Source organism: Pseudoalteromonas sp. T1lg21, assembly GCF_002964625.1.
In the GTDB taxonomy this organism is placed as follows: domain Bacteria; phylum Pseudomonadota; class Gammaproteobacteria; order Enterobacterales; family Alteromonadaceae; genus Pseudoalteromonas; species Pseudoalteromonas gelatinilytica.
This window is the reverse complement of record NZ_PQBX01000001.1, coordinates 111,259-168,929: the sequence shown is the minus strand read 5'-3', so window position 1 is coordinate 168,929 and position 57,671 is coordinate 111,259. Positions and strand designations below refer to the sequence as shown.

Annotated in this window: 51 protein-coding genes and 1 pseudogene (1 of these 52 running past the window's edge); 16 read left to right on the top strand and 36 right to left on the bottom strand. The window is 42.8% G+C overall.

The window, feature by feature from the left end; translation table 11 throughout:
• Nucleotides 1-564, top strand: the 3' end of a protein-coding gene (locus C2M25_RS00830) for a M1 family metallopeptidase (protein WP_105180147.1). It extends 2,007 nt beyond the left edge of the window; the window shows 564 of its 2,571 coding nt (coding positions 2,008-2,571); the start codon falls outside the window, past its left edge; its stop codon occupies nucleotides 562-564.
• A gap of 39 nt (nucleotides 565-603) precedes the next feature.
• Here C2M25_RS00830 and C2M25_RS00825 read toward each other — a convergent pair whose 3' ends face one another.
• Both C2M25_RS00825 and C2M25_RS00820 read right to left on the bottom strand, forming a co-directional pair.
• On the bottom strand, nucleotides 604-969 hold the full coding sequence (locus C2M25_RS00825) for a hypothetical protein (protein ID WP_105180146.1): 366 nt from the start codon (nucleotides 967-969) through the stop codon (nucleotides 604-606).
• 69 nt (nucleotides 970-1,038) lie between these two features.
• Nucleotides 1,039-1,908, bottom strand: coding sequence for a hypothetical protein (locus tag C2M25_RS00820; RefSeq protein WP_105180145.1), 870 nt, complete (start codon nucleotides 1,906-1,908; stop codon nucleotides 1,039-1,041).
• 228 nt (nucleotides 1,909-2,136) lie between these two features.
• On the opposite strand from C2M25_RS00820, the gene C2M25_RS00815 reads away from it, so the two are divergent.
• From C2M25_RS00815 to yjjG, 3 genes are read left to right on the top strand one after another with little or no spacing between them, the layout of a single operon-like run.
• Nucleotides 2,137-3,036, top strand: coding sequence for a phosphoribulokinase (locus tag C2M25_RS00815; RefSeq protein WP_054561042.1), 900 nt, complete (start codon nucleotides 2,137-2,139; stop codon nucleotides 3,034-3,036).
• Between the two features lie 48 nt (nucleotides 3,037-3,084).
• The gene (gene yjjX / locus C2M25_RS00810) at nucleotides 3,085-3,624 is read left to right on the top strand and encodes an inosine/xanthosine triphosphatase (RefSeq protein ID WP_063702590.1); all 540 of its coding nucleotides are present in this window, start codon (nucleotides 3,085-3,087) and stop codon (nucleotides 3,622-3,624) included.
• Nucleotides 3,625-3,635: 11 nt separating this feature from the next.
• A complete protein-coding gene (yjjG, locus tag C2M25_RS00805) occupies nucleotides 3,636-4,310 on the top strand; it encodes a pyrimidine 5'-nucleotidase (protein WP_105180144.1) in 675 nt (224 codons plus the stop codon).
• A gap of 71 nt (nucleotides 4,311-4,381) precedes the next feature.
• Here yjjG and lpxC read toward each other — a convergent pair.
• From lpxC to mraZ, 16 genes and pseudogenes are all read right to left on the bottom strand, one after another.
• Nucleotides 4,382-5,292: pseudogene (lpxC, locus tag C2M25_RS00800) on the bottom strand (UDP-3-O-acyl-N-acetylglucosamine deacetylase).
• A gap of 104 nt (nucleotides 5,293-5,396) precedes the next feature.
• Entirely contained in the window at nucleotides 5,397-6,644 is a 1,248-nt protein-coding gene (ftsZ, locus tag C2M25_RS00795; RefSeq protein ID WP_063702594.1) for a cell division protein FtsZ, read from the bottom strand.
• Between the two features lie 21 nt (nucleotides 6,645-6,665).
• Nucleotides 6,666-7,898 (bottom strand): cell division protein FtsA, encoded by a 1,233-nt coding sequence (ftsA, locus tag C2M25_RS00790; RefSeq protein ID WP_063702596.1) that lies wholly within the window; start codon nucleotides 7,896-7,898, stop codon nucleotides 6,666-6,668.
• Nucleotides 7,895-8,674 (bottom strand): cell division protein FtsQ/DivIB, encoded by a 780-nt coding sequence (locus C2M25_RS00785; protein ID WP_105180143.1) that lies wholly within the window; start codon nucleotides 8,672-8,674, stop codon nucleotides 7,895-7,897. The genes ftsA and C2M25_RS00785 overlap by 4 nt, the downstream gene beginning before the upstream one ends.
• Nucleotide 8,675: 1 nt before the next feature.
• Nucleotides 8,676-9,596 carry a D-alanine--D-alanine ligase gene (locus C2M25_RS00780; protein ID WP_105180142.1) on the bottom strand — a complete coding sequence of 307 codons (921 nt, stop codon included), beginning with the start codon at nucleotides 9,594-9,596 and terminating at the stop codon, nucleotides 8,676-8,678.
• Nucleotides 9,593-11,029, bottom strand: a complete 1,437-nt coding sequence (gene murC / locus C2M25_RS00775; protein WP_370626057.1) for a UDP-N-acetylmuramate--L-alanine ligase — start codon at nucleotides 11,027-11,029, stop codon at nucleotides 9,593-9,595. The genes C2M25_RS00780 and murC overlap by 4 nt, the downstream gene beginning before the upstream one ends.
• Before the next feature lie 17 nt (nucleotides 11,030-11,046).
• Nucleotides 11,047-12,120 (bottom strand): undecaprenyldiphospho-muramoylpentapeptide beta-N-acetylglucosaminyltransferase, encoded by a 1,074-nt coding sequence (gene murG, locus C2M25_RS00770; protein ID WP_105180141.1) that lies wholly within the window; start codon nucleotides 12,118-12,120, stop codon nucleotides 11,047-11,049.
• Nucleotides 12,117-13,292 carry a cell division protein FtsW gene (gene ftsW / locus C2M25_RS00765; protein WP_063702606.1) on the bottom strand — a complete coding sequence of 392 codons (1,176 nt, stop codon included), beginning with the start codon at nucleotides 13,290-13,292 and terminating at the stop codon, nucleotides 12,117-12,119. The genes murG and ftsW overlap by 4 nt, the downstream gene beginning before the upstream one ends.
• The gene (murD, locus tag C2M25_RS00760) at nucleotides 13,289-14,614 is read right to left on the bottom strand and encodes a UDP-N-acetylmuramoyl-L-alanine--D-glutamate ligase (protein ID WP_105180140.1); all 1,326 of its coding nucleotides are present in this window, start codon (nucleotides 14,612-14,614) and stop codon (nucleotides 13,289-13,291) included. Before murD ends, ftsW begins: the two co-directional genes overlap by 4 nt.
• Nucleotides 14,615-15,697: a phospho-N-acetylmuramoyl-pentapeptide-transferase gene (gene mraY / locus C2M25_RS00755; RefSeq protein ID WP_063702610.1), complete on the bottom strand. Its 1,083-nt coding sequence runs from the start codon at nucleotides 15,695-15,697 to the stop codon at nucleotides 14,615-14,617.
• Nucleotides 15,691-17,079: a UDP-N-acetylmuramoyl-tripeptide--D-alanyl-D-alanine ligase gene (locus C2M25_RS00750; protein WP_105174504.1), complete on the bottom strand. Its 1,389-nt coding sequence runs from the start codon at nucleotides 17,077-17,079 to the stop codon at nucleotides 15,691-15,693. Before C2M25_RS00750 ends, mraY begins: the two co-directional genes overlap by 7 nt.
• Entirely contained in the window at nucleotides 17,076-18,554 is a 1,479-nt protein-coding gene (gene murE / locus C2M25_RS00745; RefSeq protein ID WP_105174503.1) for a UDP-N-acetylmuramoyl-L-alanyl-D-glutamate--2,6-diaminopimelate ligase, read from the bottom strand. The genes C2M25_RS00750 and murE overlap by 4 nt, the downstream gene beginning before the upstream one ends.
• The gene (locus tag C2M25_RS00740; protein WP_063702616.1) at nucleotides 18,547-20,364 is read right to left on the bottom strand and encodes a penicillin-binding transpeptidase domain-containing protein; all 1,818 of its coding nucleotides are present in this window, start codon (nucleotides 20,362-20,364) and stop codon (nucleotides 18,547-18,549) included. Before C2M25_RS00740 ends, murE begins: the two co-directional genes overlap by 8 nt.
• Complete coding sequence (ftsL, locus tag C2M25_RS00735) at nucleotides 20,361-20,687, bottom strand: cell division protein FtsL (protein WP_063702618.1); 327 nt, start codon at nucleotides 20,685-20,687, stop codon at nucleotides 20,361-20,363. The genes C2M25_RS00740 and ftsL overlap by 4 nt, the downstream gene beginning before the upstream one ends.
• Nucleotides 20,687-21,622 (bottom strand): 16S rRNA (cytosine(1402)-N(4))-methyltransferase RsmH, encoded by a 936-nt coding sequence (gene rsmH, locus C2M25_RS00730; RefSeq protein WP_063702620.1) that lies wholly within the window; start codon nucleotides 21,620-21,622, stop codon nucleotides 20,687-20,689. Before rsmH ends, ftsL begins: the two co-directional genes overlap by 1 nt.
• 30 nt (nucleotides 21,623-21,652) lie before the next feature.
• The gene (gene mraZ / locus C2M25_RS00725; protein ID WP_054552739.1) at nucleotides 21,653-22,111 is read right to left on the bottom strand and encodes a division/cell wall cluster transcriptional repressor MraZ; all 459 of its coding nucleotides are present in this window, start codon (nucleotides 22,109-22,111) and stop codon (nucleotides 21,653-21,655) included.
• A gap of 461 nt (nucleotides 22,112-22,572) precedes the next feature.
• Between mraZ and C2M25_RS00720 the strand changes: the two genes are divergently transcribed.
• From C2M25_RS00720 to C2M25_RS00705, 4 genes are all read left to right on the top strand, one after another.
• Nucleotides 22,573-22,914 (top strand): DUF883 domain-containing protein, encoded by a 342-nt coding sequence (locus tag C2M25_RS00720; protein WP_105180139.1) that lies wholly within the window; start codon nucleotides 22,573-22,575, stop codon nucleotides 22,912-22,914.
• Between the two features lie 5 nt (nucleotides 22,915-22,919).
• Nucleotides 22,920-23,366: a hypothetical protein gene (locus C2M25_RS00715; RefSeq protein WP_105180138.1), complete on the top strand. Its 447-nt coding sequence runs from the start codon at nucleotides 22,920-22,922 to the stop codon at nucleotides 23,364-23,366.
• Nucleotides 23,366-23,623, top strand: a complete 258-nt coding sequence (locus C2M25_RS00710) for a hypothetical protein (protein ID WP_063702626.1) — start codon at nucleotides 23,366-23,368, stop codon at nucleotides 23,621-23,623. Before C2M25_RS00715 ends, C2M25_RS00710 begins: the two co-directional genes overlap by 1 nt.
• A gap of 89 nt (nucleotides 23,624-23,712) precedes the next feature.
• A complete protein-coding gene (locus tag C2M25_RS00705) occupies nucleotides 23,713-24,288 on the top strand; it encodes an AAA family ATPase (protein ID WP_234003509.1) in 576 nt (191 codons plus the stop codon).
• 40 nt (nucleotides 24,289-24,328) lie between these two features.
• Here C2M25_RS00705 and C2M25_RS00700 read toward each other — a convergent pair whose 3' ends face one another.
• From C2M25_RS00700 to C2M25_RS00690, 3 genes are all read right to left on the bottom strand, one after another.
• On the bottom strand, nucleotides 24,329-25,300 hold the full coding sequence (locus tag C2M25_RS00700) for a glutathione S-transferase family protein (protein ID WP_105180136.1): 972 nt from the start codon (nucleotides 25,298-25,300) through the stop codon (nucleotides 24,329-24,331).
• 9 nt (nucleotides 25,301-25,309) lie between these two features.
• The gene (locus C2M25_RS00695) at nucleotides 25,310-26,152 is read right to left on the bottom strand and encodes a pirin family protein (RefSeq protein WP_105180135.1); all 843 of its coding nucleotides are present in this window, start codon (nucleotides 26,150-26,152) and stop codon (nucleotides 25,310-25,312) included.
• Nucleotides 26,153-26,234: 82 nt separating this feature from the next.
• A complete protein-coding gene (locus C2M25_RS00690) occupies nucleotides 26,235-27,203 on the bottom strand; it encodes a YihY/virulence factor BrkB family protein (RefSeq protein WP_063702634.1) in 969 nt (322 codons plus the stop codon).
• A 122-nt stretch (nucleotides 27,204-27,325) separates the two neighbouring features.
• Here C2M25_RS00690 and C2M25_RS00685 point away from each other — a divergent pair, with 122 nt between their 5' ends.
• Complete coding sequence (locus C2M25_RS00685) at nucleotides 27,326-28,405, top strand: mechanosensitive ion channel family protein (RefSeq protein WP_063702636.1); 1,080 nt, start codon at nucleotides 27,326-27,328, stop codon at nucleotides 28,403-28,405.
• 12 nt (nucleotides 28,406-28,417) lie between these two features.
• Here the strand turns inward: C2M25_RS00685 and tatA are convergent, their stop codons facing one another.
• The 3 genes from tatA to agaR form a co-directional block, all read right to left on the bottom strand.
• On the bottom strand, nucleotides 28,418-28,573 hold the full coding sequence (tatA, locus tag C2M25_RS00680; RefSeq protein WP_082401550.1) for a twin-arginine translocase TatA/TatE family subunit: 156 nt from the start codon (nucleotides 28,571-28,573) through the stop codon (nucleotides 28,418-28,420).
• Between the two features lie 70 nt (nucleotides 28,574-28,643).
• On the bottom strand, nucleotides 28,644-31,460 hold the full coding sequence (locus C2M25_RS00675) for a TonB-dependent receptor (protein ID WP_105180134.1): 2,817 nt from the start codon (nucleotides 31,458-31,460) through the stop codon (nucleotides 28,644-28,646).
• A gap of 316 nt (nucleotides 31,461-31,776) precedes the next feature.
• Nucleotides 31,777-32,541, bottom strand: coding sequence for a transcriptional repressor AgaR (gene agaR, locus C2M25_RS00670; protein WP_105180133.1), 765 nt, complete (start codon nucleotides 32,539-32,541; stop codon nucleotides 31,777-31,779).
• A 160-nt stretch (nucleotides 32,542-32,701) separates the two neighbouring features.
• Here agaR and C2M25_RS00665 point away from each other — a divergent pair, with 160 nt between their 5' ends.
• Entirely contained in the window at nucleotides 32,702-34,033 is a 1,332-nt protein-coding gene (locus C2M25_RS00665; RefSeq protein ID WP_199775132.1) for a sugar MFS transporter, read from the top strand.
• Nucleotides 34,034-34,063: 30 nt separating this feature from the next.
• On the opposite strand, the gene C2M25_RS00660 is transcribed toward C2M25_RS00665, so the two are convergent.
• Genes C2M25_RS00660 through C2M25_RS00635 form a run of 7 tightly spaced genes read right to left on the bottom strand, consistent with a single transcriptional unit; the run spans nucleotide 34,064 to nucleotide 40,765 of the window.
• Nucleotides 34,064-34,576: a hypothetical protein gene (locus C2M25_RS00660; RefSeq protein WP_105174501.1), complete on the bottom strand. Its 513-nt coding sequence runs from the start codon at nucleotides 34,574-34,576 to the stop codon at nucleotides 34,064-34,066.
• Nucleotides 34,569-36,263, bottom strand: a complete 1,695-nt coding sequence (locus tag C2M25_RS00655) for a GMC oxidoreductase (RefSeq protein WP_105180132.1) — start codon at nucleotides 36,261-36,263, stop codon at nucleotides 34,569-34,571. Before C2M25_RS00655 ends, C2M25_RS00660 begins: the two co-directional genes overlap by 8 nt.
• A gap of 13 nt (nucleotides 36,264-36,276) precedes the next feature.
• Nucleotides 36,277-37,440, bottom strand: a complete 1,164-nt coding sequence (nagA, locus tag C2M25_RS00650) for an N-acetylglucosamine-6-phosphate deacetylase (protein ID WP_105174499.1) — start codon at nucleotides 37,438-37,440, stop codon at nucleotides 36,277-36,279.
• Nucleotides 37,418-37,891: an ROK family protein gene (locus C2M25_RS22150; protein WP_267894679.1), complete on the bottom strand. Its 474-nt coding sequence runs from the start codon at nucleotides 37,889-37,891 to the stop codon at nucleotides 37,418-37,420. Before C2M25_RS22150 ends, nagA begins: the two co-directional genes overlap by 23 nt.
• The gene (locus C2M25_RS22145; protein WP_267894678.1) at nucleotides 37,822-38,340 is read right to left on the bottom strand and encodes an ROK family protein; all 519 of its coding nucleotides are present in this window, start codon (nucleotides 38,338-38,340) and stop codon (nucleotides 37,822-37,824) included. Before C2M25_RS22145 ends, C2M25_RS22150 begins: the two co-directional genes overlap by 70 nt.
• A 17-nt stretch (nucleotides 38,341-38,357) precedes the next feature.
• Entirely contained in the window at nucleotides 38,358-39,476 is a 1,119-nt protein-coding gene (locus C2M25_RS00640; protein WP_063702646.1) for an SIS domain-containing protein, read from the bottom strand.
• A 23-nt stretch (nucleotides 39,477-39,499) separates the two neighbouring features.
• The gene (locus C2M25_RS00635; RefSeq protein WP_105180131.1) at nucleotides 39,500-40,765 is read right to left on the bottom strand and encodes a D-tagatose-bisphosphate aldolase, class II, non-catalytic subunit; all 1,266 of its coding nucleotides are present in this window, start codon (nucleotides 40,763-40,765) and stop codon (nucleotides 39,500-39,502) included.
• 274 nt (nucleotides 40,766-41,039) lie between these two features.
• On the opposite strand from C2M25_RS00635, the gene C2M25_RS00630 reads away from it, so the two are divergent.
• The gene (locus C2M25_RS00630) at nucleotides 41,040-42,500 is read left to right on the top strand and encodes a Gfo/Idh/MocA family protein (RefSeq protein ID WP_063702650.1); all 1,461 of its coding nucleotides are present in this window, start codon (nucleotides 41,040-41,042) and stop codon (nucleotides 42,498-42,500) included.
• Nucleotides 42,501-42,569: 69 nt separating this feature from the next.
• Here the strand turns inward: C2M25_RS00630 and C2M25_RS00625 are convergent, their stop codons facing one another.
• The 3 genes from C2M25_RS00625 to C2M25_RS00615 all read right to left on the bottom strand — a co-directional run bounded on the left by C2M25_RS00625 (nucleotide 42,570) and on the right by C2M25_RS00615 (nucleotide 48,671).
• On the bottom strand, nucleotides 42,570-45,248 hold the full coding sequence (locus C2M25_RS00625; protein ID WP_105180130.1) for a M14 family metallopeptidase: 2,679 nt from the start codon (nucleotides 45,246-45,248) through the stop codon (nucleotides 42,570-42,572).
• Nucleotides 45,249-45,387: 139 nt separating this feature from the next.
• Nucleotides 45,388-47,634, bottom strand: a complete 2,247-nt coding sequence (locus C2M25_RS00620; protein WP_234003508.1) for a S46 family peptidase — start codon at nucleotides 47,632-47,634, stop codon at nucleotides 45,388-45,390.
• 110 nt (nucleotides 47,635-47,744) lie between these two features.
• Nucleotides 47,745-48,671 carry a LysR family transcriptional regulator gene (locus C2M25_RS00615; RefSeq protein ID WP_063702656.1) on the bottom strand — a complete coding sequence of 309 codons (927 nt, stop codon included), beginning with the start codon at nucleotides 48,669-48,671 and terminating at the stop codon, nucleotides 47,745-47,747.
• A 114-nt stretch (nucleotides 48,672-48,785) separates the two neighbouring features.
• On the opposite strand from C2M25_RS00615, the gene C2M25_RS00610 reads away from it, so the two are divergent.
• The 3 genes from C2M25_RS00610 (at nucleotide 48,786) to C2M25_RS00600 (ending at nucleotide 53,802) form a co-directional block, all read left to right on the top strand.
• Nucleotides 48,786-51,497: a TonB-dependent receptor gene (locus C2M25_RS00610; RefSeq protein WP_105180129.1), complete on the top strand. Its 2,712-nt coding sequence runs from the start codon at nucleotides 48,786-48,788 to the stop codon at nucleotides 51,495-51,497.
• 62 nt (nucleotides 51,498-51,559) lie between these two features.
• A complete protein-coding gene (locus C2M25_RS00605) occupies nucleotides 51,560-52,408 on the top strand; it encodes an N-formylglutamate amidohydrolase (RefSeq protein ID WP_105180128.1) in 849 nt (282 codons plus the stop codon).
• Nucleotides 52,409-52,410: 2 nt separating this feature from the next.
• A complete protein-coding gene (locus C2M25_RS00600) occupies nucleotides 52,411-53,802 on the top strand; it encodes a YfcC family protein (protein ID WP_105180127.1) in 1,392 nt (463 codons plus the stop codon).
• A gap of 96 nt (nucleotides 53,803-53,898) precedes the next feature.
• Here the strand turns inward: C2M25_RS00600 and C2M25_RS00595 are convergent, their stop codons facing one another.
• Nucleotides 53,899-54,141: a YdcH family protein gene (locus C2M25_RS00595; RefSeq protein ID WP_063702664.1), complete on the bottom strand. Its 243-nt coding sequence runs from the start codon at nucleotides 54,139-54,141 to the stop codon at nucleotides 53,899-53,901.
• A 250-nt stretch (nucleotides 54,142-54,391) separates the two neighbouring features.
• Here C2M25_RS00595 and C2M25_RS00590 point away from each other — a divergent pair, with 250 nt between their 5' ends.
• Nucleotides 54,392-55,021 (top strand): response regulator transcription factor, encoded by a 630-nt coding sequence (locus tag C2M25_RS00590; RefSeq protein WP_063702666.1) that lies wholly within the window; start codon nucleotides 54,392-54,394, stop codon nucleotides 55,019-55,021.
• Complete coding sequence (locus tag C2M25_RS00585) at nucleotides 55,008-56,573, top strand: MASE1 domain-containing protein (protein WP_105180126.1); 1,566 nt, start codon at nucleotides 55,008-55,010, stop codon at nucleotides 56,571-56,573. Before C2M25_RS00590 ends, C2M25_RS00585 begins: the two co-directional genes overlap by 14 nt.
• 10 nt (nucleotides 56,574-56,583) lie before the next feature.
• On the opposite strand, the gene C2M25_RS00580 is transcribed toward C2M25_RS00585, so the two are convergent.
• Nucleotides 56,584-57,105, bottom strand: coding sequence for a hypothetical protein (locus C2M25_RS00580; protein ID WP_063702884.1), 522 nt, complete (start codon nucleotides 57,103-57,105; stop codon nucleotides 56,584-56,586).
• Nucleotides 57,106-57,671: the final 566 nt, after the last annotated feature.

Genomic DNA, 57,671 nt, shown 5'->3' with positions numbered 1-57,671 from the left:
ACAGCAAAAGCACAAGCGGCACTGTACTTAAACAACCCTGAAAATGTTGACCCATATTTAGCCTCAACATACTTAAACCTTGCGGCTTACCATGGCGATGCGAAGTTACTTGAAAAGTACAAGCAAACCTTTAAAACAACCAAAGATCCACAAGTTCGTACTAAGATGCTGGCAGCGATGGGTTACTTTGGTAAACCTGAGTTACAAAACGCGGTCCTAGAATACAGCTTAACAGATAACGTAACAGCCTCTGATATGCGTACGTTATTAGGTGGTTTAGGCTATGGTAAAGAGCGTGAAGCACTGTTTATTGAGTGGATTTACAACAATTACGATGCGATCACTAAGAACTTACCGCCGTTCTTTGTACCAAACTTACCGTTCTTCACGACGGCAAGCTGTGATGCGAAAAGCTTAGAGAAAACCAAAACCTTCTTCAACGATAAAATCACTGAAGTACCTGGTTATGCACGCTCTCTTAGTAAGCTTGAAGAAAGCATCAATGATTGTATTGCTCTGAAAAATCGTGAATTAAACTCGGTAAATAGCTTCCTTAAACGCTAATTTAAGCAAATACGAAAAGGGCCACAATGTGGCCCTTTTTTATTGCGCTAAAATAGCGGTTAATTTAGATATAAATTGTTCAGCAGCGTCAGATGACATGACTTTAAATGCGATACCATAATGAATGGGCTGTGCACTTTTATAAATGCGAGTTGGAAAACGGGTCATTTCACTACTGTGAAAGTAGTCTTTGATACGCGTAATGCCCTCAATTGACTCGAAATCAGCACTGAATACTTCAAATATAGGTCTAATAACAATTTTAGCTTGGCCACTTTGCTCATGAACATAAAATGCTTCTTTTGAGCTAGCTGGCATAAATTCGTTAATATTCTTAATCTTAAAGTTACTGCGGCAGCCCGCTTTTACCAGCTGTACACTCAGTTGTTCGGCAGAAAAAGACAAAGGCGTTCCTTACAAATAGCATGGATAGTTTAACCACAGTACAGTAATCAGGCTGAAACCGTTACTCATTTATTTATTACATACAAATGCCAGTTTGCTCTGTTTGTAATTTAACCGTGAGATTGAACCTTCACAAAAGCGTCTCAAATCAAGCCACTGTGATACCACTTCTGGCTCTGACAAACTGCGCTTATGAACTCGGTTATTAACCGCATAGGCCACAGTATCTTTATCAATTAAAGCAAAGTCTTGTACCGAGTCAGGTAATCTAAATAAATCACTAACTTCCTCTGTTTGCGGCATAAAGCGCGCAACCCAGTGTTGGTTATTTTTGTTATAACTAAATAAATAACTGTTTGTGTGCTTATCAAAAATTAAAGTACGGCCAATATCCCCAGCAATAATACGCGGTTTAGCAGCTGCAACACGAGTGTATTGCAATGTATGCGGCTCACCTAAGATAAACATGATGATATCTTCATCAGCGCCCCAAGCATGATAGCCAACCGGCTCAATCCATTCAAAAATTCGGCTCGCAGCTGGCTCTTCTGCTAATGGATACTGCCATAACTTTTGCTTGCCATCTGCTTCGACCACGATTGCAGACAAGGCTTGCTGATTTGGCATAAGCGTTGGCGAGTATTCACTGACGGGCGTGTTGGTGATATTCACGCTGCTCTTAGATGCAAAGTCATAAAACGCAATATCGGTTTGTGACTGGCCATTTTCGCCAACAACCTCATGGGTGTAGTAAAGCCCAGCATCAACTAAAAACGGTTGATTATTATACGTTTTATCATCGGTTACTCGCGACACCTGCATACCATATGGGGTGTCTAAGTCGGCAAGTAATATTTCGCTTTTAGGCATCGCTGCATGTGCGTGACTGGTAAAAAATGTCCCTGCTGCGACGAAAAGTAAAGACGAAATCAATTTCATGTTGTTCTCTCGTTTTAATTTTTATCAGCCCATGATAGCGTTAATTAATCCGCCAGTCACTTGACCTTACCATGCTCGACCTTTATAACTAGGACGTGTTCGTTTTTTATCAGTTTCTACTGATTGATTTTATGCACGATAATACCAAACGCGTTAAGGTACTGACCATTAAGCACAACAATGGTTAACTATTTAAGCCGATAGGTATCAACAATAACGAGAATAATTATGTCAGCTAAACACCCAATCATCGCTATTACCGGTTCATCTGGGGCGGGGACTACCACAACCACCAATGCAATTAAGCACATTTTTAGAAGCTTAAGCATTGATGCTGCCTTCATCGAAGGCGATAGCTTTCATCGTTATACACGTCCAGAAATGGATAAAAAGGTCCGTGAAGCACAACAAGAAGGCAAGCATATTAGCTACTTTGGCCGAGAAGCTAACGATTTTGGCGCTCTTGAGGAGCTTTTTTACCAATATGGTGAAACCGGGCAAGGTAAAATCAGACGCTACTTACATACTTTCGACGAAGCAGTTCCTTATAACCAATTACCGGGAACCTTTACACCTTGGCAAGATTTAGAATCAAATACAGATATCTTGTTCTATGAAGGTCTTCATGGTGGTGCTGTCGATGAGAATCATGATGTTGCTAAGCATGTCGATTTATTGATTGGCATGGTGCCTATTATCAACCTTGAGTGGATCCAAAAGCTCATTCGCGATACCTCGGAACGAGGCCACTCTCGTGAGGCGGTAATGGGCTCTATTGTACGTTCGATGGACGACTACATAAATCATATTACTCCTCAGTTTTCACGTACTCATATCAACTTCCAGCGAGTTCCTACTGTTGATACCTCAAACCCATTCAGCGCAAAAGACATTCCATCGCTAGACGAAAGCTTTGTTGTTATTCGCTTTCGTGGCATAGATGACGTCGATTTTCCGTACTATTTGAGCATGATTGAAGGCAGCTTTATGTCTCGTATCAATACGCTTGTGGTGCCTGGAGGCAAAATGGGCTTAGCAATGGAGCTTGTGCTAACCCCGTTGATCAAAGATATTATTTTGAAAAAACGCGCTCTTGAAAATTTAGCCCCGGTTGACTTGCCGATTTAACTCACTCGGGTACACTGCTGACTCTGGTAAAACAATGGAGTCGTCGGCTTGAAAGAAACATTACGTGTTATTGTTGGTTCAAAGAACCCCGTTAAAATTAACGCGGCTAAACATGTCTTTAGTCTTTATTTCCCAAATCATACGATTGAATGCAAAGGTGAACATGCGCCATCTGGCGTGCCTGATCAACCGCTAGGTGAAGATGAAACCCGCATCGGTGCTGAAAATCGTGTTAAGTATTGCCAAGATCACTTTGACGCCGACTTTTATGCAGCAATGGAAGGTGGCGCAGAACAATTTAGTTATGGCGCAGCAACCTTTGCCTTTGTGGTGATTGCAAACAAGCAACAATTTAGCGTTGGTCGCAGTAGCAACCTGCCATTACCGCAACCTTTTTACGATGCATTGCTGGCAGGTAAAGAGTTGGGTGATGTCATGGATGAGGCATTCAATACTGTTAATATCAAACAACAAGGTGGTGCTATTGGCTTATTGACCAATCACCTTGCTACGCGTGAAAGCACTTATGTACAAGCGCTGACACTGGCCATGGCGCCATTTTTACACCCAACCCTATTCAATCAGTAATTAGGATAACCATGAAGTATAGCCACGTATTATTCGATGCAGATGAAACGCTTTTTAGCTTTAATGCATTTGAAGGTTTAAAAGTGATGTTTGCACATTACGGCGTAGAATTTACTGAGTCAGATTATCATCATTACCAAGCAACCAATAAGCCGCTGTGGGTTGCATATCAAAAGCACGAAATTACCGCCAGTGAACTACAGATAACTCGCTTTACCGAGTGGGCAAATAAACTCGATGTGCCAGCAAAAGCACTTAACGATGGCTTCTTAGACGCTATGGCCTCTATTTGTGTGCCGCTACCTGGTGCGGTTGAATTACTCACAAAATTGAAGCCACACGCCAAGCTAGGCATTATTACCAATGGGTTTGCTAAGTTACAACAAAAACGCCTAGAGCACACTGGGTTACAGGATATGTTCGATTGGCTCGTTATTTCAGAGTTAGTCGGTAAAGCAAAGCCTGCCCCTGAGATTTTTCAGCACACATTCCAATTAATGGGCAATCCGCCAAAAGAGCAGATTTTAATGGTGGGTGATACCGCTGCTAGCGATATTTTAGGTGGTCACAATGTTGGTATCGACACATGTTGGTTACAACACCCTGGAGTTGAGCTACCTGAGGGTATTAAACCTACATATCAAATCAATCAGTTGGTCGAGCTTGAGGCTATTCTAGGCTTATAATTCTTGATAATAGTTTGGCAAAAAAAATGACGCTTAAAGCGTCATTTTTTATAACTGTAATATGCTTGCGATTAAGCTGTCGCTACTTCTAAGCCTGGTGCTGGCATAGTCACTGGGGTATCGAAAGTTGCCCATTCCCATGCTGACTCAGTCGCCATAATTTTACGAAGTAGTTTATTGTTTAAATCATGGCCTGATTTATAAGCCGTGATTTTACCTAGAATGTTGTGGCCAGTCATAAACATATCGCCCACACAGTCTAAGATCTTGTGTTTAACAAACTCATCGCTATAACGTAAGCCGTTTGGATTCAGTACTTTAAACTCATCCAATACAACTGCGTTATCCATGCTACCACCTAATGCTAGGTTGTTAGCGTGCATATACTCGATATCTTTCATAAAGCCGAAAGTACGTGCGCGGCTGATTTCTTCAGTGAAGCTTTGTGCCGTGATATCTAAACCGATACGTTGGCGGCTTTCATTGATTGCTGGGTGATCAAACGCAATTTCAAAATCGATGTGGAAACCATCGTATGGTTCGATCTCAGCCCATTTATCGCCTTCTTCAATACGTACTTTTTCTTTAATACGAATAAAGCGTTTAGCTGCATTTACTTCTTTAATGCCGCCTTTTTGTAACAAATAGATGAATGGTAATGCACTACCATCCATGATTGGTACTTCTGAGCTATCTAATTCAACAATTAGATTATCAATACCCATTGCCGCTACCGCCGCAATAAGGTGCTCAGTCGTTGATAAACGAACGCCATCTTTGTTTGTTAAACAGGTACACAGTTGCGTATCACCAACGGCTTCTGGGTTGTTTCAAAATCAACAACCGGATCAAGGTCTACGCGACGAAATACTATCCCAGTATTTGCGCTCGCAGGTCGGAGAGTAATAGTGACCTTCTCACCTTTATGAAGTCCAATTCCTATGGCTTTGACTACTTCTGCAATCGTACGCTGTTTAATCATAGGTTCGCTCACTTATAGTTACAGTTAGACGGCGAATTGTATCATAAATACATCCAGCTGCCAATTTGTTTATTTATCGAACAAAATTACCAACAAAAACTGTCTTAGTCAGCTTGCTTTCTTAGGAAAGCAGGAATGTCGAAGTAATCGCCACCCTCTGATTTATCAGACTTTTTGCTGCTCTCAGTGCTGCTAGATACTGAGCTGCTCGCTGTACTTTGTTGTACTGGCTCTTGCTTTTCAGACGCAGATGACATGCTTACGTCATCGCTGCTGCCTTGACTTGCAAAGCTTGGTACATACATGCTGCTAGTCGTTTGGTTCATTGAGCTGTGTACATCAGAACCTGATGCTTTCTTAAAGCCATTATCAACAATACCAAACTGTGGACGACGATCGCCGCCTAAACCTGTTGCAACAACCGTTACACGTAACTCGTCGCTCATTTCAGGGTCAATTACCGCACCTACAACCACTGTTGCGTTTTCTGACGCAAGTGCTTTAACGTGGTTACCAACAATTTCAAATTCTTCAATCGCAATATCCATACCTGCGGTGATATTAACTAGGATACCTTTAGCACCTGTTAAATCAACATCTTCAAGTAATGGGCTTGAAATAGCCGCTTCAGCTGCTTCTTGCGCGCGGTCTGGACCAGACGCTGATGCTGTTCCCATCATCGCAGTGCCCATCGCTGACATTACTGTACGTACGTCTGCGAAATCCACGTTGATTAGACCAGAACGTGTAATTAGCTCTGCAATACCTTGTACCGCACCAAATAACACGTCATTCGCTTTTGCGAAGGCATCTAATAGTGTAGTCCCTTTGCCTAAAACTTTAAGCAATTTATTGTTCGGAATTGTAATAAGTGAGTCTACAGTTTCTGACAATTCATTAATGCCTTGTTCAGCAGCTGCAGCGCGCTTTTTACCTTCGAAGTCAAATGGGCGTGTTACTACAGCAACCGTTAGAATACCTAACTCTTTAGCAATTTTAGCAACTACTGGTGCAGCACCGGTACCCGTACCACCGCCCATACCTGCAGCGATGAACACCATGTCAGCGCCTTCAAGGCTGGCACGGATAGTATCAGCGTCTTCTTCAGCAGAGTTACGACCCACTTCAGGGTTTGCACCCGCACCTAGACCAGAGGTGATTTGTGTACCTAGCTGTACTGTTACATCAGCCGACGAATTACGTAATGCTTGTGCATCTGTATTCGCGGCAATGAAACGTACGCCTTCAATTTGTTGTTTTACCATGTGCTCAACAGCGTTACCGCCGCCACCGCCCACGCCAATTACTTTAATGACAGCTTCTTCGCTGTGCTGTTCCATCATATCAAACATGTTTACTCTCCGACTTGAGTCTTAAAACTCACCTTGGAACCATTTAGTAATACGGTTCCACCAATTATTATCACCTTCCGCTTTCGACTTTTGTGCATTCATCGATTGCATTGTACGGCCGTATTGTAACAAACCAACCGCGGTCGCGTACGAAGGATCATCTACATAATCTGTCAAACCAACAATCCCGATTGGTTTGCCAATTCTGACCGGCATTTGGAAAATGTCTTCTGCCACTTCCATTGCACCCGTCATTTTTGCTGTTCCGCCAGTAATGACGAGACCTGCAGCAATTTGGTCTTCAAAACCTGAGCGGCGTATTTCTTCCATCGCCAACTCGAATAATTCTCTAAAACGTGGCTCCACAACCTCAGATAAGGTATGACGCGACATAATGCGCGCAGGACGACCACCCACACTCGGCACTTCAATCGTGTCTTCGTTGCTTGCCATTTGGCTACTAGCACACGCATATTGTACTTTGAGTGACTCAGCATGTGATATAGGTGTTCTAAATATTTTTGCAATATCACCAGTCACTTGGTTACCAGCTACCGGAATAACGGCTGAGTGACGAAGCGCACCATTAATATAAATGGTGATATCCATAGTGCCGCCACCAATATCTAACACAGCCACACCCAGTTCTTTTTCATCATCTGTAAGGACTGAATAACATGATGCCAGTGCTGTAAAGATCAACTGATCGACTTCGAGACCACAACGCTCAACGCACTTTTCGATATTCTTTGCCATATCATTTGAGCAAGTAATGATGTGCGCGCGAGCTTCCATACGAACACCGCTCATTCCAAGTGGGTTTTTAATCCCCTCTTGCATATCAATGCTGTACTCTTGTGGCAGTGCATGCAGCATTTTGCGCTCTGCTGAAATTGGCACAGAGCGAGCAATGTGAATCACATTTTCGATATCTTCATCAGTTACTTCAGTGTTGTTAATCGCAACGACACCACTTTCGTTTTGGCACTGGATGTGTTTTCCAGAAATACCTAAATAAACAGAGCTGATACGGCAATCAGCCATCAACTCTGCTTCGTCTATTGCGCGACGAATCGATTCAGAAACAAGGTTAAGGTCGTTAACGCCGCCTTTATCCATACCATGCGATACTTGGCTGCCAACACCCACAATGCTTAGTTTGTTATCTGCGGTGATTTCACCAACGGTGGCCACAACTTTCGATGTGCCAACGTCTAATCCAATCACTAGGTTTCTTTCTGCTGACTTGGTCATGCCTTACTCTTATTTTCTAATTGTTCTTCTTGCACTGGCTTCCAGCTCACCGCAAGACCGGTATCATACCGTAAATCAACAACATCGATTTGTGCATCTGCACGTTGTTCCATGCGCGGATACACGTCAATAAAACGTTGTACACGCTTTGCTTTTTCTTTGCGGCCTAAGTTCAGGCGAATGCCGTTATCAAGCCATAACTGCCACGAAAAACGCTCTGATAGCGCTAAACTTGTCAGCTCTAAATTATTCACTTTAAGCATTTCTTGAAATTGACGAAATGCAGTCCACGCTTCGATTTCACTGCCTTCAGGGCCGTAAAGCTGCGGCAAAGTAGTAGGTAATTTATCACTACTGGCCTGAAACACTTCGCCTGCTTGGTTTAGCAGTAAATCACTGTTCCAGTGCGCTACAGCTTGGTGTTCAACAACATAAACCTGTAAGGTATCTGGCCATTGTTTTCTGACCGAGGCCGTTGCCACCCAAGGTAAGCTTTGCACTAAGCGTTGCACATGTTTTACGTCTAATTCAAAAAAACTCGATAAGTCGGCTTTTTTTATTGCACCAATAATTGCTTTTTCATCAGTATATTGGGGCTGACCAAGTACTGATAAATGCTTTATTTGTGCGTCTTTATTTTCGACCAACCAATCAGAGACGCCCGTGGTGATTTTCACTAATGCAAAAATCACCACTAGAAAAAAGCTCACACCAAAAATCAACGACCAATTTAGCTGTTGTTTTAATTGTTGCGCTTTTTCTAAAAAAGGATGCATATTAAAGTGTTTGCTCCAAAATGCGAACAACTAATTGCTCAAAGCTTGCCCCATTTGCTTTTGCCGCCATTGGTACTAAAGACTTTTCTGTCATGCCTGGTACCGTATTTACTTCTAATAAGTAAAAGTTTCCTTGCTGATCACGCATTGCATCAACACGGCCCCAGCCACTTGCACCGACTAAATCAAACGCTTTTAATGCCATATCTTGCAACAATTCAGTTTCTTGCGCAGATAAATCTGCTGGGCAATGGTACTGAGTTGTATTTGATTGGTACTTAGCTTGATAGTCATAAAAACCATTCGGCGTCGTCATTTCAATCACTGGCTGAACATCTTGCCCAAGTACCGCGACAGTAAATTCACGGCCAGTGATCCACTGCTCTACAAGCACTTGGCTATCAAACTTAAATGCAGCATTTAATGCAGCATCGAGTTGCTCTGCGCTACTTGCTTCTGCCATACCAATGCTTGAGCCTTCATGTGACGGTTTGACCATCACTTTGCCAAATTCATTAATAATCGCTTGGCTATCAAATTCATAACGGCTATCAACAACGGTATAAGGCGAGGTGCTTAAGCCCATCGCTTTGAACAAGTGTTTACAACGCACTTTGTCCATCGCAAGTGCAGAGCCAAGTACATCACTACCGGTATAAGGAATACCCATAAATTCAAGCGCACCTTGAATGGTACCATCTTCACCACCACGACCATGAAGAGCAATGAATACACGTTCAATGTTTAATTCTTTTAATTGCCATAACGGCTGATCTTTTGGATCAAAAGCAATGGCGTCAACGCCAACACTTTGCAAAGCGTTCAATACGGCTTGGCCAGATTTAAGAGAAACTTCTCGTTCGGCAGATGTGCCACCAAAAAGTACCGCTACTTTGCCAAATTTGTCGCTTAACTGGCTCATACATTTACCTGCTTTAGTTGTTCAATAGACAAGTTGGTTGCTGCTAACTTTTTCACTAACTGGCCTATGTTACCAGCGCCTTGTGTTAAAACTAAATCATTATCTTGCATAATATCAGCAAGGACACCGGCAAGCTCAGAGCTACTAGCAACATGCAGTGGCTCTTTGCCACGCTGACGTAAACTACGACATAAACTCTTACTATCAGCACCTACAATTGGCTCTTCGCCTGCTGAGTACACATCAAGGAGTAATAGCTGATCAACATCAGCAAGCACTTTGACAAAATCTTCGTACAAGTCGCGAGTACGACTATAACGGTGCGGCTGGTAAACCATCACTAAACGTTTATCTGGCCACCCCTCACGAACCGCAGCAATTGTCGCTGCAACTTCAGATGGATGATGGCCATAGTCATCAACTAACATCACATTGCCACGCTCATTTTCAAACGTACCATAATGTTGGAAGCGGCGGCCTACACCTTCAAACTTTGCAAGTGCCTCTAAAATTGCATGGTTCGCAATGTTTTGATCTTTAGCCACTGCAATCGCCGCAGTCGCGTTAAGCGCGTTGTGTTTGCCCGGCATATTAAGCGTGACAGCCAAGCTTTCACCTTGCTTATTCACTACACTAAATGAGCAGGTATTCGCTGTTTGGCTAAAATCAAGCATACGGTAATCAGCTTCGGCCGATTCACCATAGGTAATAACAGGGCGTCCAAAACGCGGGATCAGCTCTGCCGCAACTTCAGAATCAATACACACCACTGCTAAACCATAAAACGGTAAGTTATGAATGAAATCAACATAGGTGTCTTTCATTTTTTCTAAGCTACCGCCGTACGTATCCATGTGATCTTCTTCGATATTCGTGATCACCGATACCATAGGCTGTAAATGTAAGAATGACGCATCACTCTCATCAGCTTCTGCAATTAAAAAGTCACTTTTACCAACCTTGGCATTACTTCCTGCACTATTTAACAAGCCACCAATAATAAATGTTGGATCAAGGCCAGCTTGCGCATAAATGCTCGCGATTAAACTCGTGGTTGTGGTTTTACCATGAGTGCCTGCTACCGCAATACCGTGGCGAAAACGCATTAGTTCAGCCAGCATCTCAGCACGGCGAACAATAGGAATACGCGCCGCTTTAGCCGCTTTAATCTCAGGGTTTTGCTCATTTATAGCACTTGATACCACCACAACGCTGGCATCTTTTACATTGTTTTCATCATGACCAATAAATACTTCTGCACCCACTTGAATTAAGCGCTCAGTCATTGCACTGTGCGCAATATCTGAGCCTGTGATGCGGTAGCCTTCAAAAGCAAGTACTTCGGCAATTCCACCCATGCCTGCACCACCAATCCCAACAAAGTGGATGGTGTCGATACGACGCATCGCAGGACGAGTGTTGTTTTCTTTCATCGTGCTTTCTTTCACTACTAATCTCTTCTATCTGCTAGTTGCTCACAGCGTTTTGCTACATTGGCTGTGGCATCTAAAATAGCAAGTTGTTTTGCTTTACTTGCCATTGTTGAAATTTTTTCTGGTGCGTTTACGTACGGTGTTAATAACTCAACGACCGCAGTTTTGTTGAACTCGCTTTGCTGCATAATCAGCGCGGCATGTTCTGTCACTAAATATTTTGCATTGGCAGTTTGATGGTCGTCGACAGCATGTGGGAAAGGCACAAATAATGCCATTCGACCCGCTGCGGCAATCTCACTGACCGTTAACGCACCAGCGCGGCAAATTACCAAATCGGCCCATTGATATGCACTATCCATATCATCAATGAATTCAGCAACTTTGCTATTTTCAGCTAATCCTAACTGTTGATAGCTCGCAGTCACATTCGGTTCATTATTTTTACCTGTTTGGTGCCATATATTAAGCGTTGTTAGCGCTGAAAGTTCACTGAATACAGCAGGTAAAGTCTCATTAAGTACCTGCGCACCAAGTGAACCACCCACCACAAGCACATTGATCGGTGTCGTTGTTTGCTTGGCGGTGACATTTGCAACACTGGCTCTGACCGGATTACCCACCACTTCACATTGTTCTTTTGCAAAAGCCGATGGAAAAGCGGCTAACACTTTATTGGCAAACTTTGCTAACCAGCGGTTACTCATACCTGCAACCGCATTTTGCTCATGAATAACCAAAGGAATACCTAAGCTCTTTGCTGCAATCCCCGTAGGTCCGGTCACATAGCCACCCATAGCAAGAACAACATCAGGCTTTTGTGCTTTTAAAATTTTACGTGCTTGAAAAATCGCATTCATCACCATAAATGGCGCTTTAATCAAGCGTTTAATTCCATTACCACGCACACCTTTCACATTGATAAAATCAATCTCAATGTTGTGTTTAGGAACCACAGTGGCTTCCATTCTATCAGGCGTACCAATCCAGCTAACTTGCCAGCCTTGTTGCTTTAAAAAGTCAGCAACAGCAATACCTGGGAAAATATGGCCACCGGTACCACCTGCAACTACCAGTAATTTTTTACTCATCGCTTACCTCCACGAGAGGTAGCCTGCTTAGTCGCCATTTTTGTCTCAAAATCTATTCGCAAAAGTACACCTGTTGCTATGGTCATAATTAATAAGCTTGAACCACCGTACGAAATAAACGGTAGCGTTAAGCCTTTTGTTGGTAAAATACCTGCACTTGCGCCAATATTTACCATGGTTTGAAACGCAAACCAGATACCAATAGCAAAGGCAAAATAGCCTTCGTACTCTTTGCCACATTTAAGCGCTTTTTGACCAATCAGCAAGGCTCTGAATACAAACACACCGAGCACCATCAAGATACTCACTACGCCAAAAAAGCCGAGCTCTTCACCAATCACAGCAAAAATAAAGTCATTATGTGCTTCTGGTAGATATTGCAGTTTTTGTACGCTATTACCTAAGCCTTGACCAAACCAGCCACCTTGGCTGTATGCCATTAGCGATTGTACTAACTGATAACCTTTACCGAATGGATCTTCCCATGGCTCTAAAAAGCCTGTAACACGAGCCATACGGTATGGTTCAGCAATAATCAAAACCACAACGGCTGCTATACCCGTTAAGATAAGACCAAAAAACTGCCATAACTTAGCGCCGGCTAAAAACAGTAAGCCTACAGTAGTCACAAACAACACCACCACGGTGCCTAAGTCTGGTTGCATTAAGATCAAAAACGCATACACACCAAACACAGCTAATGGCTTAAAGAAACCTTTTAAGTTCTCTTGCACTTCTTCACGTTTACGCACTAAGTAACCAGCAATGTAACTAAAGAAATACAACTTCGCAGCCTCGGCTACCTGAAAACCAACTGGGCCGATTGGTATCCAACGCTTTGCGCCATTCACTTCACGGCCAACAATCAGCACCAAAACGAGTAAACCTAAACCCAGTAATAATAAATAAGCGTTACTGCGTTTCCACCAATCCATAGGCACATTAGTGGCAATCCAAAACAAGAAAAAGCCCATGATTAAAAACATGCTATGACGAATAATAATGTGGTACGGATTATCAAAAATTCGCTCGGCAGTTGGCATTGACGCACTGGTTACCATCACAAAACCAACACCTATCAACATAAACATGCAATACAGCAACGGCACATCATAAAGTTGTGGCGATTGCTTTGGTGTTAATGCTTCACGGATGTCAGCAAATGCGATCATACTGCCTCCGCCAATACGCACTGCGCAAAGTCATCGCCACGTTGCATATAGTTGTTATACATATCGATGCTGGCACAAGCAGGTGCTAATAAAACGATATCGCCGCTGCTGCTTAGCTGTTTAGCTAACTGCACAGCTTCAAGCATGTTGGTGGTTAGGTGGCCTTTTTCGGTTAATGCCACAAGTGCTTTAGCATCCTTACCAAAACAAATAAGCGCTTTCACTTTGTCATTTAAATAAGGCTTCAAGGCATCTAAATCTGCCCCTTTTGCATCACCACCGGCAATCACAACTAGTTGCTTTGCTTGATCAGCTAAGCTTTCAATCGCAGCGATAGTCGCACCAACATTGGTCGCCTTTGAATCGTTAAAGTATTTCACTTCATTAATTTCGGCGACAAACTGGCAACGATGGGCAAGTCCAGTAAATGTACTAAACGCTTGCTGATAATGCGCTGTAGAGATGCTAAACGGGCTCAATAACGCCATCACCGCGAGCGCATTTTGTTGGTTGTGCGAGCCAACAACTTGCAAACAGCTTGCAGGCAACACAGGTTTACCGTGTGCTGCAAAGTATTGCTCACCGTGATGTTCAACCAAGGCAAAATCTGCATTGGCAAGTGCAAAGCTCACTTGAGGTTGCTTTGCAGTGTGCGTTGCCACATCAATGGCATTGACTACCGCAAGTTCAGAGCCGTTATAAATACTTTGCTTAGAGTCAATGTATGCTTGGTAGCTTGGGTAACGATCAAGGTGATCTTCACTCACATTCAAGACACAGGCACTTTTTGCTTTTAAGCTGTGCGTGGTATCAAGTTGAAAACTCGACAGCTCAAGTACATACACATCGTAGTCTTGCGAGAGTAAATCAAGCACCGCAGTACCAATGTTGCCACCAAGGCCAACTTTATAACCAGCCGCTTTAAGCACTTCAAACGCCAATGTAACCACTGTCGACTTACCATTTGAGCCAGTCACCGCGACAATCGGCTTATCCGTCAATCGAGCAAAAAGCTCAACATCACCAATCACTTCAACACCAGCATCAATTGCCTTTGCTACAGCGGGTGTAGCGAGGCTTAAACCTGGGCTGATGATAATAATGTCATTGCTGGCTAAGTCTGCCTGCTCTAAGTCACCAAAGTGAGTCGTTAACTCACTGGCATGCTCATTTAGCCAATCAGCACCCGGCGGCGCTGTGCGGCTATCAACAACAATTGGCTTAATATTCTGAGACAATAAAAAACGCACAATGCCCAGACCGGTTACACCGAGTCCGAGCACTGAAATTTGTTTGTTTTTAATCTCGTTAATTACTGTCATTTACCTGATCTTTAATGTCGCAAGGCCAGCAAGTACTAGCACGATTGAAATAATCCAAAAGCGCACAATAACGCGCGGCTCAGGCCAACCCTTTAATTCATAATGGTGGTGAATAGGCGCCATTCTAAAAATACGTTGACCACGTAATTTGTATGAACCTACTTGTAAAATCACCGATAATGCTTCCATTACAAACACACCACCCATGATGATAAGTACCAGTTCTTGGCGAACCAGCACCGCAATAATACCCAAAGCACCACCCAGTGCTAATGAGCCTACATCACCCATAAATACCTGTGCTGGGTAGGTGTTAAACCATAAGAAACCAAGTCCAGCCCCGACAATCGCAGTACACACAACCACAAGCTCACTGGCGAGCGGTAAATGCGGAATATGTAGGTAGCTTGAGAAATTAACGTTACCAGTTAAGTAAGCAATAATGGCAAGTGCTGCCGCTACTAAAATGGTTGGCACAATCGCTAAACCATCAAGGCCATCTGTCAGGTTTACCGCGTTCGACGTACCTACAATTACAAAGTAAGTCATCACGATATAAAACAAGCCAAGTTGTGGTAACACGTCTTTGAAAAACGGCACAACTAATGAGGTTTCGCTGCCTTGCTGCGAGGTAAAATAAAGCGCACTGGCAACCACTAACGCAATCACTGATTGCCAAAAGTATTTCCACTTCGCAATTAAGCCTTTAGGGTCTTTGCGGATCACTTTACGGTAGTCATCAATAAAGCCAACCACACCTAACGAGCCCACTACAAATAAGGTTGCCCAAACATATTTATTTGAAAGGTCTGCCCACAGTAAAGTGCTAGTAAAAATCGCCGCTAAAATCAAAATGCCGCCCATAGTTGGGGTGCCTTTTTTAGATAGGTGAGACTCTGGGCCATCGTGACGAACCACCTGACCAATCTGCATTTTTTGTAATGCACGAATTAGCTTAGGACCAAAATAAAGTGAGATAAGCAGTGCTGTTAAAATACCTAAAATCGCGCGCAGCGTAAGGTAAGAAAAAACATTAAAGCCACTGTAATACTGTGTTAAATACTCTGCCAGCCAAACTAACATGACGATACTCCATTGTTGCCATCTTGCTGGCTATTTACTAAATCTTCGACCACTAGCTCCATACGAGAACTGCGCGAACCTTTGACAACAACCGTGGTTTTTTGCATCGATTGGGCAAGCACACTTTGTAATTGTTGTAATAATTGTTCACGACTTGAGAAGTGGCGGTTTGGCTTTTCAAATACATCACTGGCTGATTTACTTAATACGCCTAAGCTATAAAGCTCATCAATGCCTTTTTGCTGTGCATACTCACCGACTTGTTGATGATAAAAGCGCGCTTCTTCGCCAAGCTCTCCCATATCACCTAACGCAAAAATACGACGACCCGGCATATCACTTAATAAATCAATTGCTGCTTTAACCGATTGCACATTCGCATTATAGGTATCATCAATCACCGTCAAGGTATCTGATACTTTAAGGACGTTAACGCGGCCTTTAACTTCGCCCATGGTCGCCAGCGCTGATGCAACGCTTTCAAGGCTTACACCCAACTCAGTGGTTAAGGCAGTTGCAATTAACGCATTAGCAATATTATGTTTGCCCGGTAATGCGAGCGTAACAGGTACTTTTTTATCTTTATTACAAAGCATGAAAGAAGCGCGCGCTTGTTCATCAAGCACCACATCTTCCGCCCAATAATCTAATTGTTGGCTAGTAGAAAAGCGTTTTACATTGCGTTCAGTTAATTTATCAAGCCAAAAATCGGCAAAGTCGCTGTCGCAATTGACGATAGCAACCCCATTAGGCTTTAAGCCGTCATAGATTTCGCCTTTTGCCGTTGCAACACCTTGTAATGAGCCAAAGCCTTCTAAGTGAGAAGCCGCAACATTACATACCACAGCAACATCAGGTTTTGTCATTGCAACGGTGTAAGCTATTTCACCAATGTGGTTTGCACCTAACTCAATCACCGCATATTGGTGTTGTGGTTCAAGGCGTAATAATGTCAGCGGTACACCAATGTCATTATTAAAGTTACCTTTTGTTGCCAGTACTTCGCCGTGACCAGATAAAATCGCCGCACACATTTCTTTAACGGTCGTTTTACCAACGCTACCTGTGATAGCAATTGTTTTTGGTGCGACCTGTGCCATCACAGCGGCGCCAATTTGGCCAAGCGCAATACGTGTGTCACTGACCACAAACTGCACAATATCGACATTAACAGGACGCGCTACAATGGCAGCTATCGCCCCTTTTTCTTTTGCTTGCGCAACAAATTTATGCCCATCAAAATTAGGCCCTTGTAGTGCTAAAAACACTTCACCGTCGCACAACGTGCGGGTGTCAGTGTTAATATTTTTTACCGTTTGATTACCACTTTGGTAATCGGTTGCTAGAACATTTGCTAGCCAATCAAAATCCATAGGGATCATAACTGCGCCCCTTGCGATTTTTCTTTTAATTGTTGTTGTACATATTGACGATCGCAGAAGTCGATTCGTTGGTCGCCAATGATTTGATAGTCTTCGTGGCCTTTACCTGCAATAAGAATGACATCATCAGCCCCCGCTTGTGCGATGGCATAGCTAATAGCTTGTGCGCGGTCTGCTTCACAATGTGCTCGTTCAGGCTGTTCAAGCCCTGCAACTACATCTGCGATAATAGCGTCTGGGTCTTCACTTCTTGGGTTATCACTGGTGATAATAATACGGTCTGCATTACCTTCAGCAGCTTTTGCCATCATCGGGCGCTTGCCTTTGTCTCTGTCGCCACCACAGCCAAACACACAGCTCACGCCACCTGGAACATGTTTTTGCAATGCTTGTAATGCCAGTGCTAATGCATCAGGAGTGTGGGCATAGTCAACAATACAAGTCGGTTGACCTGGCGCACTAAATGCCTGCATACGCCCTGCTACAGGCTGTAATGTTTTACACCCTTCAACAAGTAAATTAAGCGGGTAACCCATACCTAATAAAGTGGCCATTGCAGCGGCTAAGTTATAAAGGTTAAATTCACCAAATAGCGTACTGTTAACTTCAGCTTGTCCCCAACTGGTATCGAACTTCGCCGAAATACCGGCGTTATCATAAGTTACATCGCTGAAATAAACAAAACGTGCGTTTTCAGGTGGTAAATTTTTATGTCCATAACAAATCAGGTTATTAAAGTCGTATTTATCTAACCATGCTTCAACTTGCGCATCGTCTTGATTAAGCACTACAAGCTCAGGCATATGGTCACGCATTAACATCAACTTCGCATCACCATAGGCATCCATCGTGCCATGATAATCTAAGTGATCGCGTGAAAGATTAGTAAACACTGCAGCTTTAAATTTACACTGTTCAACACGTTGCTGAACTAAGCCATGAGATGAGACTTCCATAGCCACAACATCATTCTGCTCTGCAACAAGTTCAGATAAAATACGTTGTAAATCAACACTCGATGGTGTGGTATTTGCCAGCTCAGTCAAGTTATCTGGATGCCCATAACCAAGCGTACCAATCACAGCTGCACGTTTATGACAGTGCTGCGCTAAGTGTGCGATCATTGCTGTGGTAGTTGATTTACCATTGGTGCCTGTCACACCCACTAAATCCAGCTGCTTTGATGGCTGTTGGTAAAAAGCAGCTGCAAGTGCAGGCAGCTTTTTCGCTAAATCGGTTACTAAATAAAGTGGTTCAAAATCACTTTCGAACTCACATAAACGGTCGGCAATGACTGCCACCGCACCATTTTCAATAGCTTTTTCAATAAACTGTCCGCCATCAAGTTGATGGCCTTTTATGGCAACAAACACATCGCCAGCTTTGACATCTCGGCTATCAAGACGTAGTTGATTGACCACTAAACTATTGGCCTCAACATCAATATGATTAAGAATCGGTTTTAAATCACGCATCGTTATCTTTGCCTTCTACGTACGCAACCGCATCTTTGTCCGGTGCAACGTTGAGAATTCTTAAGGCATTGGAGACAATCTCTGCAAATGCAGGACCTGCCGTCGCACCGCCGTAATAAACATCTCCACCCGGTTCGTTAATCATTACTACTACCGCTAAACGTGGGTTACTCGCTGGTGCAAGGCCAGCAATATAGCCGACGTACTCGTCACCGTAACCACCTACCGCGGCTTTTTTAGAAGTACCTGTTTTTGCTGCTGCGCGATAGCCATCAACATGAACCTTTTGCGCGGTACCGCCTTTCTCAAACACGCTTTCCATCATGTGAACAACAGCTTCAACGTCTTTTTGCTGAAAAACTCGCTCACCTTCAGGAATTGACTCTTGTTTAAGTACCGTAAGCGGACGCATCACGCCACCTGAACCTAACATCGCATAAAAGCGCGCCATTTGTGCGGTGCTTACAGCGAGGTTATAGCCAAATGATAATGCGGCAATTTCATGATCTGACCAGCGGCGATTTGGATAAAATAAACCACTGCTTTCACCAACCATGCCCGTGCCACTGTCGCTGCCAAATCCGACTTTTTCATACAGGCTAACAAAGTAGTCTTTTGGTAGTTCTTGACTCACCTTTGTTACACCCATATTACTTGAATACTTTAAGATTTCTCTTAACGTCATCTTGCCGTGATTACGGGTATCTTGTACTAGGCTTCCGCCAACGCGCATCCAGCCAGGAGAAGTATCAACGATTGAATCCGGTTGAATTGTGCCGTAGTCTAAACCAGCTAAAATGGCTAGCGGCTTAACAGTTGAACCAGGCTCAAACAAATCGGTAATTGCACGGTTGCGACGCTTATGTGGAGCTGCATCTGATAAGTTATTTGGGTTAAACGACGGGCTGTTCACCATGGCTAACACTTCGCCGGTTTTAACATCTACAACCATAGCCGAGCCTGAGGTCGCTTTGTACGATAAAACGGCTGATTTTACCGCTTTGTAGGCAATTGCTTGAATACGCTGGTCGATGCTTAAATGAATGTTCTCTGGTTCTACACGCTCACGTTCATCGAGCACTTCGACTTCACGGCCTTGCGCATCTTTACGAATAGTACGTTGCCCTTCAACACCGGTTAACGATTTTTCATACAGCTTTTCAATCCCTTCGATACCATGACCATCAATGTTGGTGAAACCAATAACATGAGCTGTCACTTCACCAGCTGGGTAATAACGTTTTGACTCATCCAGCAAATGAATACCTGGTAAACGAAGGTCACCAATATAGTTAGCAACGGCAGGGGTAACCTGACGTTTTAGATACACAAAACGACGTTTTGGGTTATCACGTAGGCGAGAGTTAATTTTACTAGGTTCAATACGTAATACATCAGCAAGCTCACGCCAACGAATATCATTGCTGTAATAAGCAGCAATACGTTTATCTAATTCAACTGTGTTTTCTGCAAGTGCTTGTTGGTCTTCGCCGTTTTTGCGAGCTTGACGAAGAACTTTACTGATCAGTGATTTATGTAGCGCTTTAGGATCAGCATACACACTCACTACAGGCACACTCACTGCCAATTCTTTGCCATTGCGATCGAAGATCATGCCACGCTGCACATGTTGTTTTTCAACTCGTACAGTACGTTTATCACTTTCTGAACGGGCTTTGTCCGGTTCAATCACTTGTAAAAAAGCGGCACGCGCAACCAGCGTCATAAAGACTAAAAATACCACAGAGCACACAAGCAAAAAGCGCCATGTGATTAAGGTATTAGTTGGCTTTTTCCCTCTGCTTCTCATCGCAGTATTACCACCTGTTCGTCTTGGCTGGTTGGCCGTTTCATTTCTAATTGCATGGTTGCTACTTCTTCAATGCGCGCATGCTGCGAATAAAACTCTTCTTCTACGAGCAAGTAACGCCACTCTAAATCGAGCTCATCGCGTTCTTGCAATAATTTGTCTTGTGTTATCAGCTGCTGACGCGCTAAATGCGTCACCTGAACCACACTCAAGCTTGATGCGAGGATCACAACCAACAAGGCCAAGGTCAGCTTATTAGCTCCTAGGCCTTTAAAAATCTCGATAAATAAATTGGGTTGGCGATGTGTCGCTTTAGCTTTCATTACAACCTCTGAGCTACCCTTAACACTGAGCTACGTGAACGCGGGTTCGCTTCAATTTCCGCCTTACTTGGCTTAATGGCTTTACCCACTGCCTTTAACGTCAGGTTTTTGTTTATTTGTGCGTCCGTCAAAGGCAGACCTCTGGGTATCGCCTCTCCCTTACTCTGTTTTTTAATAAACTGCTTAACAATGCGATCTTCTAACGAGTGGAACGAAATAACCACTAAACGTCCACCAGGTTTTAACACCTCAACAGCGGCTTGCAGTGCAGTTTGAATTTCTTCAAGCTCACTGTTGATATAAATACGGATCGCTTGGAATGTTCGTGTAGCTGGGTGTTTATGTTTATCTTTCACTGGCACCGCTTCATCGACTAAGTCAGCAAGCTGCTTAGTGCTGATGATCGGTGTATGCTCACGTGTTTCAATAATTTTATGAGCAATACGACGACCAAATTTTTCTTCGCCGTAGGTTTTAATCACATGAGTAATATCTTCAAGTTCAGCTTCTGCTAGCCATTGTGCCGCACTGCGACCACTGGTTGGGTCCATACGCATATCAAGCGGGCCATCTTTCATAAAACTAAAGCCACGCTCAGCATCATCAAGCTGTGGTGAAGAAACGCCGATATCTAACAGAATACCGTCAACCTTGCCGATTAAATCGTTATCTTCGGCAACCGTTTTAAGATTTGAAAAGCGAGTGTGAGCAATCGAAAAACGTGCATCATCAGCAAATTTTTCGGCAGCTTTAATAGCTTGTGGGTCTTGGTCAATCGCTTGTAAGCGACCTTGCTCACTTAATCGCGCAAGAATTTGTCCAGAGTGTCCACCGCGACCAAATGTGCCATCCATGTAAATGCCTTCGGGTTTTATATCCAAAGCATCTATGGTTTCGTCCATCAGTACAGAGACATGTTCAAATTGCGCTGTCATTAGCTATTTTTTGCCTTTTTATTATTGTGGTTAGAGTGAAAAGTTATCAAATTCAGGATTCGCCTCAAAATCGCCTAGGCGTTCAATTTCAGTATCTTGGCGCATTTGTTCATGCCAACGATCTTCATCCCAAATTTCAAACTTGTTCATCAAGCCAACCAACATGATTTTTTTTCCAAGTTCTGCATGTGCGCGTAACGACGGCGCCAGCAAAATTCGGCCATTTTTATCTAGTTGATACTCTGTAGCGTTACCGAGCAACATACGTTGCATACGGCGAGCGCGTGGATTCATGTTCGAAATTTTTAATAATCGTTCTTCAATTTCGAGCCATTCTGCTAACGGATATAACCACAAACACGGTTCGTTTAAGGCTACAGTGCAAATAACCGTTCCCTGATCTTCAGACAAGATCGCATCTCGGTACTTTGTAGGTACCGCAAAGCGTCCTTTATCATCCAAACTCAGAGAGCTCGCACCCCGAAACATAGCTTGCCTTAAAAATTAGGTTGTTAATCGTTAATGATTATTTCCGATCCAGTTTGATCCACTAAAAACCACTTTTTACCACAGTGCTCCAGTTTAGGGCTTGACAAGCCTTTTTGTCAAGTAAGCAGATCATCATAAGCGCCTTGTGAAGCCAGAAAAAATAAGGGCTCGGGCAAAGCCTATGAATTACGTGGGAAAAAGTGGTAAACATCGAAAAAAAATTTTTTTTCTATTTTCTTGGCTATGTATTAGGGAAAAATGGTTAATGAATGACCAATGAATAATTACAAAAATTTCTTATTCTGTAATTTTTACTTATTCACCCTGCAAGAGTTACGAGCATCCTCCAACCAACGGCTGATTTAAAAACATAACGCATTGAAAAAATTAACTTTTACTATTTGGTATGAAGGTTGCGACAGGTTAACTACCAATTAAGTGGCAATTTTTAAGGAATGATTATGACTACCGCAACTTCAAAATCGAACTCAAGTACAGCAACTAATGGCAGTGCACAATCGAACGCGGCTCAAGTAGAGGCGCCATTCACAGAAAAAGCAACAGAAGCAGCGCACCATGCTGTAGATGCATTATCATCGCGTGCAGCAAGTGCTGAGCACAGTGTTCGTCAAGGTGCATCGAGCTCAGCTCAAACGCTTTCTGAAAAGCAAGCTATAGCACGCGCTAAAATTAATGAGTACAGTGGTAAAACTCGTAAGCTTGCATCAGAGAACCCACTTGCGACAGCAGGTATTGCATTTGCAGCAGGCATGCTAGTAACCGCACTTATTCGTCGTAAGTAATCGTTATGCAATCTTCTCAATCTACAGATGAGAAAACGCAAGATGCCACTGATCAGCCGTTAAACGCTGATCAGTGGCAAGATCATCTTGCCAAATTATCTGACTATGCCAAACAGCTTTATATTGACTACCGCAAGCAAACGGGGCTTTGCAAACAGCTTGCCGCAGCGGAGTGGCGCTTATCAACACGCTCACTCGCCTTAACGATAATCTTACTCGTCTGTTTTGCTGGGGGGTTAGTGCTGCTATGGGCTGGCTTACTTGCCACTGTAGGTATCGCGATATTTAGCTTTAGCCAATCATTGTGGTTATCTGCTGTTTCATTGATTGTTTTACAATTGATTTGTCTTACATGGCTTTGGAAAAACATTGGTTATGTCAGCAGTAAAATTGGTTTTGATCATACGCTCAAGAGCGTTCGTCAGTTACTGAATATTAATAAGAATGAATAATGTTAATTGATTATTTTATCAACAAGCCACAGCATAAAGTCAGTGAGCTTAGTCATCAAATGGATTTACAAGATGAGCTTAAACGTCAGCATCATCAAGCATTTAATTACCGCCTGAAACGTTTTGCTGTCAGTAAGGTGGGTATTGCCAGTGCCTTTACGGCAGGTATGGGCTACGAAGCGCTCAATGATCCACAGCCAAAAAGCAGCAAACTGAAACAAATTGGTCGTTTTAGCTGGTTACTGCGTTTGTTGTGATCTTTATCATGTAAAGTGTGCATTTTACTTCTCTTTTCCAGCCATTTTCATTACTTTAAACACACACTAGCTATTTGTGGAAACCTAAGGTGAAAAAAAGGATTGTATTAACAGGCGGACCTGGTGGTGGCAAAACAACAGCCATCGATTTATTAAGACGTGAGTTTTCAAAACAAATTGTCGTGGTGCCAGAGTCTGCGACCATGCTTTTCAGTGGTGGTATAGAACGAGGCGATTCAGCTCATCTTATCAAAGCCCATCAACAAGCTATCTTCAGCTTACAAAAACACCTTGAACATATTCAGCGAACCATGCACCCAGATCGTTTAATGCTTTGCGATCGTGGTAGCTTAGACGGCCTTGCCTACTGGCCTGGTGAAAAAGATGAGTTTTTTCAGTGTTTAAACACCAGCCTAGAAATCGAACTTAACCAGTATGATGCGGTGATCTTTTTTGAAACGGCTGCTAAATCTGGGCAGAGTATTCATTCTAATAACCCAGTAAGAAACGAATCTGATCAACAAGCCATATTGCTTGATGACAAACTACAAGCTGTTTGGTCTCAGCACCCTAACTTTAATTTAGTGAAAAGTTCAGAGTCATTTATTCAAAAGGTGATGTTTGGCATCGACACCATCCGCAAGGTCATGGATAGTTATAACTAACAGTTTAATCAAGCCATTAAACTGTTAGTTATCTGGTCTATTAACCACGATTATGTGGTCGAGCGTAGTCTATATCAGGCCCTTTTGGCACAACTTGAGTTGGGTTGATCATGGTGTGGCTAAAATAGTAATGACGTTTTATATGATAAAAATCAACGGTCTTACTTACACCTTCAACTTGATATAACTCACGCAAATAGTTGCTGATCGCCGGATAGCTCTCGATAGTACGCAAATTACATTTAAAGTGGCCCACATAAACACTGTCGAAGCGAATTAAAGTAGTAAATAAACGCCAGTCGGCCTCTGTCAGTGTGTCACCCACTAAATAACGATTAGCTGTTAAACGTTGCTCAATCTTATCTAGAGCGGCAAAGAGATTATCAAAGGCTTCTGTATAAGCTTCTTGCGTTGTCGCAAAGCCAGCACGATACACCCCGTTATTAATATTGTGATAAACAAACTCATTAACTTCATCAATTTCAGAGCGCAACGATTGCGGATAAAAGTCGCGTTCATTACCTGTAAGGCCATTAAACGCGCTATTAAACATTCTGATAATTTCAGCAGATTCGTTACTAACAATACGCTGCGTTTTTTTATCCCAAAGCACGGGAACCGTAACACGACCTGAATAATCTGCTTTGTTACGCGTATAAATTTGATGCATACAGTCGCTATCGAAAAGTGCATCACCTGTGCTGTGATTATCTTTATCAAAGGTCCAGCCATGCTCTAACATGTCAGGGCTTACAACCGACACACTAATATAATCTTCAAGGCCTTTTAAATGGCGAAAAATCAAAGTGCGATGAGCCCAAGGGCAAGCTAAAGAGACATAAAGATGGTAACGATCTTTTTCAGCTTTGAAGCCCGCATCACCGCTTTGCCCTGCACTGCCATCTGCGCTAACCCAGTTACGTAACTGGGCTGCCTCACGTTTGAACTCACCTTGATTGTTATCAGTGTCGTACCATTTATCTTGCCATTGGCCATTTACTAGTAATCCCACAATAACCTCCTATAGTGTGCCAAATTTACCTAGCTGATAGTCACGTACAGCTTGCTGTAACTCAGCTTGGGTTGTCATTACAAACGGGCCCATATGAGCGATTGGTTGCTTAAGTGGCTCACCGGCTAAAATCAAAACGCCAGCCCCCGTTTGCGAGTTAAACTCAATGTCACTGCCAGGCTCTAAAATTAATAAGCTACCCGCTTTAACTGGGCCGCCTTGCTCAGTATGAATTTCTCCAGTATGGATATAAATCATCACCTTCGTTTGTGTAAGCGGTGTATGATAAAACTGCGTACCAGCCGGTAAAGTCACATCAGCAAGCATGCCGTCAGCTGCGAGGTCTTGTAAGCTAGATACCTGCTCTTCCCCGGCAAATTGCCAGCTTCCTGCCAACGCTTTAAGCTCAACACCCTGCTCATTTTGAGTCGTTGGCGCTGGCGCTTCAGTGGTATCTTGATATCGCGGCGCTCTTAGCTTCTCGGCACTTGGCATATTGAGCCAAATCTGAAAGCCGTGCATGCCTTCTTTGGCATCTGCTAATGGCATTTCACTGTGGATCACGCCAAAACCGGTACTCATCCACTGCACATCACCAGCGCGAATCGCTTTTTTGTTACCCATTTGATCTTGGTGCTCAAAGCCACCTTTAATAATGTACGTAAAGGTTTCAATACCACGGTGAGGATGCGCAGGAAAGCCGCCCATAAAATCACTGTGATCATCAGACTTCAGCTCATCGATCATTAAAAAAGGGTCTAAATACTTGCCATCAAAGCCTGGAATACGGCTGATGTTTACACCATCACCATCTTGTGTGGCATGGCTATTTAATTGTTGAATCACTTTCATAACTTTACTCCCGTAAATTGTATGAAATGATTGTAGGCGCTAATTTAACTAACAACCATGAGTAAAATTCGCACTAATCATTCTATTTATGAGAATGCTCATTTTGTTGTCTGGTTAACCTATCAGCCACTGTTGCCCCGCGATCTCCCACTTCTTTGTCTGGCCCTATAGTGCTATCGACTAAGGTTTGTTGCTCGGCACTGGCATTAATGGCCGCACCAAAAATAATGATGTATGCGCTGATATAAAGCCACATCAACATGATCACCACACCCCCTAACGATCCATAGGTTTCGTTATAACTTGCAAATTGCGATACATAATATGAAAAACCGATTGATGCGATGATCCACAGTAAGGTGGCAAGCATTGAGCCTGGGGTGATCCAGCGCCATTTGGCAGGCGTTCTGTGAGGCGCATAACGATATAAAAATGCTAAAGCGCAATTAAAAATAATGGCTAATAGTGGCCAAGTAATAAGCTGAATCATTAAATCGATAAGCTCAGTTAAACCAACTAAATTAAGCACTATTGGCAAAATACCAATGATCAATAACGCCACCAGCGCAACCACAATAGCACCTAACGAAAATAAAAAACGCACCACTAATGCCATAAAAAACTGGCGCTTATTGCGCTGATGATAAGTAATGTTGCAGGCAGTGATCAGTGCTTGGCAGCCTTTACTACTACTCCAAACCGTTAATAACAAGGTCCCTATGGCGCTGACACTTAATACCTTTTGTGATTGCTGAGTGATGCCACTTACTTGCAGCAAAATAATGTCGCGGCTACTTGCAGGTAAAATGGCAATCACTTTATCGAGTTGATCATAAATATCGGTTGGCGAAGCAAAATAAGCATACACAGAGACTATGGCCGCCAGCGCAGGGAAAATCGCCAACAAGGCATAAAACGCCACACCTGCCGCCACGAAAGATAAATTGTCTTGTGATAGGTTGTGATAAACCCGCTTACTGATATCCCACCAACCGCGAATTGGGATCTCCATCGGTGAGCGAGCGTGGTAACCACGATTGTCCTTACTCATAAACGACCTAAATAATTGCCTTTAACACTCTCAAGCTGCAAACAACTTGCCAGTAATAATGGCGTCTGAATTGCATTAAGCTACGCTTATAAAAACACTACAAAGATCCATGGAGCGGTGCGATGAGTTATTACTTACTTATTAAAAATCAATTGGCTAGTTTGTTCAGCCCCACCATTTGGGTAACATCGCAAGCAATCCCTGCGAGCTTATCTTGGCAAGACTTAAATTCTCAAATTACGCAGTTTTTACATACTGCATGGCAAATGTTACCAGCACTGACACTCGGTATTGCGGCCATCATCATTTGCTACTTATTAGCTCGTCCTTTATCGTATTTATTAATAAAGCCGCTTGGCTTTGTCAGTGAAAGTAAACTTTTACATGTAGTGACGAGGCGCTTTTTTAGCATCATTATCATCTTGTTTGGGGTGTACTTATTTTTGCGTCTTGCAGGGCTTACCAGTTTTGCTGTAGCGATTATGAGTGGGACTGGTTTAGTTGGGCTTATTTTAGGCTTTGCTTTTCGCGATATCGCTGAAAACTTTATTTCAAGCATGCTGCTCAGTGTGCAGCGCCCTTTTCGTATTGACGATGTGATTGAAGTTGATGGTCGTTTAGGGGTGGTTAAAAAGGTTACGGCTCGCGCCACCACCTTGGTGGATTTTGATGGCAATCACATTCAAATTCCTAATGCGACCGTGTATAAAAACGTCATTAAAAACCTCACTGCAAACCCGAAAATGCGGGGTCACTTTAATGTTGGCATTGGCTACGATAATGACATTCGCTACGCCCAACAATTAGCAATGAAGGTGGTTAATCAAAACCCTGCTGTTATTAATGATCCCCCAAGCCAAGTGTTAATTGATTCTTTAGGCTCAGCGACTTTAAATCTAACCATTTATTTTTGGGTTAATAGCCGCGAACACAGCACTGTCAAAGTCGCTTCACAATTAATGCGAGAATTGGTCAATACCTATTTAGCAGAGCAAATCAGCATGCCTGATGATGCTCGCGAGCGAATTATTTTAAATAGCGAGAACGATAATGAGCAGCCAAACAATAATGCAAGCGCAGAGCCAAAAACAGCAAAATCACTCGACGACCACAGCCTTGATGACGTTAGCAGTGATGCCGATGATATTCGCGAACAAGCGGATCAATCTCGCGACCCTGAACAGGGTAGCAATATAATTTAAAGTACTTGAGAGCTAGGCTTCATCATTGGGTTTATCTTGCATAGCACGCTTAAACCCTTTGACTGACGTCCCTAAATCTCCACCAATTCGAGATAATTTTTTTGTGCCAAATAACAGCACCACAATTGCGGCAATAATGGCTAATTGCCAAACACTAATTCCTGCCATAACAACCTCATTTAAAATAAAAGCGCCTTTGCAGGCGCTTGAACAACACTAATAACTGGGAATACAAAGATTAAAAGCTAGCACGTACACCTAATGCGACTTGAGTACCAAAACGCTCAAGGTAACTCACTTGGTCAGTACGCTTGGTGTAACCCCAATAACGCTCATTCGTTAAGTTCGTTGCTTCGGCAAACACTGTGAATTGGTCACTGATGTTATAGCTCATGCTGGCATCTAACTGACCATAATCAGAGATCCAATAAGGGCCACCCCACGCATCAGGATCCGACAAGAATTTGCTACGCCAGTTATACGCTAAACGTGCTTGGAAACCATATTGCTCATAGTAAACCACGGCGTTATATGAGTTTTTCGACATGCCTCTAAATGGCAAACCTGACTCTTTGAGCTCTGGCTCATCGTAGCTACTGTCAACATAAGTGTAGTTAAGCTGAAAGCCTAGGCCATTGAAAGGTTCTGGTAATAAGTTTTCAAGCGACTGCTGATAAGCAAACTCAGCACCTTTGATCGTTGCACCGTACTTACTCTTACCAGGGTAAGATGCAAAGTAACGCACACCTTCAATTTCAACTGGGCTTTCTACGTAATCGATAAATGATTTCAGGTCTTTGACAAACACCCCACCACTTAACGAGCTGCTGTCTTCAAAGTACCACTCTAAGGTCATATCGGCTTGATTAGCTTCTTCTGGTGTTAACGATGAATCGCCCATCGAAAGTTGTGGTAACCCTTCACGATACGTATCAAAGTTTGGCGCAAGCCATGGGCGTAAATAGCCTAACGATGGGCGGCTAATCACTTGTGCCGCAGAAAAACGGTAAATCAAATCATCAGTAATACTAAGCTTGAAGTTCATGCTTGGTAAAATGTTGCTGTAGTCCCCTTTAAATGATTGTTCAACAGTTTCACGCCAACCATTTTCAAGTGGTTTACCATCTTCTTGTAGGTCAATTAACGATAGATCATACACTGATCCTTTAGAGCTCACTTCTGTTTGCGAACCACGGATACCTACGTTTAACATATACGGCATATTTGCAAGAGTGCTCTCGAGCGTCACTTGCGCATACGCGGTTAGAACTTCTTCGGTTACCTCATAAGTGCCCGATGAATTGAGCGATGCAACAATACTCTTATCGGTTGCTTCAGCATTAATTGAGCGATAATAAGCAAGTAACTTATCGTAGTCGAAACTTGGCCATGGCTCTGGTGTAATGCTACTTTCGCCTTCTAAGAAGTTATCGAAATTCGCTTCAACAAACACATCGCTTGGGATTTCAAAGAGGTTAAAGTCACCCACATTCACTACGGTGCTGTCATCAAATTCATAGCCATCGCGCTCTAAATATTGACCACCATTACTGAATTGGCTGGCATTTTTTGATGCATATTCAAGCTGACTTTTAGTTTGTTCAAGGTAAGTTAAACCAAAATCAACACGGGTCACTAAATCACTTTCAGGCACAAACGTACCGGTAAACTTAAAGTCATTAACCGTGTCTTCAACCCCAGTACCTGTATTACGGCTATAGTGAGCACCGTATGATTGATCCGCAGTTAAGCCCGGCGATAAAGTAACATCTGGCAGCATATTACCCGTGGTGTAATCAATCCCAATTGAATCTATAAAACCACGCGCAACAATAAAGCGGTTATCACCCCCGTTTTCGTTTTTCGCTTTTGAATGGGCAACATCCACAGCCAGTGTTAGGCCATCCATTGGATACCATTTAGCATTAAGGGCAAACTGATAAGTATCGGTTTTACGTGGGTTGGTTAGGTTGAGTAGCTCCACCATGGTGTTACCGGTTTGCGTCATTGATACTACACGGCCTGTGTCATCAAATTCTGCATCAGTAAACACTGGCGTGCCTGGCGTCCAGCTTTCATCATAGTTAACAAAACCAATTTGATAGCGATGGCCGTCAGTATTGTAACGAGAATAAAGAGCATCAAAGTTAATATCTAGGGTATCTGTTGGACGCCATTGCATTGCTAACGTCGCACCGACGCGTTCACGCACATCCTGCGCGTTCGCAAAATACATGTAACTCGGGATTTTTGAGGCAAATATTTCACTTTGCCCATCAATTTCTCCGTTACCGTTCATGTCGACTGGCACACCTGCGCTGTCTGCCCCCCAACCTTCTTCTTCGTCAAAAAAGCCGCTTGCCGAGTATGTGTCTGCACGTAAGGTTTTCTTAGAATACGCACCCGAGAAAAGCACACCAAAAGTATCATCATTAAAGTTGTCACCGATGATGAATGAAGCATGCGGGTGTACATCGCCTGTTCGAGATTCATAAATCCCTTTTGCTGAAGCGCTCAAGGTAAAGCCATCTTGATCTAGTGGTTTACGCGTTTCGATATCAACAACCGCACCAATGCCCCCTTCAATTAAGCGTGCTTCTGGTGACTTATACACTTGTAGTGCACCCACTAACTCTGAAGCAATCGTATCAAAGTTAAAGTCGCGGCCTGAGTTTTCAGAAGCCAGTTTACGACCATTCAACGTGGTAATGTTGTAGCCGCCACCTAAACCACGGACTAAAATATTTTGCCCCTCACCGCCATTACGAGTAATGGTGATACCCGGAATACGCTGCAATGCTTCCGCTAAGTTTTCATCGGGGAACTTACCGATGTCATCAGCGACAACGACATCAACAACCGTCGTTGCTTCTTTCTTTCGAAAGTTTGATTCTTTAATACTGCTACGGATCCCTGTAACTTCAATAACCTCAACATCCTCTTCGGCCTTACTATCGTTTTCTTGTTGCTGGGCCGTTGCAGCGAAACTGACTGATGAGGCCAGAATCGAGCTTATCAGCACGCTCAAATATGTTTTTCTAGTTGTTGTTGCCATGATGATTTCCTGTTTTTAAATGTTCAGATTTTTTCACCATAAAAATGGTAATGAGTAAGGCCTTATATTTAATCTATAACAAAATGAAACAATCTAGCAACAATAAATTACCTTTCGAAACTTTCGATAGTTACGAAATTTGTTTTATATATGAAAAAAATGGCTTCGAATGCCTTTAAATATGGGACTTTAATTTCGAAAGTTACGATAATGATTTTTTTTAAAAGATTTTCTTTCGGTGGGCTGGTACGATTTATTTTGGATAATAAAAAAGGCGGCAAAAGCCACCTTTCATCAATCCTATTTAACTAGAGAGTTAAACAGTAATCACTTCGATACCTAAGCTCGTTAATGATTCAACAAACTCTGCTGGCATATTTTTGTCGGTGACCAGCACATCGATTGATTTAAGCGGCAATACATTATACAAAGCACGCTTACCAAATTTACTTGAATCTGTGACTGCAATGACTTTATCTGCGCGGGTGCACATGGTGCGATTCAGCATTGCCTCGGGCTCATAATGGGTGGTGATCCCTGCTTCTGAGTCGATACCATCAACCCCTAAAATAACCTTTTTAAAGTTATATTTACTAAGTGCTTGCTCGACTTCATTTGAGTAAAAAGACATTGATTTCTTTCTTAATTGCCCACCCAGCATAAACACATTTGCATCTTCAATTTCAGCCAGTACATGGGCAATATTAAGGCCGTTTGTCATCACTGTGAGGCCCTGCTTATTGGTTAATGCTTTGGCAACTTCTTCTGTGGTGGTGCCAGAATCAATAATCAATGAATCGCCATCATCAACCAAACTTGCCACAGCTTTCGCTAATAACACTTTCACAGCATAGTTTTCGTTATGCTTATCTTTTACCGAAAGCTCTTTAGCCAATTTATCGCAGGCAATTGCCCCACCACGTGAACGGACAACTAAGCCTCGTTTACCGAGCTCGTTAAGATCATGGCGAATGCTAACCTCCGAAATATCAAAGGTTTTAGCAAGATCTTTAACATTTACTTTGCCATTTTCCTCGGTCATCAGGACGATTTTTTGTCTTCTTTCTATTGTGGTTAGCATAGCTGGCCTGTTGTTTTAATAGCTGCTTTCAAATTTGTAGTTCAATATTACACAATTTACAGTTTCAAAGCCAAATTTAGTTTCGAAATAAAATAAAACTTTCAAAACTTACGAATTTTGTTTTATGATTATTTCACAACAATCTTCTTTGGTGACAAAAATGACAACACAAAGCTCACTGTTAGAGCAAACAGAACACACCAATCGCACGCAATTACTGCCTATGATGATCATAGGCGGGTTGTTTTTCTTATTTGGTTTTATAACTTGGCTTAACGGCTCCTTGATCCCATTTTTACAAATGGTCTGCGATCTCAACCATATTGAAGCTTATATGGTGACACTGGTGTTTTATATCGCCTATACCGTGATGGCACTGCCAAGCGCTAAGATTTTGCAAATATTCAGCTATAAGCACGGTATGTCGTTTGGTTTAGGTACCATGGCATTGGGTGCATTGTTGTTTATTCCTGCGGCACAAATTCAAGCGTATTGGTTATTTTTGGTTGCCTTATTTACGTTAGGTAGCGGCCTCACCTTATTACAAACTGCTGCGAATCCTTACATCGTGCTAATAGGCTCTAAAGACACGGCAGCCGTGCGCATTAGCATTATGGGTATTCTCAATAAGAGTGCTGGTGTGGTTGCTCCATTGCTCTTCTCAGCGATTGTATTTAGCGACATTGCCAGCTTTAGCCCAGAGGCTTTGGCCCAATTAAACAGCATTCAAAAGCAATTACAGTTACAAGAACTGGCTAATCGTTTAATTACTCCTTACTTTGTAATGGCAATCGCATTAGCAATATTAGCGGCGTTAATCATGCTGGCCCCGCTACCTGATATTGAGCAACCAAAAACCAGCAACAATAGCGAGAGCAAATCAGTACTGCAATTTCCACACTTAGTTTTAGGCGTGATAGCCCTATTCTTTTACATAGGTGCAGAAGTCATTGCCGGCGACACTATTGGCCTTTACGGCAAAGAACAAGGGGTATTGCAGTTCGCAGAACTCACCTCTTACACCATGGGCTTTATGGTGCTAGGTTATGTTTTAGGTATCGTATTAATTCCTCGCTTTTTTAGTCAGCAACAGGCGCTGATATTTTCTGCGTTAAGTGGTTGTGTGTTTTCACTTGGTATCATTTTGATTGATCCGCAACAAACTGCGATTTCGAATTTAGTGCTCTTTTGGCTTGCTGATAACAGTTTTCCTGATACCGTGTTATTTGTTGCATTACTTGGCTTATCGAATGCGCTGGTATGGCCGACCATTTGGCCTATGGCCCTTGCAAATCTTGGCGATAAAACTCAAACCGGCGCGGCATTACTGATTATGGGGATTTCTGGTGGCGCGCTATTGCCTTTGGTATACGGTGTATTTGCAGAATATACAGGCAATGCACAACAAGCTTATTATCTGTTGATCCCTTGCTATGCGTTTATTCTTTATTACGCACTGATTGGTCACAAACTAACAAGTTGGCGTAAGTAACGACATGGGCAGGCTTAGTTGTTTTACTATTTAACTAGCCTGCAATTTTTCTGATGTGAAATAGCCCAGTAGCAAAAATTCACGCACGGTAAAAATACACTTATAAATTAAATACTCGTCACGCTTATCAAGGCTCACTTCTGAAAGAGGTAAGGCTTGCTGCGCTATTATGCGCTGTTGCTGCAGTGAAGAAATAGTAAATAAACCTGTGAGTTTATCTGCTAATTGCGACGATGAAAGAGCACCTTCTGCAATCAGCTCTGCGCCTTTTAAGCATGCCGTACGCTCAGTCGTAGTTAGTGTATTTGCTAGCATTAAATCTGTGAAAGCGACTAAATTAAAATACAGCTGTTCATTTGGCTCCAGTTCCAAAATAACCGCCTGCATTTGCGTGACCACATCCCGGTGAGCCGCTGTTTTAAGCACCTCAAAATGATTGTCATCCACTTTATCAAATAGCTGAGTCGCAGCCACTGGCGTAATAGCCGCACCGAATAATGCTGCTAAACATTTAATCGCATTTCGCCTTTGTAGATCAGCCATTGAACACCCCATTTTGATAATGTCGTGCAGCATGATCGGCGGCTCTTGCAGTAAATGCCATATAGGTTAACGAAGGGTTCTGATAACCCGACGAGCACATAAACGAGCCGTCAGTGACATAGACGTTACGCACACTATGAATTTGGTTGTAACGATTAAGCACTGAGGTTGTAGCATCATGTCCCATGCGCGCAGTTCCCATTTCGTGGATGGCTTGCCCCGGCGCTGAGCCTTTATCGTACGCTTGCACATTTTGATAACCAGCTTTGCTGAGCATCTCGACGGCTTGCGCTTTCATATCCTCGCGCATGCGCTGCTCGTTTTCAGCAAATTGGCAATCAAAATTAACTAAAGGTAATCCCCATTGATCTTTTAATACCGGATCTAAGCTCATTTTATTACGATGATAAGGCAGGCATTCACCAAAGCCTATTAATGCAACTTGCCAAGGCCCAGGTTTGGCAAGCTCTTCTCGAAAAGCCTTACCAAAGCTAAGTTCTTTAAAACCCCGTCGCCAATCTTTGCGTGTTGCGTATCCTTGATAGCCATAGCCGCGAATAAAGCTATGCTGCTCGTTATCATCAAGGTTTCGAAAACGCGGGATATGAAAGCCAACGGGTCTGTCGCCATCATTAAAGTCATCAGCAAAACCTTTTGGTTCACCCGTTGCGCCAACCCTAAAATGGTGATCCATGAGGTTATGACCAAGCTCTCCACTATCGTTCCCTAAGCCATTAGGGAAGCGTGCAGAGGTTGAATTTAATAACAAGGCTGTTGTAGCCACCGTTGATGCGCAGCAAAAAATAATCTTCGCTTGCGCGATACGCTCTTTTTTAGATTCAGCATCAATTACTTTCACACCTGTGGCCTGCCCGCTTTCTGGATTGTAAATAATCTCTTTAGCAATGGAGTGAGTCTGAATAGTGAGTCGTCCAGTACGCATCGCTGCAGGTAAGGTCGAGGCTAAACTACTAAAATAACTACCGGTTGGACAACCTCGCATACAGCGGTTGCGCTTGCTGCATGGAGCACGACCTTGCTCAGGCTTTGCCTTAGTTAAATGCGCAACTCGCCCAATGGTGAGGTGCCGATTAGTGTAGTGAGTTAATAAACTTTGTTTAAGCTGCTGCTCTACGGCATTAAGCGCAAAAGGAGGTAAGTAAGGTCCATCTGGTAGCTGAGGTAAGTTCAGTGCTTCGCCAATAACCCCGATGTAGGCTTCGACTTTATCGTACCAAGGCGCAATATCTTGATAGCGCACAGGCCAATCAACGCCGTGACCATCTTGTTTGTTGGCTGCAAAATCTATATCACTGAGGCGCAAGCATTGCCGCCCCCAAGTTAATGAGCGTCCACCAAGATGATACCCTCTGATCCAATCAAAACGCTGTGATTCTTGATAAGGGTGCTGCAAATCGTTCACAAACCAGTGTTTTATTGATTGCTTGGTGGCATAGCCAGTGCGTGCTTGTTTAGCTTGATTCTGTTTTTCTAGTAAGCTGGGCCTGTCGCGAAATGGCAGTTGCCAATCATCTTTAAAGGCAGTGATATAGTCAGTACCGTGCACAACCTGCCTACCACGTTCCAGTAGCAGTACATTGAGCCCTTTTTCGGTCAGTTCTTTAGCAGCCCAGCCGCCAGTAATGCCACTGCCAATAACAATGGCATCGAATACTTTTGCCTGCATTCCCACTTAACTTTTAAAAGATTTGCTTACCCGCACAGATCGTTGCTTGAACAGAAAAGTCTTTATCGAGCAGTGCAAAATTAGCCTGTTTACCAACCGCAATACTGCCTATTTGCTCCGCTTTATTTAAAAACTCAGCGGGTACTAAACTGGCCATTTTAGTTGCTTCAACTAGGCTTGCGTCGGTTAGGTTATAAAAACGCTCAACGCCAACTTCCATGGTTAATGTACTGCCCGCTAAAGAACCGCTCTCAGTTCGTGCAACACCTTGCTCAACCACAATAGGAAGCTCACCTAAACGGTAGCGACCATCTTGTAAGCCTCCGGCGCTCACACAGTCTGTGATCAAAGCAATTTTATCTGCTCCTTTTAAACGGTAAACCATGTTCATGATGCTCGGGTGCAAATGAATACCATCAGGAATAAGCTCAACCATGGCATCCTTGTCCATCAACAGTGCGCCAGTACAACCAGGATCACGATGATGAATACCGCGCATACCATTAAAAATATGCACACCACCGCAAGCACCATGGGCAAGAGCTTGTGTTGTTTGCTCAAAATTAGCATCTGTATGACCCAGCATCACACGCACGCCTTTATCGGTGATATAGCGGATCATGTCGGGGGATTTAAGTAGTTCTGGCGCCAACGCAAATGAGCTTAAGCAACCTTCACATGCGGCATAAATTTCATCAAATCGCTGTTTAGTAAGCTCTAAAAAAAATGACTCGTTATGCGCGCCTTTATGCGCTTCTGCAAAGAATAAACCTTCGTTATAAGCCCCTAGCAACTGCGCCCCAGCCAAGCCTTTTTGATAGGCACTCGCCATATTTTTATAAGCTTGAATTGAGACGTCCCAGTCTGCAGTCACCGTTGTGCCAACAAACCCCGTTACGCCATGCTTTGCTAAAGAACGAGAAATAATCTCTAGTGATTCTGGGGTGCCGTCCATAATATCGCAGCCTTCACGGCCATGAATATGTAAATCAATAAAGCCTGGAAATAAACTGTGCTCACCTAAATCTATTACTTCGATCTCGGGCGCCATTTGCGTAGTAATGGCAGTAATTTTACCTTGCTCGACCAAGACCACATGATCGAGTAAAACCGCATCAGCAGTCACCACTTTTGCGGCTTTTAAGTAATAGCGATTAAGATGCGTTGGAATTAGCATGAACACTTCCTATTATTGCAGCGCCTCTTACGCCGCTAGAATCACCAAATTTTGCACGCTTCACGTCAGGCACGGCAAAACCTGAAAATAAATGAGTTTGAATTGCGTCAGGGAGCTTTTCTACAATTGCATCAATGAGCGACAGCCCGCCCCCCAGTACGATAACTTCTGGGTGCAAACTTTTACTAATGGCAGCAAAGGTTTCACCAAGAATATCTAAGTAACAAGCGAGCACCTTTAATGCTTGCTCATCACCTAGTTTAATATCGTTTGCCCATTCAATCGCAGATTTAGGAGATTGCGTAATATGTTGATACAAGGTTTGTACACCAGGCCCAGCAATATAACTTTCGACACAGCCATTTAAACCACAGCCACATTTTAAAACCGGTAGCTGGTATTTTTGCTGCAAATATGCAGACAGTGGTAAATGGCCGTACTCTCCCGACATACCAAGCCTTGGTTAAACAAGGTTCCATCAATGCACATCCCTCCCGCCGCACCAGTGCCAACAATGGCACCGAATACTCGGCTATAACCTTCACCAGCTCCGCCATTAGCTTCTGATAAGGCGAAACATCGGGTGTCATTTAATATCGCAACAGGGCGTTTTAATAATGCTTGAAGATCGTTGGCAATCACTTTGCCTGTGGCACACGGCACATTAGCCGACAGCACTTTACCTTCATCATTAACGATACCTGGCATACCGATGCCCACCGCACCTTGGCAACCTGTCAGCTCATCGGCTTTAATTACCTGCTGATAAATTGCGTGCAAAAATTGCTGATAGTCATCAGTTGGCGTAGTAATACGCCAACTTTGCTGTTGCTCTAAATTATCATTAAAAATGGCGGTCTCTATTTTTGTACCACCAATATCGAGTCCGTAAACAGCCATATTTTACCCAACACTACTTAGCGAGAAGTTAATGGGTAAATAGTTACCCCTTTTACAACACGGTTAACTTCGCCCGTAGGACAAGGATTATCAGGTGTTAAACCGAGTGACATTGATTTATAAAATGCAAAAATCTGACAATAGACAATATAATACAGACCTTGCCAAACATCATCTAGCTCGACCAGTTCAGTATTTAACGCCAGCTTTTTAACCGCTAAACATTGTTGGTCATTTAATAGTTCATTAAATAAATCAGTATCATACAAACTGCTATAAAAATCACTTGAGGCCATTAACAACACTGCGGTTTTATCATTAATGATGGTTTTAGGACCATGACGAAAGCCAAGAGGGGTTTCAAAGTAACTAATTAAATCCCCATTGGTCAGCTCTAAGCACTTTAAGGCAGCTTCTTTCGCATAGCCAAGTAACGAGCCTGCCCCTAAAAACACCAAACGTTCAATATCAGTTTGCGCAAAGCCTTTGATCTCTTCAAGTTGCGTTTCGAGCATCTGCTCTGTCTGCGTAGCCACTTGTGCAAGCTGGTTAACATCAGGGGTAAAAATACATAAGGTTGAAAGCAGCATTGAGGTGAAACTGCTGGTCATTGCAAAGCTTTCATCTAAGGTTTCTTTTGGCATAAGTACACTAAAACTATTTTTTTTAGCTGCCGCCCTTTTCGCTAATTCACCATTTTCATTACAGGTAATGACTAAGTGATAGCACTTTTCAACAACTTGCTCTGCGATATCAACCGCCGCGACACTTTCAGGGCTATTACCTGAACGCGCATAAGAAATAAGTAAAGTGGGTGTGCTCTTTTGTAAAAACCCATGGGGGTTAGACACAATGTCGGTGGTGCTAACTGCGCGCACATTTAAATCAGTTTTAGCTGTTAAGTGAGGTGCTAATGCCTCGCCAACATAGGCTGATGTGCCAGCTCCTGTTAATACGATTTGTAATTCTTTTAATGCCAAAATTGGCGCTAGAAATGCATTTATTTCTGCTCGATGCGTTTCAATAATAGCCGCCGTATTGCACCATGACTCTGGCTGCTGGGAGATTTCTCTTGCTGTCCAATAAGCGTTTTGTTGCTTAAGCTCTGTTTCGTTTAATGATAAAAACTGCGTCATAATTAATTCTCTCTCAACACCACTTATTGATTACAAGCACGCGAATAGGTATTCGTGACTTCCATTATTTTATTAATTACTAACTCACGGGGTGATGAGTTAATTTGGCCATTGATCAATGCCTTATATTGCGCTGGCATAAATTGGCTAAGTAAAGTTTGTGGAATAATTTGCCCTTCTAAGTTGGCAAATAAAGTTTCTACTGTTTGCTTTATTTCATCTTCAGGCCAGTAGTAACGAATACGGTCGCTATAACTATAAGCTCTAAACAGCTTAGCTTCAGCACCTTGTGTTGGATAAAACTTATTCCAGTAATGTGGCTTTTCTAGCATGATGCGCTCACATACATCACGTAAATTTGAACGCTTAGCCGCTTCGACTAATTGATCTTCAATATAAGATAACGCAAACAACCCTTCGCGTAGTGCATAGGTAAGCTGAGGACCCACTTTTAATATGGCAAAGTGATCTTGCACCAACTCGTGATAGCAATGATCTGGCTGATAGTCGGTAGAGTGAGCTTCATAAACAAGATTATCGACAGTGGTGATAAACTCTTTCAGTTTTTGCGCTTCATTACGTTGGTAATCAAAAACTTGATGGTTATCAAATTCAACTCCAGGCTGCACAACAACAGCAATAACGCGTGACCAGACATCGCTTATGTTTAAGTTAGCAAATGCAGCCTGATGTAATTCGATTGTTTGCTGCACTCCCTCAACATGCGATACCTCAATAATTTCATGCTCTTGTGTTGCGCCACCTGGAGGAGGGACCTCAGTGCCCACTACATACAGAATATCGTTATCTTTTGCTACCGACTCAGCGGCTTGGCACATCAATGCGGCACGTTTGGCAATTTCGGCATCAGCTAAACGTTCTCCATCGTCAGCGCATGGCATACTGGCATCTAAATGAATTTTCTTAAAACCCGCACTTGCATAGGCTTTTACTAGTTCAACAGCTTTAACCATCGCAACGTCTGCAGGCTCATTTACCCAACACACTGGGCCTAAATGATCACCACCTAAAATAATGCGCTGGGTATCTAACCCTATTTTTTCCGCTATTGCATGAACAAACTCAACGAAGTCATGGGGCTTCATTCCTGTGTAACCACCAAACTGATTAACTTGATTCGCTGTCGCTTCAATTAAAATTTCGGTGTCATCATTTAGAGCTTGCAACATTGCTGCTTCGATAACGAGCGGGTGTGCACAACACACAGAATAAATACCCTGCGCTTGCCCTACTCGATTGTTATTTATAATCGTTTTTAATGCATTCATGGTTTTCTCCAAGCAGCTTACGCTAATGGTTAGATACGTGATTTGAAATTACATTAGCACAGCGCGAAACGCTGCGCAACAAAACGAAAGATAACGAAAGTCGCAAAATAAGTTAAAAACACACTTCACACGGTATTTTATAAGGATAAAAATGATAAAACCCAAAGTTACGAAAGAATTTGAAAGCATTTAATTGTAATTGACTTTGAGTTGCGATATAACAGAAACAACTGAAACCCACTATTAAAACAATCTCAGTGATTTAGGTATCGTTATGACAATAGATAGACGTAGTTTTTTAAAATCTGCCGCAGCCATTACCGCCGCGACAGTCGTGACTGGCTGTGCGAAAAGCCAACAAGGTGATAATCAAAGCACACCACTTGCAGCACAAGGTAAAAGCGTAATGGGCTTAGCTGTGCCAGCAATGGATGTGGTACGTGTTGGTTTTATTGGGGTTGGTCAACGTGGTAGCGGTCATGTAAAACACCTTTGCCATATTGAAGGTGTTGAAATTAAAGCTATTTGTGACACTGATCAGCTGATGCTAGATAAGTCTGTTAATTATGTTGTTGAAAAAGGCTTACCTAAACCAACTGCTTATACGGGTTCTGATAAAGCCTATTTAGACATGCTTGCTCGCGATGACATCGACATTGTGATCATTTCAACACCTTGGCGTTGGCATACACCAATGAGCGTCGCGACCATGGAAAGCGGTAAACATGCCTTTGTTGAAGTACCTGCAGCAACCACGATGGAAGAGTGTTGGCAACTAGTAAACACTGCTGAACGCACGCAAAAGAACTGTATGATGATGGAAAACGTTAACTACGGCCGTGACGAGTTAATGGTTTTAAACATGGTTCGTAAAGGCGTATTTGGTGAGTTATTGCATGGTGAAGCTGCTTATATTCATGACCTGCGTTGGCAAATGAAAGAAATTGACCGTAGTACAGGCTCATGGCGTACTTACTGGCATACCAAGGTAAACGGTAACTTATACCCAACCCATGGTTTAGGCCCAGTTTCTCAGTATATGAACATCAACCGTGGTGACCGCTTTGACTTTGTTACCTCAGTCAGCTCACCAGCACTTGGCCGCGCCGCCTATGCAGAGCGCGAATTCCCTGCAGGCCACGAACGCCGCTCGCTGAAATTTACCGCTGGCGACATGAACACCAGCATTATTAAAACAGTGAAAGGTCGTAGCATTATGGTTCAGCATGACACCACAAGCCCACGCCCATACAGCCGCCATAACCTAATTCAAGGTACTAATGGCACATTTGCTGGATTCCCTAATCGTATTGCTCTTGAAGATGTGCCACCAGCCATCGCGAAAATTTACCAACAGCAATATGAAGCTGAGCTCGCTGCGTGGGAAAAAGCTGGTTCACAGGGCCGTAAGCCACATATGCAAAACTTCCATAGCTGGGATCAAGATATGGAAAAATGGCGTGCTGAGTTTGATCACCCACTGTGGAAACGCATGGGTGAAGAAGCAGTACGTAACGGCGGCCACGGCGGTATGGACTTCATTATGCTTTGGCGCATGATCTACTGCTTACGCAACAATGAGCCACTCGATCAAGATGTATACGATGCCGCAGCATGGTCATCAATCTTCCCGCAAAGTATGGCATCAGTTGCTGATAGAAGTAACAGCAAAACAATTCCAGACTTTACCCGTGGCGCTTGGCAAACAGGTAAGCCACTAGGGATTGTGTCTTAACACTTCCTCTCCATGGAACACTAAAAAGCCCGCTCTTTGCCCTGCGGGCTTTTTGATTAGACTAAAACCTTACTGAGCATGAGCTGCAGCGCGGAAAATCGTGTTAGTTAACAGTACATTCATGCCTTCAAGGTAGGCGCGGTAGGTTGGTGATTGTGTAAAGCCTATTACCATGCCTTTGCCTTGCGGTTGATGAACAAGCAATGGCTTATATGCAAGCTGTGCTTTATTTTGCTGCCATAAATAACCACTTGCTAGCACATCATCCTTACCTGTAAACCACGCTAGGTTTTTACCTGAGTTCAGTTTTATAGGCGTGTAAATATCATTACCGTAAGCTACTGCAACAAGGTCTTTATCAACCCCTGCGGTTAACCAATGCTCTTGGTCTACTTCTACATTAGCAAGTACGCCGGCTACATAATCTGGTGATGTGTGAGGCTCAATGCTCGCTGCTTTTAAATCATCGCGAGAAGTGAATAACTGCCCTGCCACTTTACTGCTTTTATCATCGCTGCTGTCGGCTTTATCTTCTCGATAAGCTTGCTCGCGCTTCACATCTAATAAGCCGTAATCAGCATTAGTAGTAAAGCGGTTAGCATTACCTAAGGCAATCAATACGCCGCCTGCCTCAACCCAGCTTTTTAAATTAGCTGCGCCCGATTTACCTAATGCTTGCTCGTAATTACCTTCTGGTAAAATCACTACTTGGTAATCACTTAAATCAGCCCATGCAAGCATTGGCGTACGAATCGCCGTGACTGGGTACCCAAGCTGTCTTTCGATTACAAAACGGGTGCTACCGGCGCTTAGCTCACTGGTTGGTGCATCCCATGCAATCGCCACTTTTGGCGCTACCATTGGCACGGTTTTGTTACTACCAAAGCTTGGGCCTTCAATCACCCAACTTGAATCAACACCATCGACAACAGCCCCTGTTTGCTCGGCAATTTGACTAATTTTAGTCAGCAAGTCTTTATCGTTTAGGCGCTTTTCAATGACTAAGCTGCCCGCTGGGTAGCTAGTTTTATCACCTAATACAAAGGCTTGGTCAGCACTTTTCAGTTTAACGCCTGCTTGAAGCGCTGCAGTTAAAAAGCGTGCTGCAGCCGTGTCGCCCCACGCAACGATATAAGCCACAGAGGCTTCTGGGTTATTCACTTTGCCAAGCAATGTGTCGTTGGCCTGAACGGCTTTACTGTCGGCACTCACCGCCTTACCACAGCTATCGCTATCAACATTAAACATCATCGGTAGAGACCAACCTGTGACATCGTAAATTTCATCACCTAGGTTACGAGCGCGACGTCTTTCTTGCTCTTTGACGAATGCCTCAGCCATATCAACTTGGTCTGTAAACGTGGTACGCACAAAGACACCACGCGGCTGTGCGGTATCAATAAAATAACTACCCGCTTTGTACTTAACACCACAGGCTTTGAAGTCTTCGGTTGCTTGTTTAACTTCAACACCATGTTCAGCCATTAGGGTAGCAAGCTTGTGCGTGCCCTCACGATTGCTTTGATTAGGTAAGATATAAACACGCTCTTTGCTTTTCTTACCACTGTCAATCGCATCAATTTGATATTGATAAAAATCACCTAGTAGTTTTTCACGTTGATTGGCAGCCCCTTCGGCAGTCGAAATTGAGGCCACAAACTGACGCTTTACAGTATTAAAATACGTCAGTAGTTCACCGGTATTTTTCTCAAAAACATGGCCTCGCGCAGAGCCTACTTCGTAAGTTGATGCTGATGCACCATAAAAAACAGGCCAGCTATCACCGTAGCCTGGGTAAAAGGCATCAAAAATTTCACGGGTAAAGTAATCAAAGCCAAATTCATCAAAATACTTCGCATGATTTTGCCCAATTGCATCCATGTTTGCGATTTGGGTTTTCGTCATATGCGGATTAAATGGCTGAGCAGCCGGTGCAAAGTAGTAAGATTGGTCGCCGCCCATTTCGTGAATATCAACCACCACTTGTGGTTTATATTTATTGATTGCCGCAACTTTACCTTTACTTTCAGGCTGAGTAAGCGCTAACCAATCACGGTTCATATCAAACAGATAATGATTAGTTCGGCCTCTTGGCCACGGCTCATTATGCTCTGCACTTAACCTATCTGCACTGTGCTCAAGACCCACGGTCGCATAATAACGAGTAACAAAGCGCTCACGGCCATCAGGGTTTTGCAATGGGTCGATAAACACCACGGTGTTGTCTAAAATTTTGCTATTAACGGCATCATTCGGGGCTGCTAGTAAGTGATATGCAGTGAATAGTGCAGCATCGGTTGAGCTAATTTCATTACCGTGCACGGCATACTGAAGCCACACAGACGTCGGTAAATTTTTAATTAGCGACTTAGCTTCTTTTTCAGAGGTGATACGCGGATCAGCCAAGGCTTGGGTGTTATTGGCGAGGGTTTCTAATGAGCGAATATGCTCCGCTGTGCCAACCACCGCATAAACCAGTTCACGACCTTCCCAGCTGTTTGCGTACTTAAACACTTTAATACGATCAGGCGCAGCTTGTTCAAGGGCGCTTAAATAACGACGCATATCGTTGTAATTAGTAATGCGCTCACCTACATCGTATCCAAGTACTTTTTTAAATGTTGGTATTTGCTGATTATAAGCCGTGCCCGGCCACATTGCTTCGGTATTCGCTGCACTGGCATTAAAGCTTGCCGTTATTGCCACAACACTCACTGAAATGGCTTTTATTATTTGTTTGGCGCTCATTATTTTTCCCAAGTAAAAGTATCTGCTTTGTACATTACAAAAGTATTGAAAATAAACAAATTAAAAACGTTAGATTGGCAAAAATTAAAGACATAAAAAAACCGCAGCAATTGCTGCGGTTATTTTCAAAATAGCAGGGCTATTTAACTAAGGTCATTTCATCAAGTAGGTAACCTGCGTTATCAACTTCTTCCATTAACCAAAGCATGTATCGAATATCAACGTGAATAGCACGGGTGATCTTGGCGTTAAAGTACCAATCTTTGGTGATTGATTCATAAGTCGAGTCAAAATTAAGACCCACTAATTCACCTTTACCATTCATGACTGGCGAACCTGAGTTACCCCCTGTGGTATCAGCACTGCTCAAAAAGTTGACTGGTACTGAGTTTACTTCAAGAGGTTTAGCCGCTTGTGGCTCACAACCAAAGCTGAATAAACTACAGCTTACACCTGGTAAACCTAAATCACCGCGATAGTACGCGCCAAACGCTTGCTTTTTGTATGCTTCAAGTACTTTATCGGTAACAACAAATGGCTTTTCGCCAGTGTGTTTAGCCACTAAACCACGTAGTGATGTAAATGGTGTTTTATACACAGCATCTGCTGCTGGGTAACCATCAACTTGTGCATAGCTTACGCGTAATGTGCCATTTGCATCTGGGTAAACTGGCTTACCTTTGGCTGTATTAAAGGCGATCACTGCTTGCATATATTGCGGACGAATTTCAGCTAAACGCCCCGCCATTTCTTTTTCGTCAGCTTCTTGTACCATGTTGGTCTCGTATAGAGCAACAGCAAGCTTTATGAATGGGTCGTTTGATGATTCAAACTCTGCAACAGATTTACCTATCCAGCTAACACGCGTTGCTGTATCTGTAAGTTCTGTTTTAACGTAAAAAGAAGCAATAATCGCATCAAGCTCAGCCTGTGTAGTGGTATCAGTGATACCTAAGCCATTGTTTAATGCCGCAACTTGCGCTGCCTTGTCTTGCGCTAAATAGTTACCTAAGTAGCTTAACCATAAGGCTTTATCAACCTCAGGCGTAAACTGTTTTTGTAATCGCTCTAAACGCGCTTTAAGCATTGGAAGATCGCGCTCTTGGTAACCCATTTCGCGCTCTGCATTAGGTTTTTCGCTCTCTTTTGCTAAGCGATATAAACGAATCGCGGTGCTTAGTAGATCCGCCTGTTTTGCATAGTCAAAGTAAAAGTGACTTTGTTGCTGAGCATGTGCATCAACTAACAATGACTTTAATGCGTGATATGAATCTGCGTACGCTTTACGTTCAGCACTTTGTGCAAACCAAGCTAGGTACTCTTGTTCTTGCGCAGCTTTAATACCCGGAATATCCGTTACTTTAAAGCCATCTTGTAAGCCTTCCAGTTTCTTTAAACGGTTGTTAGTGCTTTTCACACGAGAGGCATATTTTACTTGTGCTTGCTCATCACCTTTGCTCTGCTTGGCAATCACATCGAGAGTCATGTTGTAAGTATTAAGCAATGTTGGGTAATACCAACTCGCAGAATAATTTACTTCGTCTGCAAGCTTATAGCGGCTAGTACGACCCGGATAACCGGCCACCAGCACACCATCACCTAAGCTTACGCCGCTGGTGTTCACTTTTAAGAATGAAACAGGCTCATAGGGGACGTTATCTTCGCTATATGAGGCAGGTTTTCCATCTTTACCAACATAACCACGTACAAAGGTAAAATCAGCTGTGTGACGTGGGTATTCAAAGTTATCGATGTCACCACCAAAGTTACCCAGCGCTTCTGCCGGGGCATACACTAAGCGCACATCTTTGATCATCAATTGTTTGATCATGAAGTACTCTAAGCCATGGTGGAAATCACGCACTGTACAACGATAGTTAGGATCTGACTCACACTCGCTGATCAAGGCTTTGCGATTTGCTTGAATCGCTTCATAACGCGCTTTGCCGTGTAGATCTGCAGGTAGGTTACCCAGTACGCGCTCAGTGACATCATCCACTTGTTCAGTGACATACAAACGCTCTTGCGGGCCTGCTGGTAGCTCTTTTGACAAATCAGCTGCTAAAAAGCCTTTTTCAATTAAGTTGTTTTCTGGTGTGCTGTTATTTTGAATCGCGCCATAAGCACAGTGATGATTTGTTACCGCTAAGCCTTTTGGTGACACAAATGACGCAGAGCAATAGCCTAAACCAACCACTGCATTGAGTGGATATTGGTTAAGATCTGCCACTTGTGAAGCTGGTAATTCGATACCAACGCGGTCAAACTCGCTTTGTAATTGTTTTAATTGATGCGGTTGCCACTGCCCTTCATCAGCGTGCGCGCTACCGACAGCGACAACACCCATGAGTGCTAATGAAGTTGTAATCATATTTTTTTTAGTCATGTTAATCCTAGTCAGTGCAAAGCACTATTCCATTGTTGCCTGAAAAAATCGCGCTAAGACTACCATAACCTTGATTGACTCAAGACATATTGCGATTAACGACAGCTTGCTTAGTTAGCTGCCGCGAATTCATCGAAATGTGCTTTACAATGATTGTAAAACGCATTGGTTAACCGATTCATGGGCGTTGATGCCGACGTAATAAACCCATAGGTTAATTCTATTTTTGGTATAAATGGCACTAATTTCAGCGCGTCATCTTGGTACTGCTTAGCAAGCAACTCATTCACTATCGATATACCCACATTGTGCTTTACCAAAGTGCAGGCTGTTGTCACGGTATGCGTTTCAACACGTACATTAACACGGATATTATCTTGTAAAAAAGCATGCTCTATTTGCTTACGCGAATGACGGCCTCGACCTAATAACACCAAGCTTTCATCACGCAAATCTTGCGCTGTTAGCTGCTTTGCATCTGCAAATGGATGACTGCTTGATACCGCACACACTAAATGACTGGTGACAATGGGTTCACACCACAATCCCTCGTGATTTTCAGGAAACTGTATAAAGCCACAATCGAAGGCTTTATTTGCGACAAGCTCACATGCCCTGGCTGGACTATGACTATCTAAACTAATTTTTACATTCGGGTGTAATTTAACAAATGACGCCACTGCCTCCGCTAACGGACCTGCTACAAAGCTGCTCGGGGCAACGATATTAAGCTCACCAACATGTGATTGATGAATGTTCTTAGCAAGTTGCTCTACGCGGTACACACTGGCTAACGAAATTTCGATTTGTTTATGTAATGCAATTGCTTCATCGGTCGGAAATAATCGCGCTTTCTCTCTATAAAACAATGAAAAGCCAACGTTATTTTCAAGCTGAGCAATCAACCGGCTAATCCCTGGTTGCGTGAGTCCAAGTTGCTTTGCTGCCCCCGTTGCTGAGCCAGTTTTCATAACTGCATCAAAGGCTTCCATACTATTTAAGGTTATTTTTTGGGTGGTTTGCGTCGGTCCATTCATAACAATTTGTTATAGCTTGATGATGATATTTCATAATATTGCATAGCTTTTAGGAGTGAGTAAAGTGCTTAGCTGACAACAACAAAATAACTATAACCTCTCGGAGTGTAACAAATGGAATATTCAAGATTTAAGCATTCAGTGATATCGCTTGCTGTTGCTACAGCTTGTATGAGCACATCACAACACGTACTCGCAGAAGAAACATCAGCAGAAAAAAACGTCGAAGTTATTGCCGTCACCGGCTCGCGCATTAAGCGCCAAGAAGCAACAGCAAGCCCAGTGCAAAATATCGACTTAGAAGCCCTGCAGGCAAATGGTTCGTTATCACTCGGAGAGGCATTACAGGAGCTTCCTTCAGTAGGTTCAAGCCTAAATGGCAATGGCTCAGCCGGAACAAGTCACGGAGCATCAAGCTTAAATTTAAGAAACTTAGGGGCTAATCGCTCATTAGTATTGGTGAATGGCCATCGCTGGGTAAATGGTGCCGGCACCCGTGGTTTCCGTGATTTTGTTGACATGAATACCATTCCTCAAAATATTGTTAAACGTGTAGAAGTATTACAAGACGGCGCAACTGCGATTTATGGCGCGGATGCGATTGCTGGGGTTGTGAACTTATATACCTATGACGATTACGAAGGCCTAGAAGTCAAAACCAGCTACGGTGAAACATCTGAAGGTGATAAAGAAACCTTTAGTCTTGATTTGTTATCAGGCACAAATATTGGCGAAGCCAACCTTATGTTTGCAGCCAGCTATGTGGATCAAAAGCCAATTTACACCCAAGACCGTAAATTAACTGCGGTGCCGCTAAATGGCTTAACAGCATCAACACCTGAAGGTTATTTTGTTGAAGATAACTTAGCCGATGTTGTTGATTTTACAATTCCATCAGCAGGGATCACCCGCGATCCAAATAGTGATGGCAGTAGTATCGATAGCTGGCGTGCAGTTAACAGCGATGACACCTTTAACCGCTATTACAATAACTATGTTACAGGTCCGAGTGAGCGCTCATCTTTATATACACAGCTCGTCGTACCGATTGGCTCGGTAAACTTTAAAGCCGAAGCACTTTATAACAAACGAGAGTCTGATCAGCAGTTTTCACCTGCCCTTTCATCTATTCGTGGTAGTCGTGGCTTTGTCATAGTTGATGACGAAAGTGTGAACCCATTCGGGGTTGAGTTTTCGGGTAGCGACTTTAAACACAGCTCATTTTTTATGAACAATGGCTATCGTGTGAACGACCAAAAAGTTGAAACGACACGCTTTGCAATGGGCCTTGAAGGGGAAGTGTTTGATGATTGGAGCTGGGATACATTTGTGTCTTGGGCAAAAAACAAAGGCGAGTTTACCTCTAATAATCAAATGGATTTAGACAAACTAGCGCTGGGTTTACGTGCCTGTGATACCAGTGGAATTGATGGCGATGTGTCTGATATTGCAGTCGGTTGTGTGCCTGTTAATATTTTTAACCCACTGACCGAAGAGATGGTCGAGTACGTTAACTTTACCGGTCACGACAAAAATGAAGCCAGCCAAGTCGACTTTACGGCAAATATTACAGGCACCCTTTACGAACTACCAGCCGGTTACATTGGTGCAGCCTTTGGTATTGAATACCGAAAAGAAAAAGGTAAAGACACACCAGACAGCACAATTAACGCTGATCCTCGTATAAATACCTACAGAACCACTACCTCTTCGCCACGCGAAGGGACGATTGGTGAGTACGACTTAAAAGAAGCCTATGCTGAATTTAGTATCCCGTTGCTCGCAGATTTGCCACTTGTTGACTACCTAGAACTGAGCTTAGCGACACGTTACTCAGACTACAGCACCTTTGGCTCAACAACTAACAGCAAAGTGGGCTTACTTTACACTCCCTTTGAGCAACTGACACTGCGCGCAAACTGGGCTGAAGGCTTTAGAGCACCGTCAATTTTAGAGCTGTTTGAAGGGGAACGTTTGACCTACAGCGCTGTCACAGATCCGTGCTCAACAGATGCCAGCCTACCCGGTTGTAGCGGTGTACCTAGTGGCTACACACAACCGTTTACGAATGTTCAAGTAACCACGGGCGGCAACCGTCAGTTAGTGCCTGAAACCTCTAAAAATAAGACCGTTGGCTTGGTTTACGAATCTAATTTAATCGAAAATCTGAGCTTTAGCTTAGATTGGTACGAAATAAAAATAAACGACACCATCAGTGAATTTGGCGCACAAAACAACCTAGACTTATGTGCCTATCAAAATAAAAACTGCGACACTATTACCCGTGATAGCAGTGGTGAAATCCTTGATATTTTAGATGGCCCAGTCAACCTAAACGCAACTCGCGTTTCTGGGGTCGACTTTGTCACTTACTACAGCTTACAAACAGATCATGGTGATTGGTCGTTTAACGCCAATGTTTCTAAACTAAATGAATTAACCGAATACACGACCTTGTCTGATGGTTCTGTTGAACGTGAAGATCTAGCAGGCACAGCGGCTTCGAGGGAATCATATCCTGAGTGGCGCGGCACCTTCTCTAGCACTTGGAAACATGATGCCTGGTCAGCCAACTATAATCTCCGTTATATCGGTTCGACAACCGAGCAAGTATCAGGCGAACCACGCGATATTGGCTCTGTGACGTATCATAATATTTCGGGCGGATATCAGTTTGAGAATAACTTAGCGGTGAAATTAGGGATTAATAATTTAGCTGATAAGCAGCCACCCGCTTCATTGACTAATTTAAACATTAACTTTGATCAAAATACCTATAACCCAACGGGCCGTTATATGTATTTACAGCTGACTTACTCACTGTAATGAAAGTCGCGATGCCTGCCGAAGTGGCAGGCAACTTTATGAAGTAGTTAGGAGAATAACCTATGGAGCCGGCTTTCAGTTTATTAACCCCAAGCCAAACAGCAGCCTTACCGTTAGTGTTTGATTCACCACACAGCGGTATTCATTGTCCTGCGGACTTTAATACCCAAGTGCCTGTTGAATTTATAAAAACCGGTTGGGATGCATTTATTGATGATATTTGGCAACCCGTTGTAGAGCAAGGTGGGTACTTATTACATGCACACTTCTCGCGGATGTATATTGATCCTAACCGTGCCCCGACAGATATTGATCCCGAACTATTAGATACGCCTTGGGAGCTTTGTAAACCAACAAAGTACAGCGAGCGTGGTATGGGACTTATTCGTCGCTATGCCTTACCTGGCAAACCTATGTATGAAAAAGCATTGACGAAACAAGAGATTGCTCACCGAATTAGTCATTATTACAGCCCCTATCATCAACAACTCAATCAATTGCTTGATGATTTATATAATCAACATCAGGGTGTGTGGCATGTTGATTGCCATTCGATGAAATCCGTTGGAAATGGGATGAACATAGATGCAGGTGTGGCTCGTCCTGATATTATTTTGGGCGATAAAGATGGCACTTCAGCCAACGCTGAATTTGTTGATGTGATTGCAAAGGCATTTACCAGCAAAGGCTATAAAGTGGTAAAAAATACCCCTTATAAGGGCGGCTACCTAGTCAGTAACTATGCTGATGTAGCGCAAAATCGTCATTCGGTGCAGATTGAAATCAACCGAGCGTTATATATGAATGAACAAGCGTTTGAAAAGAGCGAAAACTATCAAACGTTTAAATCAGATGCGGCGTTTGTCGCAAAACAATTAGCGGCGTATGTGTCGGCTCAAATAGGACAATAATAATGAGCACGCAAAATCCCAGCACCAGTAAAAAGGGTATGAACCCGATAATTATATTGCTCAGTATTTTGTTTTTAGCCATGTTGCTAACATACGTTGTTGATTCAGGCTCTTACGATAGGCAAGGCAATGTTGTTGTAGCCAATAGCTACAAAGTTATCGAGAAAGATAAATCCCTCGGCAATTTATTTAATTATGAAAATGCAGATCAAATAAAAGCCGAACCCGTCAGTATTATTGGCGCATTTATGGCAATTCCAACAGGCCTAGAGCAAGGCGCTGGCTTGATATTTATGGTGCTTATTATTGGCGGTATGTTTGGTATCTTGACCAAAGCAGGCACGGTAGATGCGGGCCTTGAGCGGCTATTAAGCCTAGTTCAAGGCAATATTTATGTGCTGGTGATAATTCTTATGATCGCCTTTTCAGCAGGTAGCACCTTTTTGGGCTTAGCGTCTGAGTACCTTTTGATTATTCCTTTTATGGTTGGCATGGCCAATCGCTTAGGGCTGCCGAATATCATTGGTTTTGCGATTGTCTGTGTTGCCGTGAAAGCCGGTTATTTATCATCAGTGACGAACCCTTTACCACTCACAATTGCGCAACCACTGCTTGGTTTACAAATATTTAGTGGTGCAAGTGTGCGATTTTTCTTTTACCTGGCTTTTTTAGCGGTTGGTATTAGCTTTGTACTCTTAATGATCAAGCGTCATGGTTTTAACAATGCCCAAGTGCATTTTCATGCCGAGAAATTATCAACACGCCATGTTTCTATGCTACTCACACTGGCTGGAGGCATTGCATTATTAGTTTATGCATCAACCCATTGGCATTGGAAACATCATGCCTTAAGTGCTTATTATATTGCCCTTAGCATGGTGCTTGCCGCCATGTCTGGATTAACGGCAAACCAAGCGGCTCAAGCATTTGTTGATGGCATGAAAAAAGTACTACTTGCAAGCATACTGATAGGCGTAGCCACTGCGGTTGCTGTTGTTTTAAAGCAAGGCATGATACTTGATTCCATTGTGCACTTTTTGATGTCATTTATTGGCGAAGGCAATGCCTATGTAGCTGCCACAGGTATGTTTGTATCGCAATTATTGTTAGACTTTTTGATCCCCTCAACGTCAGGCCAAGCAGCAGTCAGTATGCCAATTTTAGGCCCAGTTGGTAGTTTAGCGGGTGTCTCTGAGCAAACCACGATAGTGGCGTTTTTATTTGGTAATGGCATCACGAATATTCTCACCCCAACGTCAGGAACTTTACTTGCGTATCTTGCGACAGCGCGAGTGGGATGGGGAGAATGGGCTAAATTTATTTTCCCATTGTGGTTGGTATATATCGTTTTAGCGGTGCTTTTATTGCAGGTTTCGGTGCTTATCGGCTTTTAAATAACATCAATACGGTTAACTATTATTGCGAGTTGATATAATGCCCCTTGTCAGCGAGAGTCATTAGAGCAAGGGGCATTAGCTTCGATTCAATAATTAAGCATTGGCTTTTAAAAAGTCATAAAGTTCATCTTTTAGCACGGCGCGTTGATGCTTCTTTTCATGCATATCCGCATCTTCAATCGGCGAATTTTGCAATTCAAGCTCACGAATTTCTTTATCCATATCATCATAACGCTGCATGGTTTTCTTGAAATGAGCGTCGTGTTTCGCGAGGCTATGGATTAATTCATTAAACTCAGGGAATTCATTCAATAACGAGTGTTTTTCGCCTAGCATGGGCAACTCCTTTAGCTAGAATTTAAGTTCAATTTCACTGTACCACTGCAACAAACAGAGTCAACGCAGCAACCTTGTCCGAGATCAATAATCACAACGATTCAGAAAATATAGCGTTTAAACTAGAACTATTCCTACTGTGTAGTCCTGTTTTAGTCACTGCATATGAACCAGTGTTTCATTTATATAAGAATAATTCCTAGACATAACTCATTGAATTGAGGATATAATAAAAATCTATGGAGGGATTATGCGAATTGGAATCATTGAAGATCATCAACTGGTTAGAGATAGCTTTAAAAAACTATTAGAGCTACAAGCCGGATGGCAAGTTGTCATAGAAGCCTGCTCAGTCACTGAAGCAAAACTTGCTGTTAACTTAGAGCAACCCCATGTATTTATTGTTGATATATCAATGCATGACGGTGAAAATGGGCTCGCATTTCTTGCTTATTTAAACACCTATTTCCCCGACATAAAAACCATCGTCGCCTCTATGTATGACTACGAACCTTATGTTAGCAACGCATTAAAACTCGGTGCTCAAGGTTATGTATCTAAACGCTCAGCATCTGATGCTTTGATTGATGCGGTTAATGCCGTCATCAATGGAGGGCGCTATATCAGTGAAGATGTGAAATTTAATACCACTTCCCCAGCAAGCAAACTTTCTTTCTTAACGCCAAGAGAGAAAGAAGCACTCCCCTTATTTGCTAAAGGGTTAAATGCTAAACAAGTTGCCCAACAACTTGATATGATGCCAAAAACAGCCCACGTACATAAAACGAATATATACAACAAACTTGAAGTCAGTAATTCATTTGAATTATTAAAAATTGCCATAGATTCCGGGATGATCACGCTTGATGAACTGGCATAAGCTCGTCTCAAAAGAGTACGCTTCACGTAGTTTTTTAACTGAAGTATTTAACCAGTTATTGGTGTTTGCGCTTTACTTTTTAGCCTTATTTTTATCCTCTTGGGTAAGTAATCATTTAGAAACCGTCACCCAAAGTAGCGCTATTTACCTGCCAGCGGGGGTGAAGCTTGCATTCTTTGTAATTTTGCCTGTGCGATTATGGCCAATGCTTTGGATTGCTTCTCGACTTTATGCGTCGTATTTAAGTGTCTATTACAATGGCGGATGGAGCTTTGATTTATTTCACGGCTTCTTCCAAGAATTAACCTATATGGCTATTGTCTACAGCTTTAAGAAAAGCCGCTGGCCGCCAAAAGTGACCTCTAATTCAGGTGCATTGTCGCTAATTTTACTTGCCGTTATTTCAGCTTCTTTTAAATGGTTTTTATTCTCGAGCGCTTTTGAATTCACAACCTGGTTGAAAGGCAAGCAAGTATTACAATATCAACTCAATATGACTTTAGGTGACCTGACGGGTACATTGTTAGTCGCTCCAGCATTATTGTTACTTAGCCAAAGTTATAGCCGTATGTTTTCTCGGCATCATGCGGTTATTTTATTAAGCTTATTCGCACTGGCGCTTATTTACATAGTGAGTTACCTAAATCACTCAGATCTTTACCCCTTGCTACGCCTATGCTCCCTTCTGCCGGTAATTTGGTTCTCTTATAAATTTGGCATTAAAGGGGCGATAGCAAGTGCCTTGGTAAGTAATGTGCTGATCGTTGCACAAGCAGGCCTCACACAAGATGCGACCAATACTTACATTAGCCAATTATTTATCTTAGCTAATTCCGTAACTGGCTTGCTAATCGGCACCGCCACTAACGAATTAAAGATCAAAAATAATCAGCTACAAGCCAGCAACGAAAAACTAACGGCGCTGCTTAAGAAAAATAAGCAGCTCGCTAAACGTATGGTGACTGTTCAAGAAAATGAGCGAAAGTACTTATCTCAAGAACTCCATGACGAATTAGGCCAAAATCTAACTGCACTTAAAACTGATCTGACAGTGCTTTCGATAGCGCAACGAAATAATGAAAATGCCCTCGTTGAAGGCCTAAAAGAAAATGCAAAAGCGATGTATGACTCTGTCTATCAAATTATGCATCACCTAAGACCTAGAGAGCTTGATGAGCTTGGGCTAGAACAAGCTCTTAAAGAAGGACGCTTTAAGTCTCTGCTAAGTAAAGCATCGATCAAATACATAGCTGAAATAAACTTAAATTCAGCAATATCAGATGAACATCAAACAGCTGTTTACAGAATTTGCCAAGAAGCGGTCACAAACTGCATCAAACACAGTACAGCCACAGAGCTAAGGCTCAGATTGGCGGCTCACGAACGTTATATTCGCCTTACGATTATGGATAATGGAAAAACCAAGACCACACAGCAGGAGTCTGGTGGTTACGGGTTATCATTTATTGAAGAGCGAGTTATTGCTCTTGGCGGTACATTCACAATTACTGAAATAGATGGATTTAAAATTGAAGTGTATTTTGATATTTGAATACAACTAGTTACCTTAAATAAACCTGCTTGGTAAGATATTTTTTCTTAATGTTCGCAAGCTGTATTTCAGCTTGATTGCCTATAAGCTGTAACAACAAGCCATGCGCTATTTCCCTTTCTCCCAACTTTGATTTAACTACAACTTCTTTACCAATTGCCCCTTGTAACCTCGGTTTAGGGAAGCTCGCTTTAGTTACTGGCTTTAGTCCTTCATTTTCAACAAACAAGTTAAGACAATGCTGCTTAGCGGCACTGATCCAGTCATCATTGGATTTAACAATATCAACGTTATTTAGAAAATGTATCAAGGCGCTATTTCGACTACTAAATTCACTCGAGACATCAGCCATATTTTTAACTTGCGCCCATTTTCGAATAACAACGTATTTGTCTTGCTTGAGCCTTGCTAAACTCGTCGATGCCCCCGTCATTCGGCTATACCATTCAATTCTGTAACAAGAAGAGCCCAAGCTATGAAGTAGAATAGTGGTATTGCCAAATTCCTTAGTACTTCCCTCAATAACACTCATTTTTAATCCTTTAAGTATAAGTAAATTAGATTTAAAGGATATAAAGAACAAGCCGTTATGGTAATGAGTGACTTTCTTAGTGTGGCTAAGAAAAATTCCTAGTTTGCAAATAATAATCAAACAACTTAAGAGTGCCCTCACAAAATAAAGAGCAAAAATTTCGACTTGGTTTGAAGGTTTCGCTAAGCATAGTTCTTTTAGAAAGCAAAAAGCCTCGGTAAATACCGAGGCTCTGAGTAATTTGCTAAGTCAGCCAATAAGCCGCTGTTTTGTATGAGCGGAGTGGATTTTCTTAATTTTGTGTCCATGCAATAAGCAAAAAGCCCCGCATTGCTGCGAGGCTTTTTATGTAATTTGGTGAGTCAGCCAATAAGCCGCTGTTTTATATGCGCGGAGTGAATTTTCTTTGCCCCAAAAAGCAAAAAGCCCGTAGCATTCACTACGGGCTTTAATCTAATTTGGTGAGTCAGCCAGTAAGCCGCTGTTTTATATGCGCGGAGTGGATTTTCTCCGCCTAAAAAGCAAAAAGCCCACAGTTTTCACTGTGGGCTTTCTTTAATTTGATG

Coding starts and splice junctions, on each gene's coding strand:
- C2M25_RS00820 (WP_105180145.1), bottom strand. CDS start 1,908: ATGAAATTGATTTCGTCTTTACTTTTCGTCGCAGCAGGGACATTTTTT.
- C2M25_RS00815 (WP_054561042.1), top strand. CDS start 2,137: ATGTCAGCTAAACACCCAATCATCGCTATTACCGGTTCATCTGGGGCG.
- yjjG (WP_105180144.1), top strand. CDS start 3,636: ATGAAGTATAGCCACGTATTATTCGATGCAGATGAAACGCTTTTTAGC.
- ftsZ (WP_063702594.1), bottom strand. CDS start 6,644: ATGTTTGATATGATGGAACAGCACAGCGAAGAAGCTGTCATTAAAGTA.
- ftsA (WP_063702596.1), bottom strand. CDS start 7,898: ATGACCAAGTCAGCAGAAAGAAACCTAGTGATTGGATTAGACGTTGGC.
- C2M25_RS00785 (WP_105180143.1), bottom strand. CDS start 8,674: ATGCATCCTTTTTTAGAAAAAGCGCAACAATTAAAACAACAGCTAAAT.
- C2M25_RS00780 (WP_105180142.1), bottom strand. CDS start 9,596: ATGAGCCAGTTAAGCGACAAATTTGGCAAAGTAGCGGTACTTTTTGGT.
- murC (WP_370626057.1), bottom strand. CDS start 11,029: ATGAAAGAAAACAACACTCGTCCTGCGATGCGTCGTATCGACACCATC.
- murG (WP_105180141.1), bottom strand. CDS start 12,120: ATGAGTAAAAAATTACTGGTAGTTGCAGGTGGTACCGGTGGCCATATT.
- ftsW (WP_063702606.1), bottom strand. CDS start 13,292: ATGATCGCATTTGCTGACATCCGTGAAGCATTAACACCAAAGCAATCG.
- murD (WP_105180140.1), bottom strand. CDS start 14,614: ATGACAGTAATTAACGAGATTAAAAACAAACAAATTTCAGTGCTCGGA.
- mraY (WP_063702610.1), bottom strand. CDS start 15,697: ATGTTAGTTTGGCTGGCAGAGTATTTAACACAGTATTACAGTGGCTTT.
- C2M25_RS00750 (WP_105174504.1), bottom strand. CDS start 17,079: ATGATCCCTATGGATTTTGATTGGCTAGCAAATGTTCTAGCAACCGAT.
- murE (WP_105174503.1), bottom strand. CDS start 18,554: ATGCGTGATTTAAAACCGATTCTTAATCATATTGATGTTGAGGCCAAT.
- C2M25_RS00740 (WP_063702616.1), bottom strand. CDS start 20,364: ATGAGAAGCAGAGGGAAAAAGCCAACTAATACCTTAATCACATGGCGC.
- ftsL (WP_063702618.1), bottom strand. CDS start 20,687: ATGAAAGCTAAAGCGACACATCGCCAACCCAATTTATTTATCGAGATT.
- rsmH (WP_063702620.1), bottom strand. CDS start 21,622: ATGACAGCGCAATTTGAACATGTCTCTGTACTGATGGACGAAACCATA.
- mraZ (WP_054552739.1), bottom strand. CDS start 22,111: ATGTTTCGGGGTGCGAGCTCTCTGAGTTTGGATGATAAAGGACGCTTT.
- C2M25_RS00720 (WP_105180139.1), top strand. CDS start 22,573: ATGACTACCGCAACTTCAAAATCGAACTCAAGTACAGCAACTAATGGC.
- C2M25_RS00715 (WP_105180138.1), top strand. CDS start 22,920: ATGCAATCTTCTCAATCTACAGATGAGAAAACGCAAGATGCCACTGAT.
- C2M25_RS00710 (WP_063702626.1), top strand. CDS start 23,366: ATGTTAATTGATTATTTTATCAACAAGCCACAGCATAAAGTCAGTGAG.
- C2M25_RS00695 (WP_105180135.1), bottom strand. CDS start 26,152: ATGAAAGTGATTCAACAATTAAATAGCCATGCCACACAAGATGGTGAT.
- C2M25_RS00690 (WP_063702634.1), bottom strand. CDS start 27,203: ATGAGTAAGGACAATCGTGGTTACCACGCTCGCTCACCGATGGAGATC.
- C2M25_RS00685 (WP_063702636.1), top strand. CDS start 27,326: ATGAGTTATTACTTACTTATTAAAAATCAATTGGCTAGTTTGTTCAGC.
- tatA (WP_082401550.1), bottom strand. CDS start 28,573: ATGGCAGGAATTAGTGTTTGGCAATTAGCCATTATTGCCGCAATTGTG.
- C2M25_RS00675 (WP_105180134.1), bottom strand. CDS start 31,460: ATGGCAACAACAACTAGAAAAACATATTTGAGCGTGCTGATAAGCTCG.
- agaR (WP_105180133.1), bottom strand. CDS start 32,541: ATGCTAACCACAATAGAAAGAAGACAAAAAATCGTCCTGATGACCGAG.
- C2M25_RS00665 (WP_199775132.1), top strand. CDS start 32,702: ATGACAACACAAAGCTCACTGTTAGAGCAAACAGAACACACCAATCGC.
- C2M25_RS00660 (WP_105174501.1), bottom strand. CDS start 34,576: ATGGCTGATCTACAAAGGCGAAATGCGATTAAATGTTTAGCAGCATTA.
- C2M25_RS00655 (WP_105180132.1), bottom strand. CDS start 36,263: ATGCAGGCAAAAGTATTCGATGCCATTGTTATTGGCAGTGGCATTACT.
- nagA (WP_105174499.1), bottom strand. CDS start 37,440: ATGCTAATTCCAACGCATCTTAATCGCTATTACTTAAAAGCCGCAAAA.
- C2M25_RS22150 (WP_267894679.1), bottom strand. CDS start 37,891: ATGTCGGGAGAGTACGGCCATTTACCACTGTCTGCATATTTGCAGCAA.
- C2M25_RS22145 (WP_267894678.1), bottom strand. CDS start 38,340: ATGGCTGTTTACGGACTCGATATTGGTGGTACAAAAATAGAGACCGCC.
- C2M25_RS00640 (WP_063702646.1), bottom strand. CDS start 39,476: ATGACGCAGTTTTTATCATTAAACGAAACAGAGCTTAAGCAACAAAAC.
- C2M25_RS00635 (WP_105180131.1), bottom strand. CDS start 40,765: ATGAATGCATTAAAAACGATTATAAATAACAATCGAGTAGGGCAAGCG.
- C2M25_RS00630 (WP_063702650.1), top strand. CDS start 41,040: ATGACAATAGATAGACGTAGTTTTTTAAAATCTGCCGCAGCCATTACC.
- C2M25_RS00625 (WP_105180130.1), bottom strand. CDS start 45,248: ATGAGCGCCAAACAAATAATAAAAGCCATTTCAGTGAGTGTTGTGGCA.
- C2M25_RS00620 (WP_234003508.1), bottom strand. CDS start 47,634: ATGACTAAAAAAAATATGATTACAACTTCATTAGCACTCATGGGTGTT.
- C2M25_RS00615 (WP_063702656.1), bottom strand. CDS start 48,671: ATGAATGGACCGACGCAAACCACCCAAAAAATAACCTTAAATAGTATG.
- C2M25_RS00610 (WP_105180129.1), top strand. CDS start 48,786: ATGGAATATTCAAGATTTAAGCATTCAGTGATATCGCTTGCTGTTGCT.
- C2M25_RS00605 (WP_105180128.1), top strand. CDS start 51,560: ATGGAGCCGGCTTTCAGTTTATTAACCCCAAGCCAAACAGCAGCCTTA.
- C2M25_RS00600 (WP_105180127.1), top strand. CDS start 52,411: ATGAGCACGCAAAATCCCAGCACCAGTAAAAAGGGTATGAACCCGATA.
- C2M25_RS00595 (WP_063702664.1), bottom strand. CDS start 54,141: ATGCTAGGCGAAAAACACTCGTTATTGAATGAATTCCCTGAGTTTAAT.
- C2M25_RS00590 (WP_063702666.1), top strand. CDS start 54,392: ATGCGAATTGGAATCATTGAAGATCATCAACTGGTTAGAGATAGCTTT.
- C2M25_RS00585 (WP_105180126.1), top strand. CDS start 55,008: ATGAACTGGCATAAGCTCGTCTCAAAAGAGTACGCTTCACGTAGTTTT.
- C2M25_RS00580 (WP_063702884.1), bottom strand. CDS start 57,105: ATGAGTGTTATTGAGGGAAGTACTAAGGAATTTGGCAATACCACTATT.